General features: G+C 61.7%; 52 protein-coding genes, 1 pseudogene and 1 riboswitch (1 of these 54 running past the window's edge). Of the genes and pseudogenes, 18 read left to right on the forward strand and 35 right to left on the reverse strand.

Annotated features, from left to right (window positions below):
- Positions 1 to 539: 539 nt before the first annotated feature.
- On the forward strand, positions 540 to 1736 hold the full coding sequence (locus M2367_RS17270) for an NnrS family protein (protein ID WP_259237368.1): 1197 nt from the start codon (positions 540 to 542) through the stop codon (positions 1734 to 1736).
- Between the two features lie 31 nt (positions 1737 to 1767).
- On the opposite strand, the gene M2367_RS17275 is transcribed toward M2367_RS17270, so the two are convergent.
- Positions 1768 to 2334 carry a helix-turn-helix domain-containing protein gene (locus M2367_RS17275; protein WP_042042016.1) on the reverse strand — a complete coding sequence of 189 codons (567 nt, stop codon included), beginning with the start codon at positions 2332 to 2334 and terminating at the stop codon, positions 1768 to 1770.
- 87 nt (positions 2335 to 2421) lie between these two features.
- Between M2367_RS17275 and M2367_RS17280 the strand changes: the two genes are divergently transcribed.
- A complete protein-coding gene (locus M2367_RS17280; protein WP_259237369.1) occupies positions 2422 to 3567 on the forward strand; it encodes a benzoate/H(+) symporter BenE family transporter in 1146 nt (381 codons plus the stop codon).
- 78 nt (positions 3568 to 3645) lie between these two features.
- Here M2367_RS17280 and metF read toward each other — a convergent pair whose 3' ends face one another.
- The gene (gene metF / locus M2367_RS17285) at positions 3646 to 4536 is read right to left on the reverse strand and encodes a methylenetetrahydrofolate reductase (RefSeq protein ID WP_005907772.1); all 891 of its coding nucleotides are present in this window, start codon (positions 4534 to 4536) and stop codon (positions 3646 to 3648) included.
- A 330-nt stretch (positions 4537 to 4866) separates the two neighbouring features.
- On the opposite strand from metF, the gene M2367_RS17290 reads away from it, so the two are divergent.
- The gene (locus M2367_RS17290; RefSeq protein WP_259237370.1) at positions 4867 to 5670 is read left to right on the forward strand and encodes a GNAT family N-acetyltransferase; all 804 of its coding nucleotides are present in this window, start codon (positions 4867 to 4869) and stop codon (positions 5668 to 5670) included.
- Between the two features lie 92 nt (positions 5671 to 5762).
- Here the strand turns inward: M2367_RS17290 and M2367_RS17295 are convergent, their stop codons facing one another.
- The 3 genes from M2367_RS17295 to M2367_RS17305 all read right to left on the reverse strand — a co-directional run bounded on the left by M2367_RS17295 (position 5763) and on the right by M2367_RS17305 (position 9986).
- Complete coding sequence (locus M2367_RS17295) at positions 5763 to 7211, reverse strand: ABC transporter substrate-binding protein (protein WP_259237371.1); 1449 nt, start codon at positions 7209 to 7211, stop codon at positions 5763 to 5765.
- 8 nt (positions 7212 to 7219) lie between these two features.
- Positions 7220 to 9199 (reverse strand): methyl-accepting chemotaxis protein, encoded by a 1980-nt coding sequence (locus M2367_RS17300; protein ID WP_042042022.1) that lies wholly within the window; start codon positions 9197 to 9199, stop codon positions 7220 to 7222.
- A 175-nt stretch (positions 9200 to 9374) separates the two neighbouring features.
- The gene (locus M2367_RS17305; protein ID WP_042042023.1) at positions 9375 to 9986 is read right to left on the reverse strand and encodes an OmpW family outer membrane protein; all 612 of its coding nucleotides are present in this window, start codon (positions 9984 to 9986) and stop codon (positions 9375 to 9377) included.
- A 328-nt stretch (positions 9987 to 10314) separates the two neighbouring features.
- On the opposite strand from M2367_RS17305, the gene M2367_RS17310 reads away from it, so the two are divergent.
- Positions 10315 to 10443, forward strand: a complete 129-nt coding sequence (locus M2367_RS17310) for a hypothetical protein (protein WP_259237372.1) — start codon at positions 10315 to 10317, stop codon at positions 10441 to 10443.
- 163 nt (positions 10444 to 10606) lie between these two features.
- Here the strand turns inward: M2367_RS17310 and uvrA are convergent.
- The 8 genes and pseudogenes from uvrA to M2367_RS17350 form a co-directional block, all read right to left on the reverse strand.
- A pseudogene (gene uvrA / locus M2367_RS17315) lies at positions 10607 to 13426 on the reverse strand (excinuclease ABC subunit UvrA); the annotation flags it as partial.
- Positions 13427 to 13509: 83 nt separating this feature from the next.
- Positions 13510 to 13818, reverse strand: coding sequence for a curli-like amyloid fiber formation chaperone CsgH (gene csgH, locus M2367_RS17320; RefSeq protein ID WP_259237373.1), 309 nt, complete (start codon positions 13816 to 13818; stop codon positions 13510 to 13512).
- A gap of 179 nt (positions 13819 to 13997) precedes the next feature.
- Positions 13998 to 15572, reverse strand: coding sequence for a curlin (locus tag M2367_RS17325; RefSeq protein WP_224431879.1), 1575 nt, complete (start codon positions 15570 to 15572; stop codon positions 13998 to 14000).
- Between the two features lie 34 nt (positions 15573 to 15606).
- The gene (locus M2367_RS17330) at positions 15607 to 16128 is read right to left on the reverse strand and encodes an RIP homotypic interaction motif-containing protein (RefSeq protein ID WP_224431878.1); all 522 of its coding nucleotides are present in this window, start codon (positions 16126 to 16128) and stop codon (positions 15607 to 15609) included.
- 276 nt (positions 16129 to 16404) lie between these two features.
- On the reverse strand, positions 16405 to 17259 hold the full coding sequence (locus M2367_RS17335; RefSeq protein WP_042042026.1) for a CsgG/HfaB family protein: 855 nt from the start codon (positions 17257 to 17259) through the stop codon (positions 16405 to 16407).
- Between the two features lie 7 nt (positions 17260 to 17266).
- A complete protein-coding gene (locus M2367_RS17340) occupies positions 17267 to 17665 on the reverse strand; it encodes a curli assembly protein CsgF (RefSeq protein ID WP_042042027.1) in 399 nt (132 codons plus the stop codon).
- Between the two features lie 11 nt (positions 17666 to 17676).
- Complete coding sequence (locus tag M2367_RS17345) at positions 17677 to 18114, reverse strand: CsgE family curli-type amyloid fiber assembly protein (protein WP_052448216.1); 438 nt, start codon at positions 18112 to 18114, stop codon at positions 17677 to 17679.
- Positions 18114 to 18758, reverse strand: coding sequence for a LuxR C-terminal-related transcriptional regulator (locus tag M2367_RS17350; RefSeq protein ID WP_224431876.1), 645 nt, complete (start codon positions 18756 to 18758; stop codon positions 18114 to 18116). The genes M2367_RS17345 and M2367_RS17350 overlap by 1 nt, the downstream gene beginning before the upstream one ends.
- Before the next feature lie 552 nt (positions 18759 to 19310).
- Here M2367_RS17350 and M2367_RS17355 point away from each other — a divergent pair.
- The gene (locus M2367_RS17355) at positions 19311 to 19898 is read left to right on the forward strand and encodes a single-stranded DNA-binding protein (RefSeq protein ID WP_259237377.1); all 588 of its coding nucleotides are present in this window, start codon (positions 19311 to 19313) and stop codon (positions 19896 to 19898) included.
- Between the two features lie 185 nt (positions 19899 to 20083).
- Complete coding sequence (locus M2367_RS17360) at positions 20084 to 20821, forward strand: ABC transporter substrate-binding protein (protein WP_259237379.1); 738 nt, start codon at positions 20084 to 20086, stop codon at positions 20819 to 20821.
- An 82-nt stretch (positions 20822 to 20903) separates the two neighbouring features.
- Here M2367_RS17360 and M2367_RS17365 read toward each other — a convergent pair whose 3' ends face one another.
- Positions 20904 to 21026, reverse strand: a complete 123-nt coding sequence (locus tag M2367_RS17365) for a hypothetical protein (RefSeq protein WP_157013978.1) — start codon at positions 21024 to 21026, stop codon at positions 20904 to 20906.
- A 413-nt stretch (positions 21027 to 21439) separates the two neighbouring features.
- On the opposite strand from M2367_RS17365, the gene yjbD reads away from it, so the two are divergent.
- The 3 genes from yjbD to M2367_RS17380 all read left to right on the forward strand — a co-directional run bounded on the left by yjbD (position 21440) and on the right by M2367_RS17380 (position 24705).
- Positions 21440 to 21724, forward strand: coding sequence for a DUF3811 domain-containing protein (yjbD, locus tag M2367_RS17370; RefSeq protein WP_040319253.1), 285 nt, complete (start codon positions 21440 to 21442; stop codon positions 21722 to 21724).
- Positions 21725 to 22214: 490 nt separating this feature from the next.
- On the forward strand, positions 22215 to 22427 hold the full coding sequence (gene cspA / locus M2367_RS17375; RefSeq protein ID WP_005316548.1) for an RNA chaperone/antiterminator CspA: 213 nt from the start codon (positions 22215 to 22217) through the stop codon (positions 22425 to 22427).
- Between the two features lie 322 nt (positions 22428 to 22749).
- Complete coding sequence (locus tag M2367_RS17380) at positions 22750 to 24705, forward strand: ligand-gated channel protein (protein ID WP_259237399.1); 1956 nt, start codon at positions 22750 to 22752, stop codon at positions 24703 to 24705.
- A gap of 86 nt (positions 24706 to 24791) precedes the next feature.
- Here M2367_RS17380 and M2367_RS17385 read toward each other — a convergent pair whose 3' ends face one another.
- Entirely contained in the window at positions 24792 to 26168 is a 1377-nt protein-coding gene (locus M2367_RS17385) for an ATP-binding protein (protein WP_259237401.1), read from the reverse strand.
- A gap of 4 nt (positions 26169 to 26172) precedes the next feature.
- On the reverse strand, positions 26173 to 26895 hold the full coding sequence (locus M2367_RS17390) for a response regulator (protein ID WP_042042034.1): 723 nt from the start codon (positions 26893 to 26895) through the stop codon (positions 26173 to 26175).
- 216 nt (positions 26896 to 27111) lie between these two features.
- Between M2367_RS17390 and M2367_RS17395 the strand changes: the two genes are divergently transcribed.
- The gene (locus M2367_RS17395) at positions 27112 to 27447 is read left to right on the forward strand and encodes a hypothetical protein (RefSeq protein WP_042042035.1); all 336 of its coding nucleotides are present in this window, start codon (positions 27112 to 27114) and stop codon (positions 27445 to 27447) included.
- A 138-nt stretch (positions 27448 to 27585) separates the two neighbouring features.
- On the opposite strand, the gene M2367_RS17400 is transcribed toward M2367_RS17395, so the two are convergent.
- From M2367_RS17400 to M2367_RS17415, 4 genes are all read right to left on the reverse strand, one after another.
- Entirely contained in the window at positions 27586 to 27993 is a 408-nt protein-coding gene (locus tag M2367_RS17400) for a hypothetical protein (RefSeq protein WP_042042036.1), read from the reverse strand.
- A gap of 176 nt (positions 27994 to 28169) precedes the next feature.
- Positions 28170 to 29072, reverse strand: a complete 903-nt coding sequence (locus tag M2367_RS17405) for a sensor domain-containing diguanylate cyclase (RefSeq protein ID WP_259237406.1) — start codon at positions 29070 to 29072, stop codon at positions 28170 to 28172.
- 83 nt (positions 29073 to 29155) lie between these two features.
- Positions 29156 to 29887 carry a bifunctional 2-polyprenyl-6-hydroxyphenol methylase/3-demethylubiquinol 3-O-methyltransferase UbiG gene (locus tag M2367_RS17410; RefSeq protein ID WP_259237408.1) on the reverse strand — a complete coding sequence of 244 codons (732 nt, stop codon included), beginning with the start codon at positions 29885 to 29887 and terminating at the stop codon, positions 29156 to 29158.
- Positions 29888 to 30103: 216 nt separating this feature from the next.
- Positions 30104 to 30586: a GNAT family N-acetyltransferase gene (locus M2367_RS17415; RefSeq protein ID WP_259237410.1), complete on the reverse strand. Its 483-nt coding sequence runs from the start codon at positions 30584 to 30586 to the stop codon at positions 30104 to 30106.
- Positions 30587 to 30824: 238 nt separating this feature from the next.
- On the opposite strand from M2367_RS17415, the gene M2367_RS17420 reads away from it, so the two are divergent.
- Positions 30825 to 31862, forward strand: coding sequence for an acyltransferase family protein (locus M2367_RS17420; protein ID WP_259237412.1), 1038 nt, complete (start codon positions 30825 to 30827; stop codon positions 31860 to 31862).
- An 84-nt stretch (positions 31863 to 31946) separates the two neighbouring features.
- Here M2367_RS17420 and M2367_RS17425 read toward each other — a convergent pair whose 3' ends face one another.
- The gene (locus M2367_RS17425) at positions 31947 to 32567 is read right to left on the reverse strand and encodes a porin family protein (RefSeq protein WP_259237414.1); all 621 of its coding nucleotides are present in this window, start codon (positions 32565 to 32567) and stop codon (positions 31947 to 31949) included.
- A gap of 468 nt (positions 32568 to 33035) precedes the next feature.
- On the opposite strand from M2367_RS17425, the gene M2367_RS17430 reads away from it, so the two are divergent.
- Positions 33036 to 34427, forward strand: a complete 1392-nt coding sequence (locus tag M2367_RS17430; RefSeq protein ID WP_042042042.1) for an L-cystine transporter — start codon at positions 33036 to 33038, stop codon at positions 34425 to 34427.
- A gap of 140 nt (positions 34428 to 34567) precedes the next feature.
- On the opposite strand, the gene M2367_RS17435 is transcribed toward M2367_RS17430, so the two are convergent.
- Complete coding sequence (locus M2367_RS17435; RefSeq protein ID WP_259237416.1) at positions 34568 to 35233, reverse strand: hypothetical protein; 666 nt, start codon at positions 35231 to 35233, stop codon at positions 34568 to 34570.
- Between the two features lie 4 nt (positions 35234 to 35237).
- Positions 35238 to 36248: a 5'/3'-nucleotidase SurE gene (locus tag M2367_RS17440; protein ID WP_259237418.1), complete on the reverse strand. Its 1011-nt coding sequence runs from the start codon at positions 36246 to 36248 to the stop codon at positions 35238 to 35240.
- Between the two features lie 244 nt (positions 36249 to 36492).
- Here M2367_RS17440 and M2367_RS17445 point away from each other — a divergent pair, with 244 nt between their 5' ends.
- Entirely contained in the window at positions 36493 to 37131 is a 639-nt protein-coding gene (locus M2367_RS17445; protein WP_042042045.1) for an exopolysaccharide biosynthesis protein, read from the forward strand.
- A gap of 475 nt (positions 37132 to 37606) precedes the next feature.
- On the opposite strand, the gene M2367_RS17450 is transcribed toward M2367_RS17445, so the two are convergent.
- Complete coding sequence (locus M2367_RS17450) at positions 37607 to 38188, reverse strand: penicillin-binding protein activator LpoB (protein ID WP_259237497.1); 582 nt, start codon at positions 38186 to 38188, stop codon at positions 37607 to 37609.
- A 198-nt stretch (positions 38189 to 38386) separates the two neighbouring features.
- Here M2367_RS17450 and M2367_RS17455 point away from each other — a divergent pair, with 198 nt between their 5' ends.
- On the forward strand, positions 38387 to 39022 hold the full coding sequence (locus tag M2367_RS17455) for a Vat family streptogramin A O-acetyltransferase (RefSeq protein ID WP_259237421.1): 636 nt from the start codon (positions 38387 to 38389) through the stop codon (positions 39020 to 39022).
- Positions 39023 to 39147: 125 nt separating this feature from the next.
- On the opposite strand, the gene M2367_RS17460 is transcribed toward M2367_RS17455, so the two are convergent.
- The 10 genes from M2367_RS17460 to M2367_RS17505 all read right to left on the reverse strand — a co-directional run bounded on the left by M2367_RS17460 (position 39148) and on the right by M2367_RS17505 (position 49951).
- Positions 39148 to 39687: an REP-associated tyrosine transposase gene (locus M2367_RS17460; protein WP_259237423.1), complete on the reverse strand. Its 540-nt coding sequence runs from the start codon at positions 39685 to 39687 to the stop codon at positions 39148 to 39150.
- A gap of 722 nt (positions 39688 to 40409) precedes the next feature.
- Positions 40410 to 41708 (reverse strand): 2-iminoacetate synthase ThiH, encoded by a 1299-nt coding sequence (gene thiH, locus M2367_RS17465; protein WP_259237425.1) that lies wholly within the window; start codon positions 41706 to 41708, stop codon positions 40410 to 40412.
- On the reverse strand, positions 41705 to 42472 hold the full coding sequence (locus tag M2367_RS17470; protein ID WP_111910738.1) for a thiazole synthase: 768 nt from the start codon (positions 42470 to 42472) through the stop codon (positions 41705 to 41707). Before M2367_RS17470 ends, thiH begins: the two co-directional genes overlap by 4 nt.
- A 1-nt stretch (position 42473) precedes the next feature.
- On the reverse strand, positions 42474 to 42674 hold the full coding sequence (gene thiS / locus M2367_RS17475; protein ID WP_224431855.1) for a sulfur carrier protein ThiS: 201 nt from the start codon (positions 42672 to 42674) through the stop codon (positions 42474 to 42476).
- The gene (locus tag M2367_RS17480) at positions 42671 to 43444 is read right to left on the reverse strand and encodes a HesA/MoeB/ThiF family protein (protein WP_259237432.1); all 774 of its coding nucleotides are present in this window, start codon (positions 43442 to 43444) and stop codon (positions 42671 to 42673) included. The genes thiS and M2367_RS17480 overlap by 4 nt, the downstream gene beginning before the upstream one ends.
- Positions 43434 to 45014, reverse strand: a complete 1581-nt coding sequence (gene thiE / locus M2367_RS17485) for a thiamine phosphate synthase (RefSeq protein WP_259237436.1) — start codon at positions 45012 to 45014, stop codon at positions 43434 to 43436. The genes M2367_RS17480 and thiE overlap by 11 nt, the downstream gene beginning before the upstream one ends.
- Positions 45011 to 47122 (reverse strand): phosphomethylpyrimidine synthase ThiC, encoded by a 2112-nt coding sequence (gene thiC, locus M2367_RS17490; protein WP_310504083.1) that lies wholly within the window; start codon positions 47120 to 47122, stop codon positions 45011 to 45013. The genes thiE and thiC overlap by 4 nt, the downstream gene beginning before the upstream one ends.
- Before the next feature lie 277 nt (positions 47123 to 47399).
- Positions 47400 to 47513, reverse strand: a riboswitch (TPP riboswitch).
- A 65-nt stretch (positions 47514 to 47578) separates the two neighbouring features.
- Positions 47579 to 48058 (reverse strand): hypothetical protein, encoded by a 480-nt coding sequence (locus M2367_RS17495; RefSeq protein ID WP_259237438.1) that lies wholly within the window; start codon positions 48056 to 48058, stop codon positions 47579 to 47581.
- Between the two features lie 80 nt (positions 48059 to 48138).
- A complete protein-coding gene (locus tag M2367_RS17500) occupies positions 48139 to 49446 on the reverse strand; it encodes a DUF5666 domain-containing protein (protein WP_259237441.1) in 1308 nt (435 codons plus the stop codon).
- Between the two features lie 88 nt (positions 49447 to 49534).
- Positions 49535 to 49951, reverse strand: coding sequence for a hypothetical protein (locus M2367_RS17505; RefSeq protein WP_259237443.1), 417 nt, complete (start codon positions 49949 to 49951; stop codon positions 49535 to 49537).
- A gap of 90 nt (positions 49952 to 50041) precedes the next feature.
- Between M2367_RS17505 and M2367_RS17510 the strand changes: the two genes are divergently transcribed.
- Both M2367_RS17510 and M2367_RS17515 read left to right on the forward strand, forming a co-directional pair.
- Entirely contained in the window at positions 50042 to 50710 is a 669-nt protein-coding gene (locus M2367_RS17510) for a response regulator transcription factor (protein WP_259237444.1), read from the forward strand.
- Positions 50711 to 50777: 67 nt separating this feature from the next.
- Positions 50778 to 52031: a HAMP domain-containing sensor histidine kinase gene (locus tag M2367_RS17515; RefSeq protein WP_259237445.1), complete on the forward strand. Its 1254-nt coding sequence runs from the start codon at positions 50778 to 50780 to the stop codon at positions 52029 to 52031.
- A gap of 51 nt (positions 52032 to 52082) precedes the next feature.
- Here M2367_RS17515 and M2367_RS17520 read toward each other — a convergent pair whose 3' ends face one another.
- Positions 52083 to 52988 (reverse strand): 1,4-dihydroxy-2-naphthoate polyprenyltransferase, encoded by a 906-nt coding sequence (locus M2367_RS17520; RefSeq protein WP_259237446.1) that lies wholly within the window; start codon positions 52986 to 52988, stop codon positions 52083 to 52085.
- 210 nt (positions 52989 to 53198) lie between these two features.
- Between M2367_RS17520 and M2367_RS17525 the strand changes: the two genes are divergently transcribed.
- Entirely contained in the window at positions 53199 to 54500 is a 1302-nt protein-coding gene (locus M2367_RS17525) for an isochorismate synthase MenF (RefSeq protein ID WP_259237447.1), read from the forward strand.
- A 25-nt stretch (positions 54501 to 54525) separates the two neighbouring features.
- Positions 54526 to 56183: the 5' portion of a 2-succinyl-5-enolpyruvyl-6-hydroxy-3-cyclohexene-1-carboxylic-acid synthase gene (menD, locus tag M2367_RS17530; RefSeq protein ID WP_259237448.1), read on the forward strand. Its footprint extends 58 nt past the window's final position; the window shows 1658 of its 1716 coding nt (coding positions 1-1658); it begins with the start codon at positions 54526 to 54528; its stop codon lies beyond the right edge, outside the window.

Consider the following 56183-nt stretch of genomic DNA (forward strand, 5'->3'; position numbering starts at 1 on the left):
CAAACTCTTCAATTTAAGTTTGTTTGCGTTCATCCGATACCGAGGTAACGAACTTCAGCGGCTCAATGAATTGCTGAAATAAACTGTTCGACTTCTTATTGCTAACAAGTCGTTTTGGTCACTTCACCAGACATTGAAAATCAAAAATTAATTTTGATGCTCGATGCTGTGAGTGCCCACACAGATTGCTTGATTCAAATTGTTAAAGAGCGTCACGCTTATCGCGTTGAGGAGGCGCATCTTACGCTCCTCACTTCGAAAGTCAAGCGGTTGTTTTCGCTTTTCTTTCGGCGCCTGCTTCACTGTGAAGCTAGCTCATCAGTCCGGCGTGTTGTGCCGTGCTGGTAGGGGCGCATTATAGGGATGGCAGCCGCGCTGGCAAGGGCTTTTTCAGCATAAATGTTCGTTCGTTCAGTTATCCAGCAAAGCGGGTGAAATACAGCCGTTTATGGCTCTCAAGCTGCTGCGCGTGGTTTTTAATTGAACATTTGAAAAGCCACTTTATAATTGTCTTTTCAAATGTTCATTAAGGTCGCCCCATGCACCAGATCCTCGACAGCCAGAAAGAAGAGCGGATCCTTCCCCTGTTTCGCCTCGGCTTTCGTCCCTTCTTCTTATTAGGAGCCCTGTTCGCCACGCTGGCCATGTTCGCCTGGCTAGGTCAGCTCAATGGCTACGTCTCCTTGCCCGGGTTACAGAACCCTGTCTGGTGGCATGGTCATGAGATGCTGTTCGGCTTTGCCGCCGCGATAGTGGCAGGCTTTCTGTTGACGGCGGTGCAGAATTGGACGGCTCATCCAGGCGTGCGAGGATGGCCGCTGGCCCTGGTGGTCGGGCTCTGGGCCCTGCCCCGGCTCTTGCTACCCTGGCTGGGTGAGAGCACAACGGTATTGATGGTGGCCGATCTCATCTGGTTACCACTCTGCGCCTGGTTTCTGGCCAAACCCATCATGGTGACTCGTCAATGGCGCAACCTCTTCTTCGTGCCTCTCTTGTTGCTACTGACTCTGCTCAATGGCGCCAGCTGGTATTGGCGCGCAGACTGGCTATTCGCGGAACGGGTACTGATCGCCACCGTCTTGCTGTTCATCACGCTGATTGCCGTCATGGGAGGGCGTGTCATTCCCTTCTTTACTGCACGCGGTACCGGGCAAGATAAGGTACCTGCGCAGCCCTGGCTGGAGCGGGCGGCACTCGGCACGCTCTGGCTGCTGCTTGCCTGCTGGTTGTCTCTGCCAGGTGACTGGTTGAACTCGGGCCAGCTCGCCCCTCTATATATAGTGGCGGCCCTGCTCAACCTGTGGCGGCAACTGCGCTGGCGCCTGCCAAGTACACTACCCCATCCCCTGCTCTGGTCCCTGCATCTGGCGTATCTGTTTATTCCCCTTGGCCTGACTGCCTTTGCCGCCCAAGCCATGGGGCTCCCCATCACAGCCTCGGCGGCCAGCCACTTTCTTAGCGCCGGAGCGATGGGCACCATGATATTGGCGATGATCGCCAGGGTCTCGCTAGGTCACAGCGGACGAGCCCTGCAGCTTGGCCGCCGCATCATTCTGGCCTTTGTCCTTATCTTGCTGGCTGGCCTGGCGAGGCCACTGCTTCCTCTGCTCTGGCCCGCCCAGACCCTGCTTGGCTGGAACCTGAGCGGTGTGAGCTGGGCCCTGGCCTATGCGCTCTTCGTCTGGGTATATGCGCCCATATTGAGTCGTCCCCGACTTGACGGCAGACCCGGCTAAGCGGGTTGGCCGCTGGATGACCCAAGAAGACTCAGCTCCGGGCGGGATAGTGGATCAGGTTATGGAACCTGGCTGGCTGCTCGCCCAGGTTGCGATAGCCATGGGGGCGGTCGGCGGCAAAGCGCATCGCCTCACCATTGCCGAGTCGGTGCCACTCTCCCTCGACCAACAGATCCATCTCTCCGGCGATGACGATGACATGTTCGGTCACCCCCACCTCATGAGCGTCGGATTCGCGCCGATAGCCGGGCAACAGGGTCAGTTCAAACAACTCAAAGCCGACACTCGCCTCGAATGGAAAGAGCGGAGCGACCAACATTCCCTCCCCGGCGGGCTGTTGACGGATCTCGTCAGCGACCCGTCGCAGGGTTGCACGGCTGGGCTCTGGCGCCGGCTCGATGAAGCTGGAGAAAGAGACCCGAAAGCCGGTCGCAATCTTCCAGAGGGTTGCCACTGTCGGGCTGGATTCGCCACGCTCTATCTGACCGAGCATGGCCTTGCTCACCCCGGTTTCCCGTGCCGCGACATCCAGGCTCCAGCCCAGCTCACTCCTCAGGCCTTTTAATCGTTGTGCCAGATGCTGGCTCATGGTCTGCATGACAACCCCTTGTGCGTTATAGCGCTCAATCTTATACTCAGCCCTTATTGTACGTAATAACGCACAAACTGACACAAGGATGTCCCCATGCCATTCGCACTCCCCCATCTGGTCGCCGGCTTCATCGCCGTGCTGGTCGGTTACACCAGCTCAGTGGTGCTCATCATCCAGGCGGCCAGCGCCGCCGGTACTGACGCCGCCCAAACGGCCTCCTGGCTCTGGACGCTGGGGATAGGCATGGGCCTTAGCTGCATCGGGCTCTCCCTTTATTACCGCACGCCGATACTGACGGCCTGGTCGACCCCGGGGGCGGCCCTGCTCATCACCAGTCTGGGTCAGTTCAGCCTGGCAGACGCCATCGGCGCCTTTCTGCTCTCTTCGCTCCTGATCACCCTGTGTGGCATCACTGGCTGGTTCGAGCGGCTGATGCGGCAGATCCCGGCCAGTCTGGCCGCCGCCATGCTGGCCGGGGTGCTGCTGCGCTTCGGCCTGGATCTGTTCAAGCTCACCCCGACAGACCCGCTGCTTATCGGGGCCCTGTTGCTGAGCTTTATCGTCGCCCGCCATCTCTGGCCACGCTATACCATGGTGGTGGTGCTGGCGGTGGGGGTTTCCCTGTGCGGCCTGCGTGGTCAGTTGCAGCTGGCCGAGATCAGCTGGCAGCTGGCAAGCCCGGTCTGGGTCAGCCCGCATTTTTCCCTCGATGCCTTGTTTGGCATTGCTCTGCCGCTGTTCATTGTCACCATGACCTCTCAGAACATGCCGGGTATCGCCACCCTCAGAGCCCATGGTTATCACATTTCCTCTTCTGCCCTGGTGGGTTGGACGGGATTCATCGGCGTCATATTGGCCCCCTTCGGAGGCTTTGCCTTCAATCTGGCCGCCATCACCGCCGCCATCTGCATGGGCAAGGAGGTGGATCAGGATCCGACCAGACGCTGGGCGGCATCCGTCTGGGCAGGTGGCTTCTATCTGATCAGCGGCTGCTTTGGCGCCACTGTCGTCGCCCTGTTCAACGGTTTCCCGCCAGCCCTGGTGACAGCAATCGCGGGCCTCGCCCTGCTCGGCACCATAGGCAACAGTCTCTACTCGGCGCTGCAACACGAGAGGGAGCGGGAAGCCGCCCTGCTCACCTTCATGGTCACGGCCTCGGGCATCAGCCTGATCGGTGTAGGATCCGCCTGCTGGGGCCTGCTCATCGGCTGGGGCCTGTATCGGTTAAGGCGCAGCTGATCCTCATTTGTGGATCCCTCACATAGCAAAAGGCCAGTGCAGTGCACTGGCCTTTTTGTCGCTGGCAGAGCCACAGGCTCACACCTTGGGACGTACCCCCAGGGTGTGGCAGATGGCATAGGTCAGCTCGGAGCGGTTCAGGGTATAGAAGTGGAAATCCTTCACCCCTTCCTGGCTCAGCACCCGTACCTGATCGATGGCGATGCTGGCACCCACCAGGTTGCGGGTCATCTGATCGTTATCCAGCCCTTCGAAACGCTGGTGCATCCAGCGTGGCACCTTGACGTTGGTGAAACCGGCAAACTTGGCCAGGGTCTGGAAATTGGAGACCGGCAGTATGCCCGGCACTATCTCGGCATCGATGCCGATGGCGGCGCAGCGATCCCTGAAACGCAGGTAGGTTTCCACATCGAAGAAGAACTGGGTGATGGCCCGATTGGCACCGGCATCTATCTTGCGCTTCAGACTCAGCAAGTCTGATTGCGCGCTCCGGGCTTCCGGGTGCCCTTCCGGATAGGCGGCCACCGAGATATCGAAGTCGGCCTCGGCCTTGAGCAGAGCGACCAAGTCCGTTGCATACATCTCCGGCTTGTCGACGCCCTGGGGCAGGTCACCGCGCAGGGCAACGATGTGACGGATACCGCTGTTCCAGTAGTCGCGGGCTATGGTGCGCAGCTCGTCACGGCTGGCATCGATACAGGTCAGGTGTGGCGCGGCGATGAGGCCGGTGCGATCCTTGATGTCCTTGATCACCTTGTGGGTGCGATCCCGGGTACCCGAGTTGGCACCATAGGTCACGGAGACAAACTTGGGTTCCAGTACCTTGAGGCGCTCTATGGATTGCCAGAGGGTATTCTCCATCCCTTCGCTGTTGGGCGGGAAAAACTCGAAACTGACCCCTATGTCACCGCTTAAATCGGCCAGACTCTGGTTGAGTGCTTCAACCTGACGTGCACTGTGAAATCCCATCGCTCTACTCCCTGCCCTGCTCGCTGCTCTTCCTGACGCCAAATGAATGTCTGGACGTCTAAACGTCTTGCTATCTTTAAGACAAACCGCTCGAATGTCAATCAGGAAATGGCTCACCACCAAAATAGGGCCCATATGTGGCCACATTATCTCGTTATTGCGAGTTGGCTCCCATGCCAAAACGCTTTGGCTCAGGGTATGATGGCGGCGGATCGTCCTGGACGCTCTGAATCTGCGTGTGATTGTTTGGCCGGAGCCCCGCTCCGGCCCCTTTTTCAATATCCAGCCTCCCCTGCCGATAACCCAGTATCCCACTAGCAGGAGCTCATCATGGATACCCATCCCGGCTTTGCCACCGACCTGCTGTTCGACCGCTATCAGGGCGAGGTCAGCGCACACCCCCACTTTTGGGCGGTGCGCACCCCCACTGCCCCCGATTACTACTTCGGCAACTACCTGTTGCTGAGCGCGGCCCCGAGCGATCGAGACAAGGGCTGGCTGGAGCAGAGCTTCGACAAGTTGATTGCGACGGATCCCAGGGTACGCCATCGCACCTTCCAATGGCCTCTGGCCGAAGGGCAGAACAGCCGGGTTGCCGGCTTCGTTGCGACCGGTTACCAATATATGGAGTGCGTGGTGCTGACCCTGGAGCGGGCGCAGTTGCTCACTCCCCCCGACAGCCCAGGAGCCCATATCCGCCCTTTCACGGCGACAGACTGGGCCGATTGGCTCGCCCTGGAGTTGGAGGAACGCGAGCCAGACTACCCGGCCGAGAGTTATCTCGCCTACCTCGAGAGCCGCCAACGGCTCTATCAAACCATGACGGACGATGGGTTGGGCAACTGGTGGGGTCTCTGGCAGGGCGATCAGCTGGCGGCGAGTTGCGGCCTCTTCTTCACCGCAACCCTGGGCCGCTTCCAGCTGGTGCGTACTCGCCAGGCCTGGCGCAACCGTGGCCTCTGCAAGCTGTTGCTCACCCGGGTCGCCGAACAGGGCCTGATCCGGGTGCCACAATTGGTGATAGTGGCGGACGAGCAGTATCACGCCCAGCGGGTTTATCGTGACCTGGGCTTCATCCCCACTGCCCGCATCGCCAGCCTCTGCCGCTGGCCCCGGGAAGAGGAAGCCCCCTGAGGAGCTGGCTCGGCGAACACCAGCATAGAGAAGGGAGGCCTGCGCCTCCCTTCTCTATTTCTGCAACCAGGATCATCGGGCCCTGCAGCCAGTCACTGATCCCCCTCTAGCTGCTGAGCCAGGGCCGCCTCCGTCTGCGGGCTGGCCGCAGGCAAAGGGGCAGTGGCCGCACTGCCCTCGGCCTGCACCGGCACTGACGTCTGGGCGGGTGCTGTGGTCAGCGTCTCGTCGATAACCGGGGCTGTCGCCAGGGGATCGCTGGAGGCCGCTGGAGCCTCGCATTGGCAAGCGGCGCCCTTGGCCTTGTTGCCCTGATGGGGGGCATACCAGGCCTTGAGCTCCTCTTCAAGCAAGGTCGCCGCCCCTTGCGGCGTCTGCTTGCCCAGCAGCACGGCCTGACTCTGGCTTGCCAACTCATCCCCCAGTTTGGGTTCGCCGCGAGACAGGATCTGCGTCGCGACCCGGATGGTGGAGTCACACTGATCCCGCCACTCCATCATCTCCCGCGCCGCCGGATTGCTCACCTCGAAGAAGTGGTTGGAGAGGGAGAAGAAGCCGGGCAAGGCATTGGTATACAGCTCGGCAAACTGGGCACTGGTCAGCCACTGCAGGAAGGCCTTGGCGGCCTCTTTGTTCTTGCTGGCGGGGTTGAGCCCCATGCCGATGTCGGTGTGATCGGTAAAGAAGCAACCGTCACCACGCTTGGCGACCGGGGGACGCATCACCCCGAAGTCCAGCTTGCCGGTGAAGGGGGCTATCTCCCAGGAGCCCGCCACATAGAAGGCCGCCTTGCCACTGGTGAACAGCTCATTGGTCGCGGCGTAGTCCCGCGCTGCGGCGCCCTCGCCCAGATAGGGGCGCCAGCGCGCCAGCTCTTCGAACACCTGCCGGTACTGAGGATCGTCGAGTCGCTCCTGGCCATTAACCAGCGCCAGGCGACCATCTTCCCCCTTCCAGTAGTTGGGGCCTATGTTCTGGAAGCCGAGCTCGGAGGCGACCCAGCTCTCGCTGCCGCTCATGGCCAGCGGCACATAGCGGCCATCAGCCTTCACCTTCTCCAATACCTGGAAGAAATCCTCCCGGGTCTCGGGCAGGCTCAGGCCCAGCTCCTTGAAGATCGCCTTGTTATAGAAAAAACCGTGAATGACGGAGGCCATGGGCACACAGAAGGTCTGAGCCCCGGAATCCGTCTGCCAGGGCGACTGGGCGAAGCTCGGGAAGTTCTCCATCCCGGCCATCTCGGTCAATTCGGCGAGATAACCCGCCTTGAACAGTGCCAGGGAGTCATCAAAGGGGCGACAGGTGATGAGGTCCCCCGCCTTGCCCGCCTTCAGGCTCTGCCACAGGGTCGGCATGTACTCGACGTTCTGCACCCCGTTGAATGTCACCTGGATGCCCGGGTGAGCGGCCTCGAAGGCCGGGATGATCTTCTGCTCCCACAACGCCTTGTCATCTATCCGCCAGCTCTCGATCACCAGCTCACTGGCCATCAGCTGACCACACAACAGGAGACTCAGGGCTCCGATCCACTTGTTAGCCATAAGTCCTCTCATACCTTGAAATGGGCGATCAATTGCTGCTGCTTGGCAACCAGATTGGCGAGTACCTCGCTGCTGCTGGCCGATTGACGGGCTTCCCGCTCCGTCTCGTAGGCCACCTCGGCAATACCGGAGATGTGGCGAGCCACCCCCTGGCTGACCGAGATCTGCTCCTGGGCCGCGTGGGCCACCTGATCCGCCATCGACTTGATGGCGCTCATCCGCTCGGCGATGGATTGCAGGGCCGCATCCATCTGGCGAGTCTGGTCGACACAGCTGCCGGTCTGCTCCTGGCTGCGGCCCATCACCTCGACCACCTGGCTGCTGGCGCTCTGCAAGTTTTCGATCATGGCCTGGATCTCTTCCGTACTGGTCTGGGTCCGGTTGGCCAGCGCCCGCACCTCATCGGCCACCACGGCGAAGCCGCGACCGGCTTCACCGGCCCGGGCCGCCTCGATGGCGGCGTTGAGCGCCAGCAGATTGGTCTGCTCGGCGATGCCGCGAATGACGTCCAGAATGCTGCCGATGTTGTGACTGAACTCCCCCAGCTTGTGGGTGATGCCCACGGCCTCGGCCATGGCACCGGCCAGCTCTTCGGTAAGGCGGCGAGTCACGGCGACCTGCTGCCGACCGGCGCGAGCCTCTTCGTCGGCAAGATCGACTTCGTGTTTGGTGCCATCGGTGGAGCGAGCCACCTCGGTGGCGCTCACCTCCAGCTCGGTGATGGCGGCGGCCACCTGATCGGTCTGGCTCTTCTGATCCTGCACCCGGGCCATGGCTCGCTCGCTGATCTCGGCGGCGCGACTCGCCTCCTCCACCAGATGGCGGGAACCGGCATTGATCTGAGCCAGCAGTTCACCCGTCTTGCCCGCCAGGGTATCGATGGAGCGAGACAGGCTGCCGAACTCGCAGCGACTGCGATAGTCGATGCGGCGGGTCATGTCCCCTGCGGCCATCAGGCCAAGCTCATGACCAATGCGCTGCAAGGGGCGCTGTATGCTGCGGGCCGTGGTGTAACCGATCAGCAGCGCGGCGGCGGCAGAGACTGCCGCCACCAGCAGGATCCAGATGCTGGCACTGCTGACGGCGTCATCGGCCAGGGAGCGGCTGGAGCTGGCGATGGTGCCGGCACTCTTGCCCATCTCATCGAGCTGGCTCAGGCTGCTGACCAACGCGGCATCGAGCTGCTGGTTGAGTTGATTCAGGGAGCTGGCCAACTGCTGGCTCTGGCGCATGGTGGCGAGCAGACCCTGTTTGCCGAGGGCCAGCTCCTGCATCCTGTCCAGGTTGGAGACGAAGCGCTGCTTGACGTCGGCGGGCACATCGACCCGCTCCAGCCGCTTGCGGGCCATCTCGATGTCCTTGCCGAGCACCCGCTCCAGTTCATTGAGATCCGTACCTGCATCGGCGCGGCGTATGTTCTTCAGATCCCGGGCGATGCCGGAGGTGATGAGCTCAGCCTTGTTGCGCATGGATCGCTTGGCGGACGCCTGCTGCAACAGCAGATCCGCAGCCCACTGGTAGGTATCTTCCAGACGGATGAAGGCCATCTCCAGCTGGTGACGCTGGGCCAGGGTATCGACCCATTGGCGATGTTGACTCAGCACCTGACCCGCCAGGGCGAAGAACTGTCCCGTGGCCTGCTCCACCCCGGCGAAGCGCGACCGGGCCTCGTCCAGCTCGGTGAAGCGCCCCATCTGCTGACTCAGGGTCTTGAAACCGGCCTGCTGCTGCTCGAAGCGACTGGCCAACTCAGGCAGGCCGCCGGCCTGTTCGCTGGCCCTGTACTCCAGTACCCAGCGGTTGCTGTCTTGCAACGCTCCCTTGAGGCCCGCCACAGTGATAACCAGAGGGGTGGCCTTATCCGAGACCTGAGAGAGGCCGTCACTGATCCCCCGTATCTTGAGGGCGCTGACGACCCCCAGCAGGACCAACAACAGCAGCATCAACACGAATCCGGCGATGATCCGCTGCACAATAGACAAACCCATGAGACATCCTCACTCGTTGGGGAAAGGGACAGTGCTGAGGGTATCGGCCGGGAAGTGAATAGTTGGAGCCTTGATAGGGGTATTTATGCCCTTGAGACAGCAAGGGTATCAATGGAAACCATAAAAGAGCCCGGCAGCGCCGGGCTAAAGGGACGTGCAGTGCAACTCGCGAGTATTAGAAGCGGTAGCCGACGCCGACCATGAAGGCCACGGGGTCGATGGAGGTCTTGATCCCCTCGCCGCCGTTGACGTGCACCTCGGTGTCTATGTCCATGATCCAGGCCGAGCCGTTGACGAACCAGCGGTCATTGATCGCCATGTCGATACCAATCTGACCGGCCACCCCCCAGGAGTCATCCAGCTTGACGTCGGCACCATCCAGGGCACCCTTGCCCTTCTCGCTGAAGAAGGTGGTGTAGTTGATGCCGATGCCCACATAGGGGCGCACCTTGCTCTGGGCATCCCCGAAGTAGTATTGGGCCATCAGGGTCGGCGGCAGCTGTTTGACCTTGGCGACCTCTCCCAGCCCCGGCGTGCTGACCGAGTGGGAGAAGGGGGTGGCGGCCAGGAGCTCGACACCCCAGTTGTCGGTGATCAGATAGGAGAGGGTCAGCCCGAGCTGCATGTCGTCATCAATCTGGAACTCGCCCGAACCCAGTACATCGTCGCTGCTCTCCTGAGGAGAGACGAAGGCCAGGCCACCGCGCACCAGGATATCCCCGGCCTGATGGGCCATGACGGGAGAGGCAAAGGCGGCTGCGATCATCAGAGGAAGAAACTTGTTCATCACCATATTTCCTTTTTTAGTTTTCGTTCTGTGTTGTAAGCAGGGCGACTATAAAAGGATGTGACTGGCCGGTTATTGATTTGGCGCAAAAGTTACCAATAAATAGATAGATGTACGAAATAGCTTATTCACGCGCAAAACGCCGCGTGTGAATAACATAACCAACTGATTTAAAATGATTAACTATAATAACGCTCTTTATTTTTAACGATTAATGCATAAACGGAATATAAGTTTTGTGATACGAGTTGGCTATTTTTTGATTGCAGCTTGTTATCGGCTGGCGTATTTTCCGCATCCATTGTTGTCGAGTTGTCACCCTGCTTTTATGAAAAAGCCCTATCAGCCTCATTCCGTCACCAGCATACTGGCCGCTATCTTCGGTCTCGGCTCCCTGCTGTTTATCTTCGTCGGCTTCTGTCTCGGGCTCGCCTGGCTGATGGTGCGGACGCACTGAGGCTGGATAGCAGAGAGGGGCCCGATGGGCCCCTCTCTATTAACGGTCACGTTGCCCGTTGTTCATATGCTGGCTGCGGCGGTTATTCGCTCTGCGCTGGCTGGCGCGGTTTGCGCCCCTTGCGCACTGCCGGTTGGCTGGCTTGCCTGGCACCATGCTTATCCAGCAAGGGGGCCAGGAAGCGCGCCGTGTGCGACTCCTTGTTCTTGGCAACCTGCTCCGGGGTACCGGTCACCAGGATACGGCCACCACCGGCCCCCCCTTCCGGCCCCAGATCCACCACCCAGTCCGCGGTCTTGATGACATCCAGATTGTGCTCGATGATCACCATAGTATTGCCCCTGTCCCGCAACTGATGCAGCACCTTGAGCAGTTGCTGAATGTCGTGGAAATGCAGGCCCGTGGTCGGTTCATCCAGGATATAGAGGGTCTTGCCGGTGTCGCGCTTGGAGAGCTCCCGCGCCAGCTTGACCCGCTGCGCCTCCCCTCCCGACAAGGTGGTCGCCGACTGGCCGAGGCGGATGTAGGAGAGCCCCACGTCCATCAGAGTCTGCAGCTTGCGCGCCACCGCGGGCACCGGGTCGAAGAAGCCACGGGCATCTTCCACCGTCATCTCCAGGATCTCGTTGATGTTCTTGCCCTTGTACTTCACCTCCAGGGTCTCGCGGTTGTAGCGCTTGCCCTTGCAGACATCGCAGGGCACATAGACGTCTGGCAGGAAGTGCATCTCCACCTTGATGACCCCATCCCCCTGACAGGCCTCGCAGCGACCCCCCTTGACGTTGAAGGAGAAGCGACCCGGCTGGTAGCCGCGTGAACGCGCCTCCTGAGTGCCGGAGAGCAGCTCACGGATCGGGGTAAACAGCCCGGTGTAAGTCGCCGGGTTGGAGCGCGGGGTGCGGCCGATGGGGCTCTGATCGATATCCACCACCTTGTCGAGCTGATCCAGCCCCTCGATGCTGCGATAAGGGGCCGGGGTCGATTCGGTCGCCTTGTTCAGCTCCCGGTGGGCAATGCGGAACAGGGTGTCGTTGATCAGGGTCGACTTGCCGGAACCGGATACCCCGGTGACGCAGGTCATGACCCCGAGGGGAAGATCCAGGTTGACGCTGCGCAGGTTGTTGCCGCTTGCCCCCTTGAGCTTGAGCCAGCGATCGGTGAGCGGGGTGCGCTGCGCAGGGACGGCGATCTCCTTGCGGCCGGAGAGGTAGTCACCGGTCAGGGAGTCCGGGTTATTGATGATCTCCTCCGGGGTGCCTTGCGCGACGATGGCGCCGCCATGTACCCCGGCCCCCGGCCCGATGTCGAGCACATGGTCGGCGAGGCGAATGGCGTCTTCATCGTGCTCCACCACTATCACGGTATTGCCGAGATCGCGCAGGTGGGTCAGGGTCTTGAGCAGCCGTTCGTTGTCCCGCTGGTGCAAACCGATAGAGGGTTCATCCAGTACATACATGACCCCCACCAGACCGGCGCCTATCTGGCTCGCCAAGCGGATGCGCTGGGCTTCGCCACCGGACAGGGTCTCGGCGCTGCGGGACAGGCTCAGATAGTTGAGCCCCACGTTGACCAGGAAGCCGAGCCGCTCGACGATCTCTTTCAAGATCTTGTCGGCTATCTGGGCACGCTGGCCGGTGAGCGCCAGTCCCTCGAAGAAGGCCAGGGCATCGCCGATGGATTGCTCGGCGATGGCGGAAAGGTTGCGATTATCGACGAACACATGGCGCGCCTCCTCCCGCAGTCGGCTGCCGCCGCAGCTGGTGCAGGACTTGTTGGCAATGTATTTGGAGAGCTCTTCGCGCACCGAGTTGGATTCGGTCTCCCGGTAGCGGCGCTCCATGTTGTGCAAGATCCCCTCGAAGGGGTGCTTGCGCACCACCACATCGCCGCGATCGTTCATGTAGCGGAACTCGATCTCGGTTTTGCCCGACCCCCGCAGCAATACTTCCTGTACCTTGGCGGGCAGATCCCCCCAAGGGAGCTCCAGATCGAACTTGTAGTGCTCGGCGAGGGACTTGAGCATCTGGAAGTAATAGAAGCTGCGCTTGTCCCAACCGCGGATGGCGCCCCCGGCCAGGCTCTGGCTCGGGTCGTGGATCAGCTTGGCGGGATCGAAGTACTGCTGCACCCCCAACCCATCGCAGGTCGGGCAGGCTCCGGCCGGGTTGTTGAAGGAGAAGATGCGCGGCTCCAGCTCCGACATGGAGTAGCCGCACTCGGGGCAGGCGAAGTTGGCGGAAAAGGTCATGACCGGCACCTGCTCCTCGCCATCCATGGGCGCCACCAGCACGATGCCGCCGGAGAGGGTCAGCGCCGTCTCGAAGGATTCGGCCAGGCGCAGGGCCAGATCATCGCGCACCTTGAAGCGATCGACCACCACCTCGATGGTGTGCTTCTTGTGCAGCTCCAACGGGGGAGGATCCGAGAGATCGCACACCTCGCCGTCGATGCGGGCGCGGATATAACCCTGGGCCGCCAGGTTCTCCAGCAGCTTGCTGTGCTCACCTTTGCGATCGCGCACCACCGGGGCCAGCAGCATCAGCTTGCTGCCTTCGGGCTGGGCCAACACCTGATCCACCATCTGGCTGATGGTCTGGGCGGCGAGCGGGATGGCGTGGGTCGGGCAGCGTGGCTCGCCGACCCGGGCAAACAGCAGGCGCAGATAGTCATAAATTTCGGTGATGGTGCCGACGGTCGAACGCGGGTTGTGCGACGTAGACTTCTGTTCGATGGAGATGGCCGGGGAGAGCCCCTCGATATGATCCACATCCGGCTTCTCCATCAGGGAGAGGAACTGGCGGGCGTAGGCGGAGAGAGACTCCACATAGCGGCGCTGGCCTTCGGCATAGAGGGTATCGAACGCCAAAGAAGACTTGCCGGAGCCGGAGAGGCCGGTGACCACGATCAGCTTGTCGCGGGGCAGAGTCAGGTTGATGTTCTTGAGGTTGTGGGTGCGGGCACCCCGGATCACGATTTTTTCCATCTTGTTGCGCGCTCGATACGGTAACCAGAGCGGGCCAGTATGGCATAGAGACTACTGGATGAATAGACAGTCCAGACGGGAAATCATGGGGAGGAGGGACAATGGAATGTCTGGTCGAGCTCGCTCAGCAACAGGGTTTCCTGCCACAGTTGCAACCGTATTCTGACCTGGTAGGGGCAAGCCAGCCCCAGACTCAATCGCCCCAGGGCATGGGGTTGGTTGGCAACCAGTTCGGCCCCCCCGCTCTGGCGCTGATGACTGCGCCCTCCCGCGCCCTGACTCCAGAGATCAAGGGTGAAGGTCAGGGTTCCCGGCTCGGCGCTGTGCAGGGTCGGTGCCACCGTGAGGCCGGTCGGCCCCTGCTCGGCATTGAGGCTTATCTTGGGGATCATCTTGGCCTCCTTGGCCGGGTCAGACTCGCCCGCCCAGACCGTTGGAGACAAGCTGAGCCACAGGAGCAGCATCGCTAGCCGCCGGTGCAGGGGAGTGGTCTGGTGACATGAGCCAACCGACCCGTCCCGAGTCCGCCCCAATAAAAAAGGGGCCCGCAGGCCCCCGAATATGCAAATCATCAGTTGCCGCCCTGATAGACATAGGCGTGGTTGTTGCTGCCATAGACATCGACCTGAGCCGTGTTGTAGCTGGCAGTCTGGACCACATCGACCAGGTTGCCACCGCCGTTCATGCCGGCGTTGACATAGACGTCGGCCACATGGTTGTTGCCGGTCTGGCTGACGGTCAGATCGTTGTCGCTGCCCAGGTAGGACTCGACGGAGGCGTTGTTCAAGTCGCCGGTCTGGGTGACCGTCACGGTCGAGCCGGAGTGGGATGCATCGGCATAGGCCCAGTTGTCGTTACCGGTCTGGGTCACGGTCAGCTCGTTGTCCGAGCCCCAGGTCCAGGCGCCTTTGCCTTCCACATCACGGGCGGCGGCAACCTGGTTGCGATCCCCTTGCTGGTCGATGGCGATCTGGTTGTTGCTGCCCGCTTCCTGCACCGCGTTGGCGTAGTTGTCGTCACCGCTCTGATCGATGGTCACCACGCCAGCGGTGCTGCTCGCCAGCTGCTTGACCACGGCCTGGTTGCCGTCCCCCATCTGCTCGACGCTGGCCTGGTTGCCCGCGCCCCGCTGCTCGGTGTCGGCGCGGTTGCCATCACCCACCTGGATGATGGTGCCCTGCTCGCCGACCCCACCCTGGTAGGCAATCGCCTGGTTGTCATCACCCAGCTGATCGATGGTCAGCACATCGTCACGGCCAGTCTGGTTGGTGTCGATTTCGTTACGGTTGCCAACCTGAGTCAGGGTGGCACTCTCGTTGGTACCGGCCTGGTTGGCGGTCAGGACGTTGCCCTCACCCGCTCCGGAACCGGACTGGGCCGTTTTCACATAGCCATCGACACCGCTCTGGGTCACATAAGCCTTGTTATCGAGATCGCGCTGCTCGACCTGGGCCTCGTTGCCACTTCCCGATTGAGTCACCTTTGCCAGGGTACCCTCCGGATAGACGTAACCGTAGCTATTGGTTGCCTGGGTGACGGTGGCCTTGTTCAGCTGACCGGACTGGGCCACCTGGGCTTCGGCACCATCGGCAATCTGCTGGGAGACGCTGGCCTCATGGCTGTTGCCAAGCTGGCTGACATTGGCGATGGCTTTATCGGACCAGTAGTTGTTGATACTGGCATCGTTGTTGTTGCCAATCTGGCTCACGGTGGAGCTGGCACCATCACCGTTATCCTGCATCACATCGGCACTGTTGTGGTTGCCGACCTGGGCGACGGAGGCGTGGGAGCCTTCGTTGAACACCTGCTGGGTCACGGTCGCGACGTTGAAGTTGCCCGTGCTCGCCACCTGGGCAACGGATCCTGCGGTGCTGGACTCCTGAGTCACCAGGGCATCGTTGCCTGCCCCGGTCTGAGCCACGCTGGCCTCAGACTGGCTGGTGTTCTTCTGGATGGTTTTCGCCTCGTTATCGGCACCAATCTGGCTGATGCTCGCCTGATTGTGGTTGCTGTCATCGAGCTGCTCGACCGTGGCCAGGTTGTTGTTGCCGGTTTGGGCGACAGTGGCCTGGTTGTTGGCGGAAGCCGCCCAGACGCTGGAAGTAGCCAGTAATACGGCAGAGGCGATGATGGTACGTTTGAACATGATTTCCCTCTCGTGCTTTGGTGTGAGCCTGGGCTCAGTTGGTTTGAACTACTCTCACTTGCTGGTTGGCGCCCGCCTGAATGACGGTGGCCGACAGACCGGAGCCGTTCTGCTCTATGCTGGCCAGGTTGCCATCACCGAGCTGAACGGCCCGTGCCCTGTTGTCATATCCGCTCTGGCTGATCCAGGCCTGGTTGTCCATGCCCTGTTGCCACAGCCACATCTGGTTGCCGATGCCGGCCTGATAGAGCTCGGCGCTGTTACCAACCCCGAGCTGAACGGCATCGACCCAGTTATTGTCACCGACCTGCTCCAGGCTCAGCTGTTGCTGCTGGCCCTGTTGCATCAGGCGGACCTGGTTGTCGTTGCCTGACTGGCTGAGCTGCAATTCGTTATCCGATCCGAGCTGCCAGAGATGGGCCTGGTTGCCCTCCCCCCGCTGGATCAGTTCAAGCTCGTTGCCCTGACCCAGTTCGCTCAGGGAGGCAAGGTCCTGCGCCAATGCGGGCAGGCCTAGCAGACTCATGATCAGCAGGACAGGATTCAGGTATTTCATCTGCGATTACCTTTTTGAAGTGCGGGTCCAGTATCCCCAGCCCCCCTGGCCAGGGCCATCAGCCACACAGCTGATTCGAGGCTGATTCGGATCCCGGGGTTATCTGGGAGAAAAGGCTGAGGTCGCGCTGAGCCATCCCCCTCGTGAACAGAGATGGCGCCGAAGGGAGGGATGGGAAATAAACATAAAAAAACAGGCCCATGACGGGCCTGTACTGACGTTTTCGAGGAGTGAGCGCGCTCGCCAGAGGAGGCAGTGCCGGATGCGTTCCTGTCGCTAGAGAATGGGGGCGCTGTCTTGCAGATAGCCCTGCAGTATGGGGTTTTCCATGTCCCGCGCATCGGCAAGCTGCCAGAGGTTGTCTCGTACCCCGTTGGCAATGAGCCGGATCACCGCCGATTCGATGGCAGACATGACACACATCTGTACCGGCTCGTTGGTACTGAAACCCGCCTCCGCCTCCAGCAGCCGTTTGTACTCGACGAAGCGGAACACCCCGGCCTGCACCTGCTGGGAGAGGATGGTCTTGGAGGTGGTGACACTGTTGAGAATGCGACCGGAGCGGATATCGACGGCCCTCAGGTTGACGGTCACCTGATCGACCCGGTATTCGCCACTCGCCCCTATGCCGAAGTACTTGGCCCCGGCACCGCCGGTACGCACATTGCTGTCATAGGCGACGATGCCCCCCTCGATCAGGATATTGGCCGCCACCAGGGAGGGTAATTGATGCTGATTATTGCCGGGCACATTGGGTTTGTTTTGCGTGGCCCGCACAATCTTGCGCTCGGTCAGCAGGTTCTGCAGCCCTTCCCGCTCCAGGGGCACGAACCACTGGGAGTCCCAGAGCGCCGTGCTCAGCATCGCGACCCCGCCCTGGGTCACGGCCGTGGAGAAGTTGGAGGCCGGGGCTGGCAGATACTGACCGGTCTGATCGCGAAAATCGTAGACGGCAGCCACTATCTTGCCCTTGGGCTTGGGCAGGCTGATCAGCTCTTTATAGGAGATGGATCTCGGCATCAGGGTCGCCTTCTCGTCTGCCTCGGGAGAACCTATATGCGTGGCACAGCCCCCCAGGAGAGAGAGGGTGGCAAGCAAAGGCAGGGCGGCGAACAGGGGTATCCGTTTCATAGCATCCTCAGTCGGCGATCAGGCCATTCACTTCGATCAGGGTGGTTTCGTTCGTCGCTCTATCTGTGATGGAGATGGCCAGGGTGCCATCCTCATCCACTACGTTGATCGCGAACTCGTCGGTGACCAGGCTACCGCTTTGGCTGCCATCCTTGCCGACGTCGGCCAGCAGCTGGCTCACCAGCCGCGACTGCAGGCTGGAGGTGAGTCTGTCCAGTGCCGAGGTGCCACTGCTGCCACCGGCTGAGGGATCCTTGTAGTCGTTCTGGGCATTGGCCGTGCCCAGCAGGTGACTGCTGTTGAGCGGGTTGCCGCCAAAGCTGGGGTTGACGGGCCGATAGATAAGCTCGGAGGCAGAGGCGGTCATGCTGACCGTCAGCGCCAGGAGCAGGAGGCGTGAGCACATATGCCATGTCCTTATAGTTCATCGTGTTCCAGATCGAAGGTATCCATGAACAGGATGGCGACCTTCTGCTGTCGTAAAACCTCGCTCACCTGAGCCCAGGCCTGCTGCGCGGCAGCCTCCCCCTGACTCCGTACCGGAGAGAGCGCCGTCCTGAACAACACCTTGCGATTGTGGGTGATCCAGATAAGGCTCCCCCATCGCGCCGTCGGCCGTTCATGTATGGTGATATTCTCTCGGGCATGGGGATCTTCATCCTCCCGCAGCCGGCTGAAGTGGTGATAAAAGCCCTGGCCAAAGCGGGTGAAGGTGCGATCTATGACCAGGCCGCCTATCTCTATCCGGTCGTTCTCCTGCTCGGGTTGCAGGGACTCCAGCGGCGCGTTGGCATCCCCTTCGCTGGCCGCCAGGGCCCCAGAGATCAACCAGAGACAGAGCAGCCAGCTGCGCATCAGTGGGAGCTCGTCATATCGAGGTACTCTTTGGCCCAGCTCACCGCCTGCAACCGATTCTTGACGTTCAGCTTCTTGAAGACGTTATAAAGGTGGGACTTGATGGTGTGCTCGCTGACAAACAGGGTGTCGGCTATTTCGGTATTGGAGGCCCCGGTCATCAAGTAACGAATGATCTCGCGCTCGCGCACCGTCAGCAGATTCTGGCTGCGCTGAGCCGGCTCCATGCCCTGCCGGTAATAGCTGACCAACTCGCACATCAGATGACGCGGGATCCAGAACTCCCCCTGCATCACCTTCTTGATACCGGCCACCAGACGATCCAGAGGATCCTGACGGAAGAAGAGACCGCTGGTGTTGGGCCACATCAGCAACAAGTCGCGATCCGTGCTGGTCGGCGCATTGAGCAACACTGTGCTGGCCGATTCGAAGGCGGCAATATCCCGGTTCCAGCCAAACTGCTGGCTCGACTTGAGATAGTCCAGATCGATCAGGAACAGGTTGCAATCTTCGATGGCCAGCAGTTGATCGGGATGGCTGATCAACCGTATCGGCTCACCGAGTTGGGCCATCAGATAGGTAGTGAAGGTCGTCGCCTGAACATTGCCTTCGGTCACGAGTACCAACGGAGTCTCTGTCATCATGGGGCTCTTCCTTGAACGGTGTGCCTGTCGGCTTGCATCGTTTTTATGTGCCAATAATGGTCGCAAGAGAGTAACAAGCCCCGATTTTTACACAGCATTAAAAAAGCATTAGGCGCCATTCAAACCCAAGTGAAACTGTTTTTTTACTAGACAATACAGAGGACTAGGACAGCCCCCCTATTTGGGGGGGGCAAATGAGACATAGATACTCCGGCTGTCATCTCTCTCCTTATCCCTCTGGTATGGGCAATATCTCAAGAACGTGAAGCAGCCCCCACAGCGCCGCTTGCCCGGATCCCGGCACCTGCGTTAGCGTATTGCCGAATACAGAACCCGCGCGTCAAACCCGTTTCGGGTTGCTAAAGATGTGCTATCAACGGCATCAACTGTTACTATGGCGGGCTAATCCGAACGTCGATGGCAGGGCCCATGCCCCATCGACGACAGGCCAGGGCCCCCGCAGGCAAGATGGTGCCGGGCCTGGGCGGCAGCAATATTTTGAGTAGAACCAGACCAGGTAGCTGGTCGGCATATAAAGGTGGAAGAGAGATTATGGCCAGTCGAGGCATCAACAAAGTCATTCTGATCGGTAACCTGGGGCAAGACCCGGAAGTGCGCTACATGCCGAGCGGCGGTGCCGTGACCAACATCACCCTGGCCACCTCCGAAACCTGGCGCGACAAGCAGACTGGTGAGCAGAAAGAGCGCACCGAATGGCATCGTGTGGTGTTCATGGGCAAACTGGCCGAAGTCGCTGGCGAATACCTGAAGAAGGGTTCCCAGGTCTATGTCGAAGGCAAACTGCAGACCCGCAAATGGCAAGATCAGGGTGGCCAGGAGCGCTATACCACTGAAGTATTGGTGGACAGCTTCAGCGGCGTCATGCAGATGCTGGGTGGTCGTCCCCAAGGCGGCGCCGGTCAGGGAATGGGTGGTCAACAGTCCCAGGGCAACTGGGGTCAGCCCCAACAAGCCGCTCCCCAGCAGAATATACAGCGTCCCTCTGCCCCCCAGCAGAATGCAGCGCCGCAACAGAACATGCAGCAGGGTGGTTACAGCCGTCCGCAGCAACAGCCTCAGTCCGCACCGCCGGTTTACAACGAACCGCCGATGGACTTTGACGACGACATTCCGTTCTGACTAATAGCTCTGCAAAGGCCCTGACCATTCAGGGCTTTTTTTTTGCAAACCTGTGCAACATTGCGTGCATTCCTGACGCAAAGAAGCCGCATCCCCCCCCGATTTCAGCCCAACTCTTGTCCCGAGACAGAGGGCGTGCAAGGGGGCAGGTTATGATGCAGTGAATCGCCATCGAGTAGTGGGACATGATAAAACGCGGGATCCTGATCATTGGGTTAGTAGTGAGTGGATTGCTGAGTGCCGCACCGCTCAAGGTCGGTGTCAGTTTTGCCATTCCACCCTACGTCATAGAACAACAGGGCAAGGGCATAGAGCTGGATCTGCTGCGCACCGCCTTCATGGACAGTGGCTATCAACTCGATTTCCAATATCTGCCCCTGGAACGCACCTTCCGCATGCTGGCCGACGGCAAGCTGGACGCCATCATCAATGTCAGACCCGGCATGCTGGATGGGGCCTTCCTCTCCCGCCCCGTGATCCGCTTCCACAATCAGGTATTCACCCTTGCTCCGCTCACCGTGACCAATCTCACGGCGCTCACGACCCTCAAGGTGACCGCCTTCCAACGGGCGACTCAGATACTGGGCCCCGAGTTTGCCACTATGGCCGCGAACAATGCCCGTTATGAAGAAGTCGCCAAGCAGCAGGGCCAGGTGCACCAGCTGCTGCTTGGCCGGGTTGATGCGGTGGTGATGGATGAGCGCGTCTTCTATTACCATCTGGCGCAGTTAAGGCAGGAGAGAGCCGAGCCCCACATTTATAACCGGGAACGGATCCAGGCCAACGCCCTGTTCAAACCCACCCTCTATCACTTCGCCTTCAGGGATGCGGCGGTACGGGATCATTTTGATCGGGCACTGCTGGCGATGCGAGTGGATGGTCGGTACGAGCAGATCTTCGCCAACTATGGCGCCGAACCATGATCCCTGCAGCAAGCACCCGATGAGCGGCAATAGAAAAGCCAGCCCGAAGGCTGGCTTGTGGTACTGGCTCGAGTGAGCTGAGTTACTTCATGACGCTATCACTCTTGAGATCGGCTTTCTGGCGCTTGGCCTCTCGCTTTTCCTTCAGTGACATCTGCGGCTTCTTCTTGCCATCTTTGCCGTTGTGATGTTCTTTGTTACTCATCATCAAACTCCAAAAATGTGACCGACACTCGGGGGGCTAACCCCTGCTGCAATCCGAATCGTAAACTACAGTACTTCCTTGCCTCCCCATTGAGCGGGAAGCAAAATCAGCATACTCCCTAATCAAGGCCGGGATCCATCCCCATTTGCTCCCCCTCCTCATTCCCTTTGCATCGGCTTTTTTGACCTGAAGAGCGAGCAAACCATTCATGCATATCACTATTTAATTTAACGCCTGGCCAGAACCCGCATTTAATGTTCTATCTCTCGTCACAAATATGTCCGGCAGAGAGCCAAGTGAACAGGGAAATAATTCGGCACTAACAGGGGGTAAATGTGATGGCAAGCGGAGAATAAGAAATAATCAGCGAAATGTGATAAGGTATTTCATTCCCAACTTGCCAGGAGAGCCCCGTGAAAAAATTGGAAATGAAAGATCTGACCGATAAAGAAAAAGCCGATATCGCCCAATTGCTGCAAAAGGCACAGGCCAATGCGGATCATCCGCTGACCAATGGCGAGCGCAACAAAATCCGGGAAGAGGGCCGCCTCAAGGTGGTTGCCGATCGCGCCGAAGCCGCCAAAGAGGCCTCTCGCCTTGCTCGCGAGAAAGCCAAGGAACGGGCTCGCAACCAAGTGCTGCCAGAGACCTTCAGCTGGATTGACTCCGTCAGCGACAAGTTCCGCGGCCGCCGCTGACCACTCAGGCTCGTCACCCAGGGACAACACATCCCGAGTGGCGAGTTCGAGACTGACTCGGATCGCCCCTTAACCACAATTTTTTCAGGTTTTTTCACCCGACCCGCCCTCCGGCATTATACCCAGTAGGCAGGGGCGATAATTCAGCGCCAAGGCAGGCCATACAAGGTTCTGCCTCTTTTCTCCTCAAAAAGCACCTGAACCATTCAAGTCTCTTTTTTGGGAAAAGCGAACACCAGATCGGCTGCTGAAAGAAATGATTTACGAGATAAAGATTGCCATCACGGAGATGGCATGTTTTAATGTTTCTCGATGGTTCGGTAGTTCAGACCACATTATGTTAGGTAGTCTCTAGTAAAGCAGTGATTAGATAAGAGTTGTCCTCGGATTCCACTTATCAAATAATTCTCCTTCTTTAGTGCGCCATACGTATTCTGACGAAAAATCATAAATTGCCATATGGCACTTAAACACTGTAAAGGAAATTATTATGTCTAACAAAATGACTGGTACCGTTAAATTCTTCAACGCTGAAAAAGGTTTTGGCTTCATCTCCCCGGCTGACGGCAGCAAAGACGTGTTCGTACACTTCTCCGCTATCCAGTCCACCAGCTTCAAAACCCTGGACGAAGGTCAGCGCGTTGAATTCACCATCGAGCAAGGCCAGAAAGGTCCTGCTGCTGCCAACGTAGTTGGTCTGTAATTCAAGCCAAGGGCCAGTAACCAGACTCAAGTCTGCTGACTGACCACTGCAAGAATTAAAAAAACCCGCCTAGGCGGGTTTTTTGTTGTCTGAAAGTTGCCTGAAAAACGGTGAAGCCCCCTCCTTGCCCTGACACGCTCCCTCTCTCCTGCCCCATAAAGATGATAATAGATATCAATTGCGTTTAATTCTCATTTAATTAGAATGCCTGCCGAAACGGTTTCCCCGTTTGAGGCTCAATCCAGCCGTCCCAGTGCGACACCAAGATCCCGGGATGCCATGGCGGATTGAGAAACTTTCCTTCCCAGGAGTTCAGGTTCCCATGACCAGCATACGCATTACCCCCCTTGCCCCTCTGATATTCGCAGCCCTTGCCAGCCAGGCTCATGCCAGCCAGAACGAAGTGATGGTTGTCACGGCTTCAGGTTTCCAGCAGAAGATTGAAGAGACCGCCGCCTCCATCTCGGTCGTGACACGCGAACAGCTGGAGAAGCGCGCCTATCGTGACGTCACCGATGCCTTGAAAGACGTGCCCGGGGTTGTGGTGACAGGGGGTGGCAGCAGCAGCGACATCAGTATCCGGGGCATGGGCTCCAAATACACACTGATGCTGGTCGATGGTAAACGGGTCGACAGTCGTGGCACTCGCCCCAACAGCGATGGTCCCGGCATAGAACAAGGCTGGCTGCCTCCCCTGCAAGCCATAGATCGCATTGAGGTGGTACGCGGCCCCATGTCCTCCCGCTATGGTTCCGATGCCATGGGCGGCGTCATCAACGTCATCACTCGCAAGAGCGCCAGCATGACCGCATGGCAAGGCTCACTCCACGCCGACTCCACCTTTCAGGAAGATCAGGAGTCCGGAGATATCTTCCAGACCGACGCCTATGCAGCGGGCGCCTTGGTCGAGGGATTGCTGGGGGTGAGGGTCAATGGTCTGCTCTCCCATCGGGATGAGGATCAATTCGAGAATGGCTTTGCCGAACAGGAGATGCGCAGTGGTACTGCCGTATTCAGTCTGACGCCAGATGAACACAACAGGTTCGACTTCGAGGCCAGTCGCGGCCTGCAAGACAGGGATCGCACACCAGGTGACTCGATTCCCACCAAAGCCAAGCCGAGCCTGAATCGCTACGAGCGCACCAATTACGCCATCACCCACGACGGCCAATATGAGTTCGGCTCATCCTCCAGCTATCTGCAACACGAGGAGAACACCAATCCGGGTCGGCAGATGAAGATGCTCAACACCATAGCCGACACCCACACCCAGTTCATACTCGGCGATCACTATCTGAGCATCGGTGGCCAGTACCGCTATGAGGATCTGCAGGATCAGGGCAACCAGCTCAAGGTGGCCAATAGCGCCGATCAGCTGACGCGTTGGAGTTGGGCGCTGTTTGTGGAGGATGAGTGGGCCATGACCGAGGGTTTCGCCCTCACCGCCGGTGTGCGCCTGGATCAGGACGAGAATTATGGTGACCACTGGAGTCCACGCCTGTATGGCGTCTGGCATCCTGCCGAATTCTGGACCCTGAAGGGAGGCGTCTCTACCGGCTATCGCTCCCCTGACTTGCGCATGTCTGCCGCCAACTGGGGTCAGGCCACCGGAGGTGGCACCCAGGATGGCATCCTGGTCGGTAATGCGGACCTCAAGCCAGAGACCAGCCTCAGTGAAGAGATAGCGCTGCTGTGGGATGGTCAGCAAGGGTTGAATGCCAGTTTGACCCTGTTCAACACCGATTTTAACAACAAAATCTCCGAGGTTCGGCGCTGTTCCAGCAAGAGTGACCCAAGCTGTACCCTGAATGGCTACACCTATGACTTCATCAGCGATCGCATCAACGTCGACGAGGCGAACATGCGCGGGGTGGAGAGCACGGCCAACTGGGCGATCAATACCGATTGGTCCCTGGCCTCCAGTTATACCTACACCCAATCCGAGCAGAAAAGCGGTCCCATGGCTGGCAAACCCCTCAACCAGATGCCGCGCCACATGTTCAATACCTCGGTGGATTGGCAAACCACGGAGCAAGTCAGCCTCTGGTCGCGGGTCAACTTCCGCAGCAAGACCTCGGACTACCAGAGTCGCGCCAAAATGGCCGACGGCACGCCCTCCTACACCTTCTTCGACACGGGATTGGTCTACAAGGCCAACCAGGACTTGAGCGTCACTGCGGGCATCTACAACCTGCTGGACAAGACGGTGGATTACGGTAGCTACGGCACAGTGCTGGACGGGCGCCGCTACAACCTGGGGTTGACCTATCAGTTCTAATCACCCTCCCGGCAAGACAAGAGGCCCGCATAATGCGGGCCTCTTGTCTTGTGGCGAGTGGGGGCGTGCTGGCGAGCGTCATCACCCTAGCGTGGCAGGCTGATCCTTGCTTCCAGTCCCCCTTCGGCCCTGTTATGCAGGGTCAACTCACCGCCGTGCTGGTGCACCAGGGTACGGGCGATGGAGAGCCCCAGCCCCACGCTGCCCGATTCGGTATTGCGGGCCTCGTCCAGGCGCACGAAGGGCTTGAACACTTCGTCGAGCTGGTCATGGGCTATGCCTGGCCCCTGATCGAGCACCCGAATGATCAACTCCTGAGGGCCAGGTTCGAGGCGAACCTCCACCTCCCCCGCGTACTTGAGGGCATTGCCTATCAGGTTCTGCAACACCCGGCGCAGGGTGTTGGCACGGCAGGCGTAGACCAGCTTGCCTTCTGCCTCGAAATGCACCGGCTGACCCATGTCGGCATAGTCGTCGCACAGACTCTCCAGCAGGCTGACCAGGTCCAGCCCCCGAGTCTGCTCCTGGGTGCCTTCGTCCCGGGCAAAGCTCAAGGTCGCCGCCAGCATCTGCTCTATCTGTTGCAGGGTCTGCTGAATGCGCTCCTTGTCCTCACCATCGGCCAGAAACTCGCTGCGCAGCCGCAGGCTGGTGATGGGCGTGCGCAAGTCATGGGAGATGGCAGCCAGCATCTGGGTCCTGTCCTGCACGAAGCGATCGAGCCGGGTGTGCATGCGGTTGAATGCCTGGATGGAGTCGCGGATCTCGGTCGGCCCCTCCTCCTTGAGCAGCGCCGTCTCTTCGCCGCGCCCCAGCTTGTCGGCATTATGGGCCAGCTGCTTGAGGGGGAGCGTGGCACGGCGAAACAGCCAGATCATCATGCCGATCACCAGACTGGCCACCAGCAGCAGGTTGAAGGTGGTCTGCCGCGACCAGGTACCCGCCTCCTTGTCTACCAGGGAACTGAACTGCAACCACTGGCCCCCCGGCAGCTCGATGGAGCCGTAGAGCCGCATATCCTGAGGAGGCGGCCCCTTGCGATCATCCATCATGCGCACATGATGGCGCCAGGCCCGGCTGCGGGGCGCATCCTTGCTCAGCTCGGCACTGATCTCCACCATCAGATCCGGGGGATAGCCCAGCTTGCTGCGCACCAGCGCCTCGAAGCGGGGACTGCGGTTGTCCGGTTGCAGCGGCTCGGGGGCGAGGCGCAGGAACAGGGTCTCGCTGCGGCTCGCCTTCAATATCTCCCGGTGCAACTCGGGGGGAGAGAGGGTCAACAGCCTGACCACAGAGACGATGCGCTGCATGGCATTGCGGCTATTGATAAACCCCAGCGCCTCCTCTCTATCTGTGCGGTAGATCTGGATGCTGAGCAGCTGGATCAGGATAAGCCCGGCCAGGGCCACCAGCACTATCTGACCGGTGAGCCCCTTGGGCCAGAGCCGCTTGATGAAGGCCATGGCGTCAGACCTGGGTCACATCGGCGGCGAACAGGTAACCGCCGCCCCAGATGGTCTTGATGAGTTCGGGATTCTTGGGATCCCGCTCCAGCTTGCGCCTCAGTCGGCTGACCAGGGTATCGATGGCGCGATCGAAGGCTACCGCCTCCCGGCCCCGGGCCAGATCCAGCAGCTGATCCCGGCTCAATACCCGCTGGGGCCGCTCCAGAAACACCTTGAGCAAGTCGAACTCGGCGGTAGAGAGGCTCAGCCCCACCCCATCCTCATCGAGTAACTCCCGGCGATTGATGTCGAGCAGCCAGCGGTCGAAGCGCAAATCCCGGGACAGCGTCTCCGCGGCGGGTTGCTGATCGGCCTGGGTACGGCGCATCACCGCCTTGATCCGGGCCAACAGTTCGCGAGGATTGAAGGGCTTGGCCAGATAGTCATCGGCCCCCATCTCCAACCCTATGATGCGATCTGTCTCCTCCCCCATGGCGGTGAGCATGATGATGGGCAGCCTGGATTTGACCCTGAGCTCGCGGCACAGGGTCAGACCATCCTCGCCGGGCAGCATCAGATCGAGCACCAGCAGATCGAACTCGCGCTCCTCCAGCAATTTCTTCATCTCGCGCCCATCGCGGGCACAGCTGACCCGCATGCCATGCTGCTCCAGAAAGCGCTTGAGCAAGTCGCGGATCTCGCCGTGGTCATCGACCACCAGGATATGGTTGTTCAACTGATTCATGACGCGACTCTCTCTCAGACAAAGGGGCGTGAGCGTAACTGGCCCGATTATACGAAAATCCCCCGGGGGGTTTGTGTCAAACTGTGGCAAATGGGCGGGGTGGCACAGTCTGCTACAAAAAAGCCCCTTGCTGGCAAAGTTCAGACACGGACTGGGTGTTTACTTGAGGTCAAGGCAACACGCCGACTCTGCATTCATCCCTTGAGGAGCAACACCATGAAGAAACTGACCAAGACACTGCTGACCGCCACCCTGATCCTGGGCCTGCCGCTGGGTGCCTATGCCGCCAGCGAAGCCGTCACCACAGCCCAGCCCGGTGCCATGAGCGAGTGCGCCATGAAGGATGGCAAGCATCACGGTGGCCGCCACGACAAGATGGAACGCATGCAGAAAATGACCCCGGAAGAGATCCAGGCTCATCTGCAAAAGCGTTATGACAAGATAGAGGATCCGGTCAAGCAGGCCGAGTTCATCAAGAAGCTGGGCGAGCGCGCCGAGGGCATGACCAAACATGCCGACGCCATGAAGGCGTTCGCCGACGCACACAAGTAAGACCCATCAAGACACAAAAAAGGGGCCTCTGGCCCCTTTTCTTATCCGCACTCTTCTTGCCCGTCTTCATGCAGTCAGCCATTCAGCCATACAAAAAGGGGCTCATCAGCCCCTTTCTCTCTGCACTCTCCCGTCGGGCTACGCCTTGGGCTTGTCCGCCACCCGCAGGCTCTTGACCGTCTCGCCTTCGAAGCGGATGACCACGTTTTTATTGTCGAGGTTGGCATCCGGCAGCAGTGTCTTGGTGGTCTGGGCCAGGGTCGGTGAACTCTCGTTCAGGGTCGACAGGTCGTAGTTCCACAGCTCCAGTTTATCCTCGGTGCCCGTGCTGGTCGGCGCACCAAACTTCTCCTTGATGCTCTCTTTGGTCGAGACACCGGACTTGATGCCAAGCGCCGTCTGCACGGCATCATTGGTATAGCTATCCGCGGCGCCGAGAGCCATCTCCTTGGTACTGTCGGAGACGGCGCCCGTGACGGCATCGAGCAGGCCAGCCTGTGCAAACAGCGGCAGTGAGGTCAGGGCAATCAACAGGATTTTTTTCATGGCAAGGTTCCAATGAATAGCAGGGAGGGGCTATGAGAACAGTTCGCAATCCTGTTCGTCAAGGTGCCAGGCCAGGGAAAGAGTCATCAAGAACACGGCCAAGCGCCCGCCCCATGGGAAAAGCGCCCTGATACCGTCATCGCCCTGGGGCGGGATGGGCCAGAAAGTGTCGTGATTCAGGGTGCCGGGCAGTGGGCCGCCTGATTGCGGCCCGCCCGCTTGGCGCGATAGAGCCACTCATCGGCGCGGGCTAGCACGGCCCCCGCCTCTTCCCCCGGTTGTATCTCGGTGGTGCCCATGCTGACGGTGATGTGCAACTCGGGCGCCTTGTCATCCAGCACCATGGCCGCGACGGCGCCACGAATGCGCTCGGCCAATTGCCTGAGTCCCTCCCCCTGCAACTGGGGGAGCAGGAGCAAGAACTCTTCGCCACCGCTGCGCACGAAGAGATCCCCCCGGCGCAGCTGGGCCGCAACGCAGGCACAGAACGCTTGCAGCACACCATCCCCCTGCTGATGGCCATAGCGATCGTTGATCTGCTTGAAGTGATCGATATCCAGCATGATGAGGCCCGCCGTTACGTGGCCCGCCACCAAGCCGGGGAAGTGTTCGAAGAAATAGCGACGATTGTGCAAGCCGGTGAGCTGGTCCGTCTCGCTCAGCACTTGCAGGCGACGCTGCAGGTCATGCTGGCGGGTGATATTGCGCGTCATCCAGGAGACGGCGCGCTTGCCCTCGTAGCGCGAGGGCAGTGGCGCTATCTTGCCCTCGAAGCGCTGCATCCCCTGAGGGCCCGCCTCGCTATCGATATCCTTTACCTCGGCGGCGGCCAGCTCGTACTCCACAACCTGCACCTGATTGCTATCGAGGGTGAGGGCAATCTGCGCCATGATCCACGCCGCCTTGTCCGCTGGCAGCATGTCCTGCAAGCGCTTGCCGACCAAGGGGTTGCCATCCTGATAAGATTGCTGCTCTATGCCGCCCAGGTATTCGATGTAGTAACCATCCTCGCTGAGCACGAACAGGGGATCCGGTAGTTGAGCCATCACTTCATAGAGTTGTTCAACCGTCAGCGCCATATGCGGTGTCCTGTCTCTAGATGGTAAGGGGCGCCAGCCAGGCGCCCTTCTGTTATCTCACGGCCCGGGGAGTCGCACCAGCCTCAGGGCTTGCTGGCGGCCACCAGCAGCAACATCGGGCGTTCGGCCTCTTCGCTCAGGGCCGGGTTGGCGGCGATCTGGGCGACGCTCGGCCCCCAATCTTCCACATGGACGAGCCGGAAACCATTTTCGATCAGAGGGTTGAGATAACCGCCCAGGGTACGGTGATACTTGATGACCCCCTCCGCCAACCAGTTGCTCAGCCGTGGCCCTTCGGCTTGATAACTGTTGATGGGCCAGGAGCGCTGGCCGCCCTCATCGTGCAACCAGCCCTGCTGGCGTGGGCAGGTGAAGATGGGATGCTCCACCGAGAACACCAGGCGGCCGCCGGGTCTCAGCGCCGCGAACAATTGACCAAACAGGGGGCCAACCTCGGCCAGATAGTGCAGCGCCAGCGAGCTGTAGATGAGGTCATATTGCGCGCCGTCCAGCGCCAGGGCCGCCAGATCTTCCCGCCGGTAATGAATGGCCGGGTCCCGGGTCAGCTCCGCCGCCCGGGCCAGCATCCTGCTGGAGAGATCGATGCCCACCACTTCGCTCGCCCCCTGCTCCCGGGCGCTGCGGCAAAACCAGCCATAGCCGCAGCCGAGATCCAGCACTCGCTTGCCTGCCAAGGCTGGCAACATGGCCTGCAGCGAAGACCACTCAGGAGCCCCCGCCAAGCCTTGAATTGAGCGGGGCAACTGGGCATAGCCTTCGAAAAAACCCTGATTATCATAGATATTTTGTGACATTTTTCACTCCTGGCACCTGAGGCCATCCTAGCAAACAAGATTCATATGATCACGAAGACCCGGCTGACAACTTGACGATCCACGGTCAGACAATAACGCCCCAGGGGGCCGCCTGGCCTCGGCGACCGGCATCCAGCGCAGGCAACGGCAATGAAAGGGGCCACGGACAGTATCAGCGCCGGCTTGGCGCCCACTACAGTGCCGGTCTGGAGAGGGTCACGAGAGCTTCTTCTGCCAGAACATGGCCCTGCCCAGCTCGGGATCGAGTGCGTAGCCGGCGAAGCCACTGGCCCGATAGGCAGCCTGGGCCACCCGGTTGCCCTCCAGTACCTCCAGGGTCACCTTGCCGCAACCCAGCTCGCGGGCGAGCCGCTCCGCCTCGGCCAGCAAGCGCTTGCCCAGGCCGCGGCCACGGTAGTCCGGGTGGACGGCCAGATCATGAATATTGAGCAAGGGACGGCAGGCAAAGGTGGAGAAACCCTCGAAGCAGGTCGCCACCCCGGCTGGCTGACCATCGACCCAGGCCAGCAGTACATGGGCCCCCTGACGCTTGGCCAGCGTCGCCGCCAATTGCGCCTTCACATCCGCAGGCAGTGCCGTGCCACCGCCCATCTCATCCCTGGCATAGGCATCGAGCAAGAGCACCAGCGCCTCCCCATGTTCCGCCCTGTTCAGATCCGCCCTGATCACCTCTTCCATCCCCGACTCCCTGATCCATGATGAGGCCACAACGACTGTGGCTTGCTGCCCTCGATGGTAAACCAGCCATCCATGGCAGACCAAGCCCTGCTATGCCCCCCGGGGAGCCGAGTCCGCGCCAGGGTAACAAAGGGTAACCGGCCATCGGCAGGGGTCACAGTTGTCGCAACCCAGGCTGGAGGAGCGTCAGTTGCGACTGCTATGCTGCGCCCCTGATCCAAAGCGCCAACGAGGTATCATGCGCATCTCCAGCATCGAGTGCGGGCGAGTCCTGGCCATCCTGGCCGTAATGACCATTCACCTCTCCCCCTTCAGCAATCCGTTCGATCCCACCCTCTGGGACGGCACCCCCTACCTCTGGCTCGGGGCCATCATCAACCAGCTCTGCCGCTTCGCGGTGCCGCTCTTCTTCCTCTGCGCTGGCTACTTCCTGCAACCCGCCCTGGCTGCAGACAAGCCTATGGCGGTGGCGCTGCGCTACTGCCGCCCCCTGCTGGGGCTCTGGCTGGTGTGGAGCCTTGTCTATCTGCTGGTGCCCTTCAACCCGGTCGCGGCCATGACGGAAGGCTATCTGCCCGCCATGGCGGGCCAGTGGCAGATGCAGCTGGGGGATCCCCTCAACGCCTGGTGGGTGGGGGGCATGATCCACCTCTGGTTCCTGCCCGCCCTGATGCTGGCCGTTCTGCTGCTGGCCCTCTGCTGGCGGGTCAAGCTGCCCCGGCTGGCCCTGGTGGCGGGCGCCCTGCTCTACGGGCTTGCCCTGATCGGCGGCTCCTATGGCCCGCTGCTGTCGGGGGGCGAGTGGGCCCTGCTGACCCGCAACGGCCCCTTTTTCTCGCTGCTGTTCGTGGCCCTTGGTGCCGAGCTGCGCCTGCGTGGCTGGCAACCCGATGCCAGGCGCTGCGCCCTGCTGATGGTGGCGGGGATGGGTCTCTATGCCCTGGAGGCCATGGGCCTGCTGCGTTTCGCCGCCGTGCCCCTCAACCGCCATGACTTCCTGCTGGGCTCCCTGCCCTGGGCGCTCGGCCTGTTCGGCCTGCTGCTGGCCAACCCAAGCTTGGGCAAGGGCAGCTGGCTGGAACGCCAGGCCCCCAAGGTGCTGGGTCTTTACTGCTTGCATATGATGCTGGTGGTCTGGCTGATGGTGTTCGGCCCCCAGGGCAAGCTGCTGTGGTGGGAGCTGGTGAAGGTGCCGGTGCTGCTGGTGCTCTCCCTGCTCGCCTACCGACTGCTGGCGGCGAACCGGGTCAGTGGCTGGCTACTCAACCCTCGCTGATGACCCAGATTTGCTCATTGCAAAGGGGGCCACGCTGGCCCCCTTCTGGTCTCTGATATCTATACCGCCATGGGCGGCGGCGCGTCAGAAGCGCAGCGTCAGCCCGATATTGGCCTGCCACTGGGTGATCAGATCCCCCCGTACCCGGAAGGCACAGACCTCGGGATTGCAGAGGAACTGGCTGTCGTCATTGACCAGGGAGCCGTAGCCGCGCACCTCGGCCCGCAGCGCCAGTCGCTGGGTCAGACGGGGTTGCACCCCCAACGCCAACGACATAGAGGGCGCCACCTCGCTCTCATAGGCATCGAAGCGGGTCACCCCGATGCCGGCACCTAGATAGGGGGCCATGACGTTGTCGAAGAGGGTGAGGGCCCCGGCGAAGTGCAGGGTGTCCACCGTCAGCCTGTCCGGCTGCTCCGGGGCGATGGGGGTGGATTGATGGCTGTAGAGCAGCTCTATCATGCCGGGGTCGTTGACCTCCTTGCTGATGAACAGGCCCCAGTTGCCCGAGCTCTCCCCCTGCAGGGAGTCAACGGCGGTCGAGACCGGCATGGGGGCCAGCTCATCCATCTTCTCGAAGTCGATCGATGAGCTGTAACCGAGAAAAGGGGTCAGCTGCCAGCCCAGATCGGCGGCCGACTCCTCTCCCCAGCTCTGACCCAGCGGCAGCAACATTCCCACCACCATCACTCCTGCTCTCGTCATGACCATTCCCTGATGTGCATTGGTTGTGCCAGAGCATATCAGAGCCCGCGTCACCCACTCCTAAACAGAGGCTGTATAACGCCATTTTGGCTTGCCGGGCTGACGCGGCCCCCGCCGCATCCCCCAACATGTGCGCCACACCACACTGTCTATCTGGCATGGATCTGTGCCACACAAGCTGGCGACGCTGCACCACCCTGTGGCAACGGGATGGCCCTTCGTCGCGATGGCGGTGATGGCCGCGCCCCCTCGCGGAGTGCAAGACTGGCAAGGCAATCCCCTCTTGCTTGCCCCGCTGCCATGGCCAGTGGACTCGACACCTTGCTCAGAAATTAATCCAACAGACTGATCCTTCTATAAAATTCCATTTCTGTCTAAGCCAGCCTCGAGCGCGCTGGTACCATACGCAGCCCTGCCGGATCCGGGCTCCCCCGTCCGCAGTGACTCAACTCTGCCGCTGGAGGCCCCATGAATCTACCCCTCATCATCAATGTGTTGCTGTTCGCCGCCCTGCTGACGGCCCTGGCCAGACTCAGCAAGCCGAGCTGGAGCCTGTCTCGCAAGGTACTGACCGGCCTGTCGATGGGGGTGCTGTTCGGTTTCGCCCTGCAACTTTGCTATGGCACCGGTCACCCCGTCATCGCCGCCTCCATCGAGTGGTTCAATCTGGTCGGCAACGGCTACGTGCAACTGTTGCAGATGATTGTCATGCCTCTGGTGTTCGCCTCCATACTGAGCGCCGTGGCCAAGCTGCACAACGCCAGCTCCCTGGGGCGCATCAGCCTGCTCACCATAGGCACCCTGCTGTTCACCACCCTGATTGCCGCCCTGATCGGCGTGCTGGTCACCCAGCTGTTCGGCCTGACCGCCGAGGGCCTGGTGCAGGGCGTCAAAGAGAGTGCGCGACTCGATGTGATTGAGACCAGCTACCTTGCCAAAGTGAGCGAGCTGGGTGTGCCGCAGCTGCTGCTCTCCTTTATTCCCAAGAACCCCTTCGCCGATCTGACCGGGGCCAACCCCACCTCCATCATCAGCGTGGTGATCTTCGCCGCCCTGCTGGGTGTGGCCGCCCTGCAGCTGAAGAAGGAGGATGCCAGCAAGGGGGACAAGGTGCTCGCCGCCATCGATACCCTGCAAGCCTGGGTGATGAAGCTGGTCCGCCTCATCATGACTCTCACCCCCTACGGCGTGATGGCGCTGATGACCAAGGTGGTCGCCAGCTCCAACCCTCAGGAGGTGATGACACTGGGCAGCTTCGTGCTTGCCTCCTACCTGGGGCTGGGACTGATGTTCCTGGTCCATGGCCTGCTGCTCGCCCTGGTTGGCGTCAATCCCCTCAGCTTCCTGCGCAAGGTCGCCCCCGTGCTGAGCTTCGCCTTCAGCAGCCGCTCCAGCGCCGCCACTATTCCCCTCAATGTGGAAGCCCAGACCCGTCGCCTCGGGGTGCCCGAGGCCATCGCCAGCTTCGCCGCCTCCTTTGGCGCCACCATAGGCCAGAACGGCTGCGCCGGTCTCTACCCGGCCATGCTGGCGGTCATGGTGGCCCCGACCGTGGGTATCGATCCCCTGGATCCGATCTGGATAGCCACCCTGGTCGGCATCGTCACCCTCAGCTCCGCTGGCGTGGCCGGTGTCGGCGGCGGCGCCACCTTCGCCGCCCTGATCGTGCTGCCCGCCATGGGGCTGCCGGTCACGCTAGTGGCACTGTTGATCTCGGTCGAACCCCTCATCGACATGGGCCGCACCGCCCTCAACGTCAATGGCGCCATGACGGCCGGCACCATCACCAGCCAGCTGCTCGGCCAGACCGACAAGGCGCTGCTGCACGATGAGCACAGCGCCGAGCCCGTGCAGGGTTAGCAGTATGATGAAGGTGCATGGTTGATATAACACTATGGTGAAGCGGCATGGTTGAACCCTGTCCGCAGCCGATAGCAAACAGGGAGCCTCGGCTCCCTGTTTGCTATCTGTGACTCGGATACCGCGAGAGATGACCCCGACTAACTGCCGGTGACACCGCTCGGCCCGTCCTCTTTGAGCCAGGTAACAGGCAGTGCCTCATGCGGGCTCTGCAGGGTGAGGCTGATCAGCTGACCATGTTCCGTGGCCAGCTCAAGGGGCCCGCTCAGGCCATCGACACCACAGCCATCCTCACTGAACTGGTAGCGGCCACTGGTTGCCCCCTGCCCCGCCTGCCAGGAGCCCGTGCTCTGACAGCGATCACTGGCCAGGGTCAGTCCGCCCCGCTCATTGAGGCTCAGTCGATAATGCTCCCCCCCTGATACGGCGCTGTACTCTCCCACCCAGGGCAGGGGATCCACGCTGGCGCCCTCCGCCAGGGGATAGAGGGTGAATTCCCCCTGGGGTGAGCGGCAATCGACACGCTCCTGCCCCGCCCGGCACTGGTACTCTCCCTGAGCGAAGCTGAGTTCGGCGCTCTCCTGTTCATCCGGGGCATAGCTTTGCTGGTTGTCCCGCTCATCCCAGCGGGTCAGCAACTGCCGGCCCTGACTGTCCTGGCTCAGCTCAAACAGAGTGGCACGCCCCGCCTCATCGAGAGTGCTGCCCTTGTATTGCGTCCAGGAGAGGGCGGGGGCCTGGCTCTCATTTTGCTGACAGCCAGCCAACAGCAGGATAAACGGCATGCAGAACAGTAACTTGTTCATGGGTTCACTCCTGAGCCAGACCGAACAGGCGCTGCCGGGTCAACTGCACCTTGGCGCTGGAGGCCTGAATGATGCCATCGAAGGTACTGATGGTGATGTAACCCTGCTTCACCGCCACCCCTTCCGACTGTTCATCCTGATCCTGATTATCCCCTGGGGCTATGGTCACCGCCTGTTTGCCCTTGAGCCCTTGCTTGACCAGGGGACGCACCACGGCCGCCGGTTGACCCGTGGCCTCGGCCGCCTTCTGCGTCAACACCTCCACCACTTGCGGATTCTGATCCAGATCGCTGGCAAAGGCCCAGGTCATGCCGCCGCCGTTCCAGCCGATGTCGGTGAACTTGTAGCCGAGGTTGCTATCTATCTCCTCGGGCAGATTGATATTGAGCCCCATATAAGGTGGCAGCAGCGGCTGGCCCGCCGGACGGGTCGCCTCAAGCTGGCGCACTATGTCGACCACCACGGCGGCTATCTTGTGACCCTGACTGGCGTCCGTGCCCGAGTTCTGATGGGCACTGACCGCGATGGCCGGCACCTCCTGAGTCAGGGCCAGAATGGCCGCCCCGATAGTGCCCGAGTTCTCGTTCATGGCCCCCAGGTTGTTGCCAACGTTGGGGCCGGAGATGAGCAAGTCCGGCTTCTTCTGCCACTGGGCCTGGGCCGCGACCTGTATGCCGTAGAGCGCCGCCATGACGGGGGTGCCTTCCGAGTAGTCGGCAAAGGATTTGCTGCTGTCCGTCTCCCCCACGCAGTAGATATTCTCTGCCGCCTTGCTCTCATCGACCGGCACCGGTTTGAAGATATTGACCGCCCCGCCCTTGCCGCTCTGCTCGGTACAGGGGGCCGAGATGATCACCTGATGACCGGCCGCCACAAGATCTTGCTGCAGGGTCTGGATGTTGTTGGTCTGCCAGCCATCATCATTGCTGATCACTATGTTGAGGGCCTGGGCCGACTGGGAGAATAGCAAGGCCTGAGCCAGGCTCACGCAGAGAATAAATGGCTTCTTGTTCATGATGTTATCCTTGAAAGCGAGGTCGCCATCCTGACGTTGCCAGATGACAGAAACATGAAATAAGCCACCAACGACATCCTCCAATGGAACCCTTTTCCCTATTTTAATTATTCAGCGAGTGACACTCTCCTTGGCCCAGCGCGGCTCCGACGCCCTATTCATCGGCGATTCACCCTGCCCCCGTATGCTGTGGCGCGCCCGGGCCCCGACAATGCGGCCCCATACTTTTTTCAAGGACACAAACATGGTTGCCATCGAGCTCAAGGATCCTGACGTCCTGCTTTCCCAGACCCTGCGCAGCACAGCCCAGGCCATGGGTGAGGGTCAGATCAGCCTGCGGGAGCTGCTCGGTCTGGTGGGGGAACAGGGCATGCTGCTGTTCTGCCTGCTGCTGACGGTGCCCTTCCTGCTGCCAGTCAGCATTCCCGGTATCAGCAGCGTGTTCGGCCTGCTGATCCTCTTTATCGGTATCGGCATCACCCTCAACCGGGTGCCCTGGCTACCCGCCAGACTGATGGCACGCAGCTTTGCCACCCAGCAGCTCAAAACAACCCTGCACAAGGGCGCCGATCTGCTGGCCCGGCTCGACAAGTTCGTGCGCCCCCGCCTGCTGGTGCTGACCGCCAGCAGCAGTATCAACAGGGGCAACGGCCTGATGATCATGCTGGCCGCCGTCTTGCTGATGATGCCCTTTGGCGCCATCCCCCTCACCAATACCCTGCCTGCCTGGGCCATCTTGCTGCTCTGTACCGGCATGTTGCAGCGTGACGGTCTGTTCGTCGCCCTTGGCTACACCCTGGTCGCGGCCACCCTGATCTGGTTTGCCGTACTGGCCACCGGCGTCTTGATGGCAGGACAAGGGATCTCCGGCTTGCTCGGCTAGGCACAGCCGCCCCGGCGGCGTCATGAAACCACCCTTCGCGGCCCTGCCCCTGGCACTCTGGCCGCGTTTTTATGGTCTGCGATCACTAGGCATGGGAGAGGCAATACCCGCCGTGACTGCCCCCGGGAGGAAGTCATTGGGCCATGGGAAGAGCGGCAACATAGAGAGGGGGAGTAGCGGCGGGGCCCGATGAGGCCATCAGAATATGGCGGGCAGCAGACACTGCCCCTATGAGGAAGTCATTGGGTCATGGGAAGAGCGGCAACATAGAGAGGAGGGCTAGCGGCGGGGCCCGATGAGGTCATCAGAATATGATGGGCAACAGACACTGCCCCCAGGAGGAAGTCATTGGATCATGGGAAGAGCGGCAACATAGAGAGGGGGAGTAGCGGCGAGGCCCGATGAGGTCATCAGAATAGGGCGGGCAGCAGACACTGCCCCGTCGATGACCACATAGGGTCAGATAACTCATGGTTCAGCGGTTGGCGGCGCGGCTCTCGTTCCAGAGCAGCTCGCCGCTGTGCAAGTCCATCAGGCTCATGGTGAGTCGATAGCGGCTCCCCTCGGAGACCAGATCCCCGTACAGCATATAACCGGCCCCGGTCTGACGGCCCAGCCGCACCAGGGAGGCCGGATTCATCCCTCCCTGCTGATACTCGAGCTGGCTGGTGATGGCGGAAACCTGACCGGGGTCGGCGAAGCTGAAACCGCCGTGGGACTGGATCCGCTGGATCATGGCCACCGCCATGGGCTGGGTGTTGAACGGCTCGCCCGTGCCGTTCTGGGGCGCCATCAGCAGCAACACAGGGCTGCCACCCTGGCTCAGCCCCTGCACCTCGGGGGCTTTCAAGAAGGCATCCGCCATGGCCAACGCCAGACCGGTCGGCGCCACGGGTTTGGGGGCAGGCTTGACCGCTTCGGGTTCGGGCACCGGCTTGTCCGGCTGACTCACCGGCTGGCTCGGCTCAGTGACCGGCGCCGGAGTGCCGCCATAGGGATTGACCGCACAACCGCCCAACAGCACAGCACTCAGCAGCAACAGGGGACGCATCTTCATCATCTCTTCTCCGTCAAAAATCCGTGTGACGGAGCCCGCGCCCCGCATCAGCTCATGCTAGAGAAAAAGTGGCTTCGGGTCGATGGGCCCATGGGCCGGGGACGACAAAGGCTGGCGAACCGGGGCGTACAAAAAGGTGGCACTGGGCCACAAGGTTCCGTTAGGGTGTTCAAAATCCACAACCCAGAGGAGCGCCCCATGCACGGCCCCGATCCCGCCAATCCCCACCCCATGACCGGCTTCCCCCAGGTGTGCTTTATCAAGAACACCATCAAGGGGCCCAATATCGAGGTGGGCGACTACAGCTACTACGACGACCCGGAAGACTCCGCCGGCTTTGAGCGCAACGTCCTCTACCACTTCCCCTTCATCGGCGACAAACTCATCATCGGCAAGTTCTGCGCCATCGCCCGCGGGGTCAAGTTCATCATGAACGGCGCCAACCACCAGAGCTCCGGCCTCTCCACCTATCCCTTCTTTATCTTCGGCAACGGCTGGGAGAGCGCCGCCCCCGCACCGGGCAGCCTCCCCTACAAAGGGGATACCGTGATCGGCAACGATGTCTGGATTGGCTATGAGGCCCTGCTCATGCCCGGCGTCAAGGTCGGCAACGGCGCCATCATCGCCGCCCGCTCCGTGGTCACCACTGACGTGCCCGCCTACGCCATCGTCGGCGGCAACCCCGCCAAGCTGATCCGCTACCGCTTCGACGATGACACTATCACCCGCCTGGGCGCCCTCGCCTGGTGGAACTGGCCGGTGGAGCAGATCAGCCGGAATTTGAAATTGATAGGCGGCGGAGAGATAGCCGCGCTGGAAGCTGCGGCCCGATAAACACCACCAAGCAGGAAGTGCCGTAGGGTGCAATGAACGAAGTGAATTGCACCTCAATACACCCAACCACAGGTACCGAAAATGGTGCAATGCGCTCCGCTTATTGCACCCTACGTTGATACCGCTTATGTATTGTCGCGTGGTATTTCATATTCTGGCGTGGCGGTATCTCCCCATGATAAGGGATACCTGCCCTGCTGAACCCAGCGATGGAAGGTGGAATAGGGCCAGTCTTTCGGGGCTGTTACCAATCCATGTTTGACGGGATTGATATGTATGTAATCGAGGTGATGATTGAAATCTTCCGGATCGCGGATCAAATGCTCCCAATAACGTCGCTGCCAAATACCCCGCTCACCACGATTCCAGCGTGATTCAGAACGCCCCTCTGTGTTGGGGATGGCTCTTGAAAACTTGCCCTTTATTTGGCGCCAGCGCAGGGGAAAATTTGTATCCCCTTGCGGCAATTCCAACAAGGCGTGTAAATGCTCGGGCAAGACCACCCAGCCATGGATCCGGAATGGCTGGCTCTCTTGCACCTCCCTGACAACCTTCCTCAACAGATCAATCCGTTCGACCAGTAGATGGTTGTTCTGACGTTCAGCCAGCACGACCGTAAAAAACCAGGTTCCCCCCGGTTGCCATGCCCGTTTGTAATTCGCCATGCCTTGCCCAATCCACAATCAACCATGTTGTTAAATGTGGTTCAAACGAAGCAAAACATGGGGTGCAATGAACAACGTGAATTGCGCCGTTAGCCGTAGCAAGGCCCTTCATTAGCGGTGCAATGCGCTCCGCTTATTGCACCCTACGATTCTCCCGAGGTTATGGCGGGCATGGTTTTGGTTCCCCCTCTAATTTGCTGAGGCGAGTCCGCTTGTCCAGGCCGCGAGACAGGATGTCGAGCGAGCGGCGCCGGGCCATGGGGAAAATCGGGAAAGGGCGAGCGCAGCTCGACCCGATTTGGCGCGAGAACAGGGATGTTCGAAGCGGGCTTTGGCCGAAGCCATGGATGGCGAAGGCCAAAGGCCCGTCGGCGCATGCCGTCGGACAAGCGGGTGAGCCGAAGGCACCCGACGTAAGTCGGGCGAATAAGCGGGGGAGAAGACCTTTGGTGCATTTTTTGAAGAGAGCGGGTCTTTCCAAAGTCACTCGCCCCGGCCCGAAGGGCGGGCGAAACCCCTTCGAGGCCAGCGGCCTCGCGTCCCGCACGGCGAAGCCGTGCCATCAGACTAACCGCAGCAGCGGAGTTCGGCCCAACTCCCCAAACATCACGGAACGGACGATTACGCCTACCGGCTAATCGACCCTACATCAGACTTGCCACAGGCACGAAGTCTGGCCGAACTCACCGGGGGCCACCGGTAAAGGGGGGGCCTGGCCGCCCCTATCGGCCCAGGAAGGGTTCCCAGTCCTTAAACACCGGCTGCAACCCTGCCTGGCGCACGGCGGCGGCCACCTCCCCTAAGGATCTGTCGTCGTGGATGGCGAACTGCTCCAGCTCTTCTTTATCCCCTTCTGCATAACCCCCCGGCTGGGTGCGGGATTCCGCCGACATCTGGGTGATGCCAAGGCGCAGGGCGCCGTTGCGAAACGCAGGCGACTCCCGGGTGGAGAGGGACAGATCCAGGGTCGGCGAAAGCAGCCGCCAGGCGCAGATGAGCTGCACCAGCTGGCGATCCGTCATGGTCACCTCGGGCTGCAAACCGCCGGTGCAGGGCCGCAGCCGCGGGAACGACAAGGAATAGCGGCTCTGCCAGTGGTGGCGCTCCAGCCAGCTCAGGTGCTCGGCCACGAAATAGCTGTCGGCGCGCCAGTCCGGTGACAGGCCGATCAGGGCGCCGAGGCCAATCTTGTCGATGCCGGCGCGGCCCAGCCTGTCCGGGGTGGCGAGGCGCCACTCGATATCCTGCTTGTTGCCGCGCAGGTGGTGGCGGGCGTAGGCCGGGGCATGGTAGGTCTCCTGATAGACCATGACCGCATCGAGGCCCAAGGTCTTGAGCTCGGCATACTCGGCCTGCGACAGGGGCTGCACCTCCATCGCCAGGGTGCTGAAGTGGCGGCGGATCTGTGGCAGGTGCTGGCGAAAATAGGCCATGCCCACCTTGGTCTCGTGCTCGCCGGTCACCAGCAGCACGCTGTCGAAGCCGCGCGCCTTGAGGGCCAGACACTCGCGCTCGATTTCCTCGGCATTCAGGGTCTTGCGCTTCAAGCGGTTGCTCATGGAGAAGCCACAGTAGGAGCAGTCGTTGGCGCAGAGGTTCGACAGATAGAGCGGCACGTAGAAGCCGACCGTGTTGCCGAAACGCTGGCGGGTGAGGCGCTCCGCCAGCTCCGCCATCTGCGGCAGGAAGGGCTCGGCGGCCGGGGAGATCAGCGCCATGAAGTCATCCAGGCCGCGCCGTGGGTTGGCCAGCGCCAGCTCCACGTCCCGCGCCGTCTTGGCGCGGATACTCATGCCCACATGGTCCCACTCCAGCTCGCGCCAGCGGTCGAGAAAGGAGGGTTCTGCTTCATGCGCCCTCACCCCCGACGCCCTCACCCCCAGCCCCTCTCCCAGAGGGAGAGGGGGGCACAGTGCGGCAGAATCGGGGGACGCGTCAGCCGGTTCCCTCACCCCCGGCCCCTCTCCCAATGGGAGAGGGGAGCATGCAGACACCACATCTTGCCCCATGCTCTGGCTCATAACGCCCCCAGAAAATCGGTCAGGGGGCTGGAGGCCTGGGCCTGGCTGCCGCGCGCCCCGAGGCCCGCCTCATAGGCGCTGCGACCGGCCTCGCAGGCCAGCGCGAAGGCGCGGCCCATGGCGACCGGATCCCCGCTAACGGCGATGGCCGTGTTCACCAGCACGGCATCGGCGCCGAGCTCGAAGGCCGCCGCCGCGTGGCTCGGCGCCCCTATCCCCGCGTCCACCACCACGGGCACCCTGGCCTGCTCGACGATGATGGAGAGGAACTCCCGGGTCACCAGCCCCTGATTGGAACCGATGGGGGCGCCGAGCGGCATGACGGCGGCGCAGCCCACCTCTTCCAGTCGCTTGCAGAGCACGGGATCGGCGCCGCAATAGGGCAGCACCACGAAGCCCTCTTTCACCAGCTGTTCGGCGGCCTTGAGGGTCTCTATGGGATCGGGCAGCAGGTACTTGGGATCGGGGTGGATCTCGAGCTTGAGCCAGTTCGTCCCCAGCGCCTCCCGGGCCAGGTGGGCGGCAAACACCGCCTCGGCAGCTGTCTTGGCGCCGGAGGTGTTGGGCAGCAGCTTGACCCCGAGGGCCAGCAGCGGAGTGAGGATGTCGTCATGGCGCTTGCCCGGCTCCAGGCGCTTGATGGCCATAGTCACCAGTTGGGAGCCGCTCGCCGCGATGGCGGCCGCCATCAGCTCGGGGTGGGCAAACTTGCCGGTGCCGGTAAAGAGGCGCGATGAGAAGGTGTGATTGGCAATGGTCAGCATCTCAGCCTCCGGCGATGGCAGTGAAAAGGTGGATCTCATCGCCGTCCTTGAGGCGGGTCTCTGGCCAGCGGCTGCGGGGCAGCACTGCACCGTTGAGGGCCACCGCCACCCCCTGGGGGGCAATCTCCTGCACCGCCAGCAGCTCGGTCAGGCGCTGGCCGGTGGGCAGCGTCAGTTCGATATCGTTCAATCGAATATTCATTGGTCATCCTTATGGCTGCCACACACCGGGCAAGCGGGATCGGCAGGCAGGCGCAGGGTCTGCCACTCATGGGCCAGGGCATCGAAGCGGCGCAGGGTGCCCGCCACCGGGCTGGGTCGCCCGAGCAGCAGTTTGAGCGCCTCCAGGGCCTGCAAGGAGCCCATCACTCCCACTAGCGGGCCGGTGACGCCGCTGCTCTGGCAGCTCTCCCTGATTTCGGTGTCCGCCGGGTAGAGACAGGCGTAGCAGGCATGTTCGGGGGCGCTGCGCACCATCAGTTGCCCTTGCCAGCCGACGGCGGCGGCGGAGATCCAGGGTTTCCCCTGGGCCACGCAGGCGGCGTTGATGGCATGGCGGCTGGCCAGGTTGTCGCAGCAGTCGACAACCAGATCCACCTCGGCCACGAAGGCTGGCAGGCTATGGGCGTCGAGACGCTGGTTGATGGCAATCAGCTCCACATGGGGGTTGTGAGCCGCCAACCGCTCCCGGGCCAGCTCGGCCTTGGAGCGGCGCAGCCCCTCCCCATCGAACAGGATCTGGCGCGGCAGGTTGCTGGAATCCACCACGTCGCCGTCGGCGAGCCACAGGGTGCCGACCCCGGCCCCGGCGAGATAGAGCGCCAGCGGCGAGCCGAGGCCACCCAAACCGACGATCAGCACCGACTTGCCCTTGAGCCGCGCCTGCCCCTCCTCCCCTATCTCGGCCAGCATCAGCTGGCGGCCATAGCGCAGATACTCTTCGTCACGAAGAGACACCTCGTCAGAGCGCATGTGCCACCTCCTGCGCCGCTATGGCGGAGCGCGCCGGATCCCCGGCCCCCACGGCCGTCAGCAATCGGGCCGTGGCCCCCTGCCAGTCGTCACTTCCTGTGATGGCGGAGACCAGGGCGATGCTGCCTACCCCGCTCTCCTTCACCGCCACTATGCGCTCCTCGCTAATGCCGCCGATGGCGACAGTGGGCCAGTCCTGCATCAGGGCGCGGTAGTGGTGCAGCCGCACCAGCCCCTGGGGGCGGGAGGGCATCTGCTTGGTGTTGGTGGGGAAGATATGACCCAGGGCTATGTAGGAGGGTGCCAACTCCCGGGCCCGCATCAGCTCGAAGTAGCCGTGGGTGGAGATGCCGAGGCGCAGACCAGCGGCCTGGATGGCGGCGAGATCTGCCGTCTCCATGTCCTCCTGCCCCAGATGCACCCCATAGGCACCGGCGGCTATGGCCTGCTGCCAGTAATCGTTGATAAAGAGCCGGGCCCCGAAGCGGCGACCGAGCGCCACCGCCTCGGCGATGGCTGGTGCTACCTCATCGGCGGACAGATCCTTGATGCGCAGTTGCAGTGTCTTGACCCCGGCTTCCAGCAACCGCGCCAGCCACTTGACCGAATCCACCACGGGGTAGAGGCCGAGACTCTGTTCGGTGGGGGCAAAGGGGCCCTGGAGCAGACGGGCCGCGCAGTCAGGACAGAGACCGAAACGACGGTCGAGGCTCGATCCCGCCAGCACGGCCCGGGGGAAGTGGGCGAGACTGACCGGCCAGCCGAGATGGGCGATGGGGCCGGGGCCAGCCCCCACCCCCTGCGCCCCTGCCAGCCCCTGCTGCAGATAGGCGCGGGCCAGGGTGATGGCGTCTTCGATCGGGTAATCCAGTGCCACCACGGCGGCGATGGCGCTGGCGTAACAGCAGCCGGTGCCGTGGCCGTGGCGGGTATCGAGCCGTGGCGCGGCCAGCCAGAACTCACGGCTCTCGTCCTGGTAGTAATCGAGGCAGAGATCCCCGCTCCACTCAAGGTGCCCCCCCTTGACCAGCACCGCCTTGGCGCCGAGTTCCCGCAGCCGGGCAGCCCCCGCCCGCACCAGCGCCGGGCTGGTCGCCGGAATGCCGGTCAGCGCCTCCAGCTCGGGGCCGTTGGGGGTGATGAGTGACAGACGGGGCAGCAGGTGCTCGCGCACCGCCGCCAGCATGTTGGGCTCCGCCATGGGGGTGCCGCTGCTGGCGATGGCGACCGGGTCATAGACCACGAAGGGAGCGTTTATCGTATCGAGCCGGCGGGCCAGCACCTCCACATGGAGCCGGGTCGGCAGCAGGCCTATCTTGATGGCGGCGGGTGGCAAGTCGACGCCGAGGGCGTCGATCTGGGCGGTGAAGCTCTGCATCAGCACAGGATCCACCATCTTCACCGCCACCGAATTTTGGGCCGTGATGGCGGAGATGACGGTGCAGCCGTGCACCCCGAGCGACTGCATAGTGTGCAGATCGGCCTGGATGCCGGCGCCGCCCCCGGAATCCGAACCGGCTATGGTCCAGACGATGGGCTTGGCTGCCGGTTGTGGCGCCATTGGCTTCATGCCTCTTCCTTGAGGTTGGCGGCTTGATGGTAAATTTCGCCCCCCTTCTCCTTGAACGTTTCCGCCATCCTGGCCATGCCGCTCTCGATTTCGGCCTGCTTGAAGGTCTCCGTCTCCTTGAAGGCTTCCGCCATGCGAGCCATGCCCGTCTCGACCTCGGCCTGCACCCGCTGCTGCTGGCCATTCATGTCCACCAGCTTCACCTCTATGGTCTCCAGCTTGGCGGCATCGAGTCTGGCGGCGTAGTCGCGCACGTCCTGGGTGATCTTCATGGAGCAGAACTTGGGGCCGCACATGGAACAGAAGTGCGCCACCTTGCCGGACTCCTGGGGCAGGGTCTCGTCGTGATAGGCACGGGCTGTCTCGGGATCCAGCGCCAGGTTGAACTGATCCTCCCAGCGGAACTCGAAGCGCGCCTTGGACATGGCGTTGTCGCGGATCTGGGCGCCCGGGTGACCCTTGGCGAGATCCGCAGCGTGGGCGGCAATCTTGTAGGTGATGAGGCCCTGTTTGACGTCCTCCTTGTTTGGCAGCCCCAGATGCTCCTTGGGGGTGACGTAGCAGAGCATGGCGCAACCGTACCAGCCGATCATGGCGGCACCTATGCCGGAGGTGAAGTGATCGTAGCCGGGGGCGATGTCGGTGGTGAGCGGGCCCAGGGTATAGAAGGGCGCCTCGTGGCAGTGCTCAAGCTGCTCGGTCATGTTGCGCTCGATCATGTGCATGGGCACGTGACCCGGCCCCTCGATCATCACCTGAACATCGTACTCCCAGGCAATTTTGGTGAGCTCCCCCAGGGTGCGCAGCTCGGCGAACTGCGCCTCGTCGTTGGCATCATAGATGGATCCCGGACGCAGGCCGTCGCCTAAGGAGAGCGCCACGTCATAGGCGGCGCAGATCTCGCAGATCTCGCGGAAATGCTCATAGAGGAAGCTCTCCTTGTGGTGGGAGAGGCACCATTTGGCCATGATGCTGCCGCCGCGCGAAACGATGCCGGTGAGGCGCTTGGCGGTCATGGGCACGTAGCGCAGCAGGACACCGGCGTGGATGGTGAAGTAGTCCACCCCCTGCTCGGCTTGTTCGAGCAAGGTGTCGCGGAACAGCTCCCAGGTGAGATCTTCTGCGATGCCGTTGGTCTTCTCCAGGGCCTGATAGATGGGCACTGTGCCGATGGGCACTGGGCTGTTGCGCAGTATCCACTCGCGGGTCTCGTGGATGTAGCGGCCGGTGGAGAGATCCATGACGGTGTCTGCGCCCCAGCGGGTGGACCAGACCAGCTTCTCCACCTCCTCCTCGATGCTGGAGGTGACCGCCGAGTTACCGATGTTGGCGTTGATCTTCACCAGGAAGTTGCGGCCGATGATCATGGGCTCGGCCTCCGGGTGGTTGATGTTGCTTGGGATAATGGCGCGGCCGGCGGCCACCTCGGCGCGCACGAATTCCGGGGTGATGTTTTCCGGCAGGCGGGCGCCGAAGCCCTGGCCGGGATGCTGGCGCAGCAGCAGCTCGGAGCGCACCCGCTCACGGCCCATGTTCTCGCGAATGGCGATGAACTCCATCTCCGGGGTGATCATGCCCTGACGGGCATAGTGCAGCTGGCTGACCCACTTGCCAGCCTTGGCGCGGCGCGCCTTGGGCAAGTTATCGAAGCGCAGGTGATCCAGCCCCTCGTCGGCGAGGCGCTCCTGGGTGAAGTGGGAACTCAGCCCCTCCAGGGATTCGGTGTCGCCCCGCTCCAGGATCCACTGTTCACGCAGACGCGGCAGACCGCGGCGCACGTCGATCTCGGCCAGCTCGTCACCATAGGCACCCGAGGTGTCATAGACCGGCACGGATTCATTGGCTTCGAACTTGGGGTGCTCCTCGCTGCCACCGATGAAGGTATCGGCCAGGGCGATCTCCCGCAGCCCCACCCGGATGTCTGGGCGCGAGCCCTGGATGAAGATGCGTCTGGAGTTGGGGTGGGCCATGCCCTTCAAGTTATCGATAAAGCGCTGGGCGCTGGCGCGTTGCTGACGACGGCTGGCGACGGCTGGCTTGATCTGTTCAGATACGGCGTTTTCTGAAACGGACTCTGCTTCTGGTGCGGACTGGATGGGGGTAGACATAGCAAAACTCACATTAACTGGTTGAAGTTATGGGTGTTTGCTTGTCTGGAGTTCGAGGAGAAGTGATGAACCTGTGGGTGAGATGTGCTTCAAGAGGGAGCGAGCCCGGGAGCTGTGCCTCCCGGCTCTGCTGCCTGGATCCCCCCTGTTCGGGCGGGCCGTGCGGCGCCGCGATGGACAGGCTGGACGGGACAGACTCCCTCTTGTGCGCCCTGACTCATCGCGGATTGACCCTTCGATGAGCGGGAGAGGCTTGTCCCTCTCCCCGCGCGGCAACCCACTGGTTACCCTTGTTTCCCTTCGCAGGTTCTAGCCTGATCAGGTTCCACGGATCCCGAATTAACGGTCTCAGCTTCGCGTCGTTCGACGGTCGGCACTCCGACAAGATGGCGCCAGTATAGGTGGGGAAATGGAAAGCACAAGCCTTTAACAACTCCGATCTCTGGCGAGCGGGGTCTACTCCTCCGGATTGGGGATCAATATCTCAAGCAGCCGCCCGTCGGCATCCCGACTCAACACCAGACGGCGACCCTGTTGCAGATCGGCGGGCCCGCCGTTCACCCAGCGGGTACCGGCATCAAACACCAGCACACCCAGCTGCTGCATCAGCAGGCTCTCTCCTGCGGTAGCGACCAGCCTGTCCTCCGCCCGCAGCCACTGGCTGCGCTGGGCTGGGTCCGGCGCTGTGGCGAGCACCCTGACCTGCTCGGCCACCCCGCACTGGCTCTGGATGGCGAGGTGCATGCCGGGCCTGAGCTCATCAAATTGATCTACGCCGCGTAGATCGGCGGTGCCGAGTTCCAGATCAGCCCCCTGAAACTGCAGGCGGATGCCATCGTTGTGCTCCAGCTCCACCAGCCAGAGTTCGGCGGCCCGGGGAGCAGCATTGATCAACGGTACCAGTAGCAGCAGCGAAAGAGGGGAGAAGGTCGCCATATAACAATGCCCATGCAGGAACAGGATCCAAGCATGGGCATGAAAGAGGTAACTCGCTAAGTTAACCGAGACTCATCGGATCAGTCATCCCGACGGCAATTGCTCAGCAGGTTGCCATCGAAACGGCACTCCAGCTCGGCCCACTGCCCTTCGAAGGGCGCCAGAGAGCCATCAGCCGCGGAGTAGCCCCACTGCTTGCCACCCGTGACCTGACCCAGCAGATCCAGCTCGCCATCCTCGCTGTCGGGCTCGATCTCGCGCACCAGATTCAGACCGCTGCTGACGATGCCATCGAGTTCGACCCAGCGACCGTCCAGGTTATCCCGGGTCAGGCCATCTTCGAATCGGGTCAGTTCATCGACCTCGAAGGGGATGCCATTGATGGCCAACTGACCCTCATGCCAGTCAGCCAGGCCGGACAGTTTGAACTGCTGCCCCTGGGTCGGAGCTGGCTGGCCGTCATCATCGAATTCTATCTCGGTCGCCATCAACCCGGCGCTACCTTGTTTGACCTCGACCTCCACCTCGACCCCGACCACCAGATCGGCGCTGCTGCCCCCCTCGAAGCGAGTCTGGGAGGTCACCCGGACCTGACGCTGGCGATCGAGCTCCAGCAGACCACTGAGGGGATCGAAGTACTGGACCCGTCCCTCGATCTCGCTCTGATCCGGCAGGCTGTCCTGATCCTCCAGATCCAGCTCACTGGCCTGCATCATATTCGCCTCCAGGCGGCCGAAGGCCTCGACCCAGCGTCCCTCCTGCACGGGGCCATCTTCTATGGTCGCCCCCTGATAACTCACTTGGATCTCCCCCAGCATGAAGGTCTGGGCGGCACTGTCCAGCCCCTGGATCCGGTTCTCCACCTCGATCCAGACGGGGGCGGTATCGAGTGCCGACATCTCCCGCGTCACCACTCTACCCTGGCTGTCGTAATCGCCAAATACCATGACCCAGTTGCCTGCGCTCAGACTGGACTCAATATTATCCAATACAACCCCATTGACGCTCCAGACTGCTGCGGCTCGTGCCGCAGCCCCACGGGCAACGGGGGTCGCTGAGTCCATGACCAACTGGCCGGTCAGCAGCGGGTTGAGGCTCACGCTATCGGCCTGCTCACCCCGGGCAACAACCTCTACATCCATGCCGATCTGCAAGGGTTCGGTCCAGAGGTCCTGGCCGTAACGTACCTCGGCACCAGACAGGCTGAACCATTGACCGTTAATCAGGATCCGTTCGCCACTCACCTCTTCGATGGCGCCACTGACCACCCGGCTGCTGGCCTGCACCGGCGGGGTTGGCTGGCTGTCACCACTATCACCACTGTCACCACCGCCGCCGCCGCAGGCGCTCAGTCCCAATCCCAGTAATATGGCCACCCATGGCTTCATTCCGGCTCTTTTCATCATCTTGTTATATCCTGCTTGATCATTGAATAGGGTCAGGATGTAACAGAGGGCGTGAAGAAAGTGTGAAACCCTAGTCATCCTCCCGACACTGGCTCAGACGCTGGCCATCGAAGCGACACTCCAGCTCCAGCCAACGCCCTTCAAACGGAGTCAGACTGCCATCCGAGGTGATGTAGCCCCAGATCCGCCCTTGTGCGACCGGCCCTTCCAACTCCATCTCATGCTTTTCTTCCAGCGGCTCCACCTCGCGGACCAGCCGCCTATCTCCCTCGATCACGCCTTCCAGATCGATCCAGGTGCCACCGAGATCGTCTTCGTCCAGACCGTCCTTGAAGCGGGTCTGCTCATCGATCACGAAGGGAATGCCATTGACCATCAACTGGCCCAGTTGCCAGGTAGTACGACCGGTCAGCTTGAACTCGGCCGACTGTGCAGTGCCAAGTGGCAACAAGATCAGCAGCAGGAGAGCACAGAGAGACTTCTTCATCGGGGATCCTCGGGGTTACACTGCCATACAGGATGCCTTATCCGGTGTGAAATAGCCGTGAAATATCGGTCAAGATCAGGAGCTCAACCCATGAAAATATTGGTGGTGGAAGACAATCCCCAGGTGGCAGAAACCATCATGGATTATCTGGCGCTAGCGGGGCACAGCATGGACTGTGCCTATCACGGCCAGGCCGCCCTGCAACTGCTGACCGAGCAGCGCTTCGACGTCATCATCATGGATGTGATGATGCCGCGCCTCGATGGGCTGAGCACGGTCGAGCGGCTGCGGGCCGATGGCAACGCCACCCCGGTATTGTTCCTCACCGCCCGTGACAGCCTGGATGACAAGCTGGCCGGCTTTCGAGCGGGCGGCGATGACTATCTGGTCAAGCCGTTTGCCATGGAGGAGCTGGAAGTTCGGCTTCAGGCGCTGGCGCTGCGGGGTGCCCGAGTCGATGTGGGACAGCTCAGCTTCGGCGACCTCAAGGTGGATCCCGCCAACGGCCTCGCCACCCGGGCTGGCGTGACGCTGAGACTCGGCAAGATCCCGTTCCAGATCCTCACCCATCTGGTGCGTCGCGCGCCAGCGCTGGTGAGCCGCCAGGAACTGCTCGACAACGTCTGGGGGGATGAGGAGCCCGATTCCGATGCCCTGCGCAGCCACATCTACGCCCTGCGCAACGCCCTCGACAAGCCCTTCCCCAGCCCCATGCTGGAAACCCTGCACGGTCAGGGTTACCGCTTGGTCACCCCATGAATCACGCAGACCCGCGCCCTGTCAGCCCGTGGCCTGGGGTCATGACCTCATTCAGCAAGGTGACAAGATGAGCCTGCCCAGTTTACGCCGTCGCCTGATCCTGAGCCTGAGCACGGCGGGTCTGTTGCTGCTGACCCTCATCAGCCTGCTGATGGTGGTGGCCGAAGACAAGATGGAAGAGCTGAGCCTGCAGCACTGGCTGGAAGCCGAAGTCACCCGCTACAACGATGACTGGTTGCGACTCGGGTTGGCGGCCCCGGCCCCCAGCCCGCGCCAATTCTCCAGCTACTGGACCGAGCGGGGTCGCCTGCCAGCCTGGCTCAAACCCTATCAGAGCCCGGGCTTCTTCGAACACCAGCTGGGGGAGGAGGACAAGCACTTCCTGGTGCGCGCCCACCCCTCGGGCCAGGGCCTGCTCTATCTGGTGTTCAATGACGATGCCGATGACTATCTGGATCCTTACGAAGACAAGTTGCATCTGACCACCCGCCTGATCGGGCTGGCCCTGCTGCTGGGTTGTATCGGCTTTGGCATCTGGCTGGTGCGCCTGATCTCCGGGCCCCTTGAGCGATTGCAGCAGAGGGTCGCCCACCTCACCCCGGGCAGCGAGGATTTCATCCCCGACGCCCCCTGGCAGGAGCTGCGGGACATAGAGCAGGCACTGCTGGCTGGCAAGCAGGAGGTGGCCGCCGTGTTCGCCCGGGAGCAGGAGTTCAGCCGCTTCGCCAGCCACGAGCTGCGCACCCCCAACATGGTGATCCAGGGCTCGGCCGCCCTGCTCGGCAAGGTAACAGACTTGCCCGCCCCCGCCGCCCGGGCCACCAGCCGCATTCGCGCCGCCAGCGAGGAGATGGCGCTACTGACCGACACTTTCCTGCTGCTGGGTCGCAAGGAGGCGGTGGAGCGCTCAGCTCAGCGCGTCGCGCCGCTGATCCAGCGGGAGCTGGCCCGCCTCGCCCCCCTGCTGCAACGCGAGCCCCTGGATATCCGCCTCGACCTCGATGCCCGGAGCGAAGTGCAGGCCCCCCTCTCCCTGCTCGCCATTGCCCTTGGCAACCTGCTCAAGAATGCCCTGAGCTATGCCGAGGGCCACATCGAGATAGTGCTCAAGGGGGATCATCTCACCATCAGCAACCCCACGGCAGCGGCGCCGGATCAGATCCTCGGCTACGGCTGCGGCCTCACCATCATAACGCGCATCTGCGATAAGCTCGGCTGGCAGATAACAACCCGCCTGGAACAGGGGCTGTTTTGCGCCAGCCTGCGGATGAGCGACACCCGGCAGGTTAGCCCGCGCGAGATGCCACCGCCTTCACCATAAAAAGAGGCGCCCCAGGGCGCCTCTTCTGCACATGACGTCAAGGGCGGGTACTCAGGAGAGCGCCAGGCCGACGGAGAGCAACAGACTGTAGAGAAACGCGCTGATGGCGGTCTTCTTGAGGGCGCCAGTCAACACCTCACCGTCATAGCTCTGGCGCAGGGTGCGCGCGGCATCGGTGAGCGGCTTGAGGGCGGGCAGGAAGATCCAGGGCCAGAGGCTGGCAGGCTGAATCAGCAGAAAAGCCATGGTGGCGAGCAATGCCGCCCCCAGCAGGCTCCAGTGGTAGCCGATGGCACGGTTGCGACCGAGCCGCACCGCCAGGGTGATCTTGCCGCTGGCGGCGTCCGTCTCGATGTCGCGCACGTTGTTGATGTTGAGCACGGCGGTGGCCAGCAGGCCGCAGGCGGTGGCGGGCAGCAGCAGATCCCACTGCAGGCTCTGGGTGAACAGATAGTAGGAGCCGAGCACACCGAGCAGACCGAAGAAGAGGAACACCGAAATATCGCCGAAGCCGCGATAGCCATAAGGGGTCTTGCCGACCGTGTAGGTGATGGCCGCGATGATGGCGGCCCCCCCCAGACCGACGAAGGCGAGGATCTGCAGCCACTGCTCACCGAAGACAGTGATCAACAGGGCGAGGCCGCTCACCACGGCGGCCAAAGCGGTCAGCCCCATGGCCAGACACATCTGCTGCCTGGTGATCAGTCCGGAGACCACGGCGCGCTGGGGGCCGATCCGCTCGCCATTGTCCGCCCCTGAGACAGCATCGCCATAGTCATTGGCCAGATTGGAGAGGATCTGCAGCAAAATGGCGGTCAGCAGGGAGAGCACCATGATGCCGAGATCGAAGGCGCCACGACTGGCGGCCAGGCCCGACCCCAGCAAGATGGAAGAGCAGGCCAGGGGCAGGGTTCGCAAACGCGCCGCCAACAACCACACAGAGAAGGTATTTGTCATATTTTGATGGCCAAACAATCAGATATTGATCGTGTTAAGGGTTATCGAAACGGATTTGGGTATACTTGCCAGCCTGGGAGCCGGGCTCCCTCGGGCAATGTACATGGATGAATGGGCAGATAATATATAGGAATAATCGCCCTTTTGGCATCAACCAGCGGCCGACACCCGCCCATTAGACCGCTACCCCAAGGCTCGGATACGAAATCCATGTTGGCTCAGACCCATATCAAGGAACAACTGGACGCCCTGCGTCACGACAAGGCCTGCGGCCTGGCAAGAGTGCGCGTGGCCATTGAAGTGGACTCTTTCCTCGGCTGGCTCAACGCCCAGACCCTGTACCCACGCATCTACTGGCATGCCAGGGGAAGTGATAAACCCCACTATGTGGCCCTGGGTTGCATCCACGAACTGACCGGATCCGAGCAGATCCAGCAGACCTTTGCCCATGACCATCAGGATGAGAGCCCGCGCTATTACGGCGGTCTCGCCTTCGATCCCAGGCAGCATGACTGGCAGGGCTTTGGCTCCTGTCGCTTCGTGCTGCCACGCATCGAGCTGATACGCCGGGGCGAATGCACCCAGCTCTGCCTCAATCTCTGGTTCGATGAACACAACCGGGAAGCCGAGCTGGACAGCGCCATCGCAGCCCTCGCCAGCCTGCAACCCGAAGCGCCTCTGCCGCCCCTGCTGCCCCAGCAGTGGCAACGCCACGACAGCCCGGATTTCCCCCAGTGGCAAACGCTGGTGGCGGCGGTCACCGCCCCCGATTTCCAGGCGCAAACCCCGAAGGTGGTGCTCTCCCGGGAGAGCCGGCTCGAGGGGGCCAGGGTCAATCCCTGGAGCCTGCTGGCAAGCTGGACGCTGCAGGCCGAGGAGTGCTTCCAGTTCGGTTTCCAGTTCGAACCAGAGCAGGCCTTTATCGCCTGCTCCCCCGAGCGTCTCTATCGCCGGGAGCAGCACCACCTCTATACCGAAGCGCTGGCGGGCACCATACGCCGCTGCGGTGACGAGGCGGCGGATGCCCTGCTCGCCGCCGAGCTGATGGGCGATGGCAAGAACCGGCTCGAGAATCGCCTGGTGCAGGCCGACATACTGCAACGCCTCGCGCCCCTGACCCATGACGCCACCCTGACCGAGCCTCGCGTACTGAAGTTGCGGCTGCTGCAACACCTCAAGTGCGACATCGAGGCCGAATTGCATCCCGCCGTGAGCGACGGGCAACTGCTGGCGGCCCTGCACCCGACCCCGGCGGTGGGCGGTGCCCCCCGGGAAGCCGCCCTGCGCTTTATCCGCGACCATGAACCCCATGCTCGCGGCTGGTATGCGGGCGCCTGTGGCATGCTGAGCCGGGAAACCTCGGAATTCAGCGTCGCCATTCGCAGCGCCCTGATCAGGCCCCAAACGGTCACCTTGTTCGCCGGGGCAGGCATAGTCGCAGGGTCAGAGCCTGCCGCCGAGTGGGCCGAACTCGACAACAAGATAGCCAACGTCCTGTCCCTGCTGGGATAGCACCAACCCCCATAGCGAGAGCCTCATGTTCGCGAGCCGTCATGCCACCTTCAATCACGTCTGGTCCTCCCTCCTGCTGGAGGAGCTCCATCGCCTCGGGGTACGCGACCTGGCGCTGGCCGCCGGATCACGCTCGGCACCGCTGACCATGGCGGCGGCGGCCCACCCCGGCTTTCGCCGTCACCTGCACTTCGACGAGCGGGGACTGGGCTTCATGGCCCTGGGGCTGGCCAAGGGCAGTGGCCGCCCGGTTGCCATCATCACCACCTCGGGCACGGCGGTGGCCAACCTCTGGCCCGCGGTGGCGGAAGCCCAGCTGACCGGGGTGCCCCTGATCCTGCTGACCGCGGATCGCCCCCCGGAGCTCATCGACAACGGCGCCAATCAGGCCATAGATCAGCAGGGCATCTTCGCTCGCTACCCCGTCTATCAACAGAACCTGCCGAGCCCAAGCCCGACCATCCCCGCCGCCTTCGTGCTGAGCTCGGTGGATCAGGCCCTGGCCAGGCAGGCGCTGACCCCTGGGCCGGTGCACTTCAACTGCATGTACCCAGAGCCCCTCTATCCGGGGGATGAGTATCTCGATGTCAGCGATTATCTGGCTCCGCTCGGAGACTGGTTGCAGTCGGATCGGCCCTGGAGCCCCTGGCAGACGAGTGACACCCCCTGCCCGGCCCAGCCGAATTGGTCTGAATGGAGTACCAAGCGAGGCATCATCGTCGCCGGTCGCATCGAGGATCCCGCGCAGGCCAGCGCCATCGCCGCCCTGAGCGAGCGGCTCGGCTGGCCGCTATTGGCGGATCTGCAGAGCCAGCTCCACTTCGATGGCCGCAATCTCGGTCACCATGATCTGGCCCTGCAAGATGACCATTTTCGTGCCGAGCTGGCCCGGGCCGAGGTGTTGCTGCAATTTGGCGCCCGCCTCATCTCAAAACGGCTCGGTCAGTTTATCAAGAGCCACCCCTGGCAGGATTACTGGCTCATCGACCCCCAACCGGCCAGGCTCGATCCCGACTATCGGCTGCGCCGCCGCCTGCTCTGCTCCCCCGCCGCCTTCATGGCCGCCCACCCCCAACCCTCGGGTCATGCCCCCTGGCACCGACTGCACGACGTGCAGCACGCCAGCAGCCAGAAGATAGCCGCCGCCTGCGATCGCTTCTCCGAACTCGGTGTGTGTCACCGCCTGGGGTCGCTCATCGAGGGGCAGCTGTTTGTCGGCAACAGCATGCCAGCCCGGCTGATGGACATGCTCGGCGAAACGGGCAAGGGCCCCTGCCGGGTGATGACCAATCGCGGCGCCTCCGGCATCGATGGCCTGATCGCCACCGCCTACGGTTTCGCCCAGACCAGCCCCGAGCCCACCACCCTGCTCATCGGCGATCTCAGCGCCCTGCACGATCTCAACAGTCTGGCCCTGCTCACCAAGGCGCAGGCCCCCCTGGTGGTCATCATTCTCAACAACGATGGCGGCAGCATATTTCGCATGCTGCCCGTGCCCAGGGGCGAGCTGCTGGAGCATTACTACTGCCTGCCCCACGGACTGGGCTTTGCCCAGGCCGCCGCCATGTTTGGCCTCGGCTATCATGCCCCGACCACATTGGCGGAATTTGAACATGCCTATGTTGCCGCCTTGGAAAACCGCCCTCGGGAAAACGGCGCAATCCTGATTGAAATCAAGGTACC

The sequence above is a fragment of the Aeromonas sp. BIGb0445 genome (assembly GCF_024809075.1).
GTDB lineage: Bacteria > Pseudomonadota > Gammaproteobacteria > Enterobacterales > Aeromonadaceae > Aeromonas > Aeromonas rivuli.

Coding starts and splice junctions, on each gene's coding strand:
- M2367_RS17270 (WP_259237368.1), top strand. CDS start 540: ATGCACCAGATCCTCGACAGCCAGAAAGAAGAGCGGATCCTTCCCCTG.
- M2367_RS17275 (WP_042042016.1), bottom strand. CDS start 2,334: ATGCAGACCATGAGCCAGCATCTGGCACAACGATTAAAAGGCCTGAGG.
- M2367_RS17280 (WP_259237369.1), top strand. CDS start 2,422: ATGCCATTCGCACTCCCCCATCTGGTCGCCGGCTTCATCGCCGTGCTG.
- metF (WP_005907772.1), bottom strand. CDS start 4,536: ATGGGATTTCACAGTGCACGTCAGGTTGAAGCACTCAACCAGAGTCTG.
- M2367_RS17290 (WP_259237370.1), top strand. CDS start 4,867: ATGGATACCCATCCCGGCTTTGCCACCGACCTGCTGTTCGACCGCTAT.
- M2367_RS17295 (WP_259237371.1), bottom strand. CDS start 7,211: ATGGCTAACAAGTGGATCGGAGCCCTGAGTCTCCTGTTGTGTGGTCAG.
- M2367_RS17300 (WP_042042022.1), bottom strand. CDS start 9,199: ATGGGTTTGTCTATTGTGCAGCGGATCATCGCCGGATTCGTGTTGATG.
- M2367_RS17305 (WP_042042023.1), bottom strand. CDS start 9,986: ATGAACAAGTTTCTTCCTCTGATGATCGCAGCCGCCTTTGCCTCTCCC.
- M2367_RS17310 (WP_259237372.1), top strand. CDS start 10,315: ATGAAAAAGCCCTATCAGCCTCATTCCGTCACCAGCATACTGGCCGCT.
- csgH (WP_259237373.1), bottom strand. CDS start 13,818: ATGATCCCCAAGATAAGCCTCAATGCCGAGCAGGGGCCGACCGGCCTC.
- M2367_RS17325 (WP_224431879.1), bottom strand. CDS start 15,572: ATGTTCAAACGTACCATCATCGCCTCTGCCGTATTACTGGCTACTTCC.
- M2367_RS17330 (WP_224431878.1), bottom strand. CDS start 16,128: ATGAAATACCTGAATCCTGTCCTGCTGATCATGAGTCTGCTAGGCCTG.
- M2367_RS17335 (WP_042042026.1), bottom strand. CDS start 17,259: ATGAAACGGATACCCCTGTTCGCCGCCCTGCCTTTGCTTGCCACCCTC.
- M2367_RS17340 (WP_042042027.1), bottom strand. CDS start 17,665: ATGTGCTCACGCCTCCTGCTCCTGGCGCTGACGGTCAGCATGACCGCC.
- M2367_RS17345 (WP_052448216.1), bottom strand. CDS start 18,114: ATGCGCAGCTGGCTGCTCTGTCTCTGGTTGATCTCTGGGGCCCTGGCG.
- M2367_RS17350 (WP_224431876.1), bottom strand. CDS start 18,758: ATGATGACAGAGACTCCGTTGGTACTCGTGACCGAAGGCAATGTTCAG.
- M2367_RS17355 (WP_259237377.1), top strand. CDS start 19,311: ATGGCCAGTCGAGGCATCAACAAAGTCATTCTGATCGGTAACCTGGGG.
- M2367_RS17360 (WP_259237379.1), top strand. CDS start 20,084: ATGATAAAACGCGGGATCCTGATCATTGGGTTAGTAGTGAGTGGATTG.
- M2367_RS17365 (WP_157013978.1), bottom strand. CDS start 21,026: ATGAGTAACAAAGAACATCACAACGGCAAAGATGGCAAGAAGAAGCCG.
- cspA (WP_005316548.1), top strand. CDS start 22,215: ATGTCTAACAAAATGACTGGTACCGTTAAATTCTTCAACGCTGAAAAA.
- M2367_RS17380 (WP_259237399.1), top strand. CDS start 22,750: ATGACCAGCATACGCATTACCCCCCTTGCCCCTCTGATATTCGCAGCC.
- M2367_RS17385 (WP_259237401.1), bottom strand. CDS start 26,168: ATGGCCTTCATCAAGCGGCTCTGGCCCAAGGGGCTCACCGGTCAGATA.
- M2367_RS17390 (WP_042042034.1), bottom strand. CDS start 26,895: ATGAATCAGTTGAACAACCATATCCTGGTGGTCGATGACCACGGCGAG.
- M2367_RS17395 (WP_042042035.1), top strand. CDS start 27,112: ATGAAGAAACTGACCAAGACACTGCTGACCGCCACCCTGATCCTGGGC.
- M2367_RS17400 (WP_042042036.1), bottom strand. CDS start 27,993: ATGAAAAAAATCCTGTTGATTGCCCTGACCTCACTGCCGCTGTTTGCA.
- M2367_RS17405 (WP_259237406.1), bottom strand. CDS start 29,072: ATGGCGCTGACGGTTGAACAACTCTATGAAGTGATGGCTCAACTACCG.
- M2367_RS17410 (WP_259237408.1), bottom strand. CDS start 29,887: ATGTCACAAAATATCTATGATAATCAGGGTTTTTTCGAAGGCTATGCC.
- M2367_RS17415 (WP_259237410.1), bottom strand. CDS start 30,586: ATGGAAGAGGTGATCAGGGCGGATCTGAACAGGGCGGAACATGGGGAG.
- M2367_RS17420 (WP_259237412.1), top strand. CDS start 30,825: ATGCGCATCTCCAGCATCGAGTGCGGGCGAGTCCTGGCCATCCTGGCC.
- M2367_RS17425 (WP_259237414.1), bottom strand. CDS start 32,567: ATGACGAGAGCAGGAGTGATGGTGGTGGGAATGTTGCTGCCGCTGGGT.
- M2367_RS17430 (WP_042042042.1), top strand. CDS start 33,036: ATGAATCTACCCCTCATCATCAATGTGTTGCTGTTCGCCGCCCTGCTG.
- M2367_RS17435 (WP_259237416.1), bottom strand. CDS start 35,233: ATGAACAAGTTACTGTTCTGCATGCCGTTTATCCTGCTGTTGGCTGGC.
- M2367_RS17440 (WP_259237418.1), bottom strand. CDS start 36,248: ATGAACAAGAAGCCATTTATTCTCTGCGTGAGCCTGGCTCAGGCCTTG.
- M2367_RS17445 (WP_042042045.1), top strand. CDS start 36,493: ATGGTTGCCATCGAGCTCAAGGATCCTGACGTCCTGCTTTCCCAGACC.
- M2367_RS17450 (WP_259237497.1), bottom strand. CDS start 38,188: ATGAAGATGCGTCCCCTGTTGCTGCTGAGTGCTGTGCTGTTGGGCGGT.
- M2367_RS17455 (WP_259237421.1), top strand. CDS start 38,387: ATGCACGGCCCCGATCCCGCCAATCCCCACCCCATGACCGGCTTCCCC.
- M2367_RS17460 (WP_259237423.1), bottom strand. CDS start 39,687: ATGGCGAATTACAAACGGGCATGGCAACCGGGGGGAACCTGGTTTTTT.
- thiH (WP_259237425.1), bottom strand. CDS start 41,708: ATGAGCCAGAGCATGGGGCAAGATGTGGTGTCTGCATGCTCCCCTCTC.
- M2367_RS17470 (WP_111910738.1), bottom strand. CDS start 42,472: ATGCTGACCATTGCCAATCACACCTTCTCATCGCGCCTCTTTACCGGC.
- thiS (WP_224431855.1), bottom strand. CDS start 42,674: ATGAATATTCGATTGAACGATATCGAACTGACGCTGCCCACCGGCCAG.
- M2367_RS17480 (WP_259237432.1), bottom strand. CDS start 43,444: ATGCGCTCTGACGAGGTGTCTCTTCGTGACGAAGAGTATCTGCGCTAT.
- thiE (WP_259237436.1), bottom strand. CDS start 45,014: ATGAAGCCAATGGCGCCACAACCGGCAGCCAAGCCCATCGTCTGGACC.
- thiC (WP_310504083.1), bottom strand. CDS start 47,122: ATGTCTACCCCCATCCAGTCCGCACCAGAAGCAGAGTCCGTTTCAGAA.
- M2367_RS17495 (WP_259237438.1), bottom strand. CDS start 48,058: ATGGCGACCTTCTCCCCTCTTTCGCTGCTGCTACTGGTACCGTTGATC.
- M2367_RS17500 (WP_259237441.1), bottom strand. CDS start 49,446: ATGAAGCCATGGGTGGCCATATTACTGGGATTGGGACTGAGCGCCTGC.
- M2367_RS17505 (WP_259237443.1), bottom strand. CDS start 49,951: ATGAAGAAGTCTCTCTGTGCTCTCCTGCTGCTGATCTTGTTGCCACTT.
- M2367_RS17510 (WP_259237444.1), top strand. CDS start 50,042: ATGAAAATATTGGTGGTGGAAGACAATCCCCAGGTGGCAGAAACCATC.
- M2367_RS17515 (WP_259237445.1), top strand. CDS start 50,778: ATGAGCCTGCCCAGTTTACGCCGTCGCCTGATCCTGAGCCTGAGCACG.
- M2367_RS17520 (WP_259237446.1), bottom strand. CDS start 52,988: ATGACAAATACCTTCTCTGTGTGGTTGTTGGCGGCGCGTTTGCGAACC.
- M2367_RS17525 (WP_259237447.1), top strand. CDS start 53,199: ATGTTGGCTCAGACCCATATCAAGGAACAACTGGACGCCCTGCGTCAC.